53 protein-coding genes, 1 pseudogene and 1 other annotated feature (1 of these 55 only partly in view) are annotated in these 57439 nt (G+C 60.1%); of the genes and pseudogenes, 28 read left to right on the plus strand and 26 right to left on the minus strand.

What is annotated here, in order from left to right; genetic code table 11:
- The 3 genes from LKE90_RS14610 to spt all read left to right on the plus strand — a co-directional run.
- Window positions 1-778, plus strand: partial view of a fatty acyl-AMP ligase gene (locus tag LKE90_RS14610; RefSeq protein ID WP_291501523.1) — the 3' end only. The gene continues 1013 nt to the left of window position 1, outside the view; only the last 778 of its 1791 coding nucleotides appear in the window; its start codon lies beyond the left edge, outside the window; it ends in the stop codon at window positions 776-778.
- A gap of 187 nt (window positions 779-965) precedes the next feature.
- Window positions 966-1217: an acyl carrier protein gene (locus LKE90_RS14615; protein WP_291501524.1), complete on the plus strand. Its 252-nt coding sequence runs from the start codon at window positions 966-968 to the stop codon at window positions 1215-1217.
- Between the two features lie 6 nt (window positions 1218-1223).
- Window positions 1224-2420: a serine palmitoyltransferase gene (gene spt / locus LKE90_RS14620; RefSeq protein WP_291501525.1), complete on the plus strand. Its 1197-nt coding sequence runs from the start codon at window positions 1224-1226 to the stop codon at window positions 2418-2420.
- Window positions 2421-2543: 123 nt separating this feature from the next.
- Here the strand turns inward: spt and LKE90_RS14625 are convergent, their stop codons facing one another.
- From LKE90_RS14625 to LKE90_RS14635, 3 genes are all read right to left on the minus strand, one after another.
- The gene (locus LKE90_RS14625) at window positions 2544-3806 is read right to left on the minus strand and encodes an NAD(P)/FAD-dependent oxidoreductase (RefSeq protein WP_291501526.1); all 1263 of its coding nucleotides are present in this window, start codon (window positions 3804-3806) and stop codon (window positions 2544-2546) included.
- 269 nt (window positions 3807-4075) lie between these two features.
- Window positions 4076-5083 (minus strand): hypothetical protein, encoded by a 1008-nt coding sequence (locus LKE90_RS14630; RefSeq protein ID WP_291501527.1) that lies wholly within the window; start codon window positions 5081-5083, stop codon window positions 4076-4078.
- A complete protein-coding gene (locus tag LKE90_RS14635; protein WP_291501528.1) occupies window positions 5077-6051 on the minus strand; it encodes a diacylglycerol/lipid kinase family protein in 975 nt (324 codons plus the stop codon). The genes LKE90_RS14630 and LKE90_RS14635 overlap by 7 nt, the downstream gene beginning before the upstream one ends.
- Window positions 6052-6424: 373 nt before the next feature.
- Between LKE90_RS14635 and LKE90_RS14640 the strand changes: the two genes are divergently transcribed.
- Genes LKE90_RS14640 through LKE90_RS14660 form a run of 5 tightly spaced genes read left to right on the plus strand, consistent with a single transcriptional unit; the run spans window position 6425 to window position 11376 of the window.
- Window positions 6425-7375 carry a metallophosphoesterase family protein gene (locus LKE90_RS14640; RefSeq protein WP_291501529.1) on the plus strand — a complete coding sequence of 317 codons (951 nt, stop codon included), beginning with the start codon at window positions 6425-6427 and terminating at the stop codon, window positions 7373-7375.
- On the plus strand, window positions 7372-8658 hold the full coding sequence (locus tag LKE90_RS14645) for an LptF/LptG family permease (protein ID WP_291501530.1): 1287 nt from the start codon (window positions 7372-7374) through the stop codon (window positions 8656-8658). Before LKE90_RS14640 ends, LKE90_RS14645 begins: the two co-directional genes overlap by 4 nt.
- Window positions 8655-9815, plus strand: coding sequence for an LptF/LptG family permease (locus LKE90_RS14650; protein ID WP_291501531.1), 1161 nt, complete (start codon window positions 8655-8657; stop codon window positions 9813-9815). Before LKE90_RS14645 ends, LKE90_RS14650 begins: the two co-directional genes overlap by 4 nt.
- Complete coding sequence (locus LKE90_RS14655) at window positions 9812-10606, plus strand: sterol desaturase family protein (RefSeq protein ID WP_291501532.1); 795 nt, start codon at window positions 9812-9814, stop codon at window positions 10604-10606. Before LKE90_RS14650 ends, LKE90_RS14655 begins: the two co-directional genes overlap by 4 nt.
- Window positions 10603-11376 (plus strand): nucleotidyltransferase family protein, encoded by a 774-nt coding sequence (locus LKE90_RS14660; RefSeq protein ID WP_291501533.1) that lies wholly within the window; start codon window positions 10603-10605, stop codon window positions 11374-11376. Before LKE90_RS14655 ends, LKE90_RS14660 begins: the two co-directional genes overlap by 4 nt.
- Window positions 11377-11903: 527 nt before the next feature.
- Here the strand turns inward: LKE90_RS14660 and LKE90_RS14665 are convergent.
- The 3 genes from LKE90_RS14665 to LKE90_RS14675 are packed head-to-tail and all read right to left on the minus strand — an operon-like array spanning window position 11904 to window position 15731.
- On the minus strand, window positions 11904-13670 hold the full coding sequence (locus LKE90_RS14665; protein ID WP_291501534.1) for a UvrD-helicase domain-containing protein: 1767 nt from the start codon (window positions 13668-13670) through the stop codon (window positions 11904-11906).
- The gene (locus tag LKE90_RS14670; RefSeq protein WP_291501535.1) at window positions 13663-14511 is read right to left on the minus strand and encodes an ATP-dependent nuclease; all 849 of its coding nucleotides are present in this window, start codon (window positions 14509-14511) and stop codon (window positions 13663-13665) included. Before LKE90_RS14670 ends, LKE90_RS14665 begins: the two co-directional genes overlap by 8 nt.
- A complete protein-coding gene (locus LKE90_RS14675) occupies window positions 14457-15731 on the minus strand; it encodes an ATP-binding protein (protein WP_291501536.1) in 1275 nt (424 codons plus the stop codon). The genes LKE90_RS14670 and LKE90_RS14675 overlap by 55 nt, the downstream gene beginning before the upstream one ends.
- Window positions 15732-15896: 165 nt before the next feature.
- On the opposite strand from LKE90_RS14675, the gene LKE90_RS14680 reads away from it, so the two are divergent.
- The 5 genes from LKE90_RS14680 to LKE90_RS14700 all read left to right on the plus strand — a co-directional run bounded on the left by LKE90_RS14680 (window position 15897) and on the right by LKE90_RS14700 (window position 22729).
- On the plus strand, window positions 15897-16490 hold the full coding sequence (locus tag LKE90_RS14680) for a DUF6088 family protein (protein WP_291501537.1): 594 nt from the start codon (window positions 15897-15899) through the stop codon (window positions 16488-16490).
- Entirely contained in the window at window positions 16483-17520 is a 1038-nt protein-coding gene (locus LKE90_RS14685) for a nucleotidyl transferase AbiEii/AbiGii toxin family protein (RefSeq protein WP_291501538.1), read from the plus strand. The genes LKE90_RS14680 and LKE90_RS14685 overlap by 8 nt, the downstream gene beginning before the upstream one ends.
- Before the next feature lie 105 nt (window positions 17521-17625).
- Window positions 17626-18429: a restriction endonuclease gene (locus tag LKE90_RS14690; protein ID WP_291501539.1), complete on the plus strand. Its 804-nt coding sequence runs from the start codon at window positions 17626-17628 to the stop codon at window positions 18427-18429.
- 15 nt (window positions 18430-18444) lie between these two features.
- Window positions 18445-19224 (plus strand): Hachiman antiphage defense system protein HamA, encoded by a 780-nt coding sequence (locus tag LKE90_RS14695; protein WP_291501540.1) that lies wholly within the window; start codon window positions 18445-18447, stop codon window positions 19222-19224.
- Complete coding sequence (locus tag LKE90_RS14700; RefSeq protein ID WP_291501541.1) at window positions 19208-22729, plus strand: DEAD/DEAH box helicase; 3522 nt, start codon at window positions 19208-19210, stop codon at window positions 22727-22729. The genes LKE90_RS14695 and LKE90_RS14700 overlap by 17 nt, the downstream gene beginning before the upstream one ends.
- Before the next feature lie 73 nt (window positions 22730-22802).
- Here LKE90_RS14700 and LKE90_RS14705 read toward each other — a convergent pair whose 3' ends face one another.
- Window positions 22803-23915 carry a toll/interleukin-1 receptor domain-containing protein gene (locus LKE90_RS14705; RefSeq protein WP_291501542.1) on the minus strand — a complete coding sequence of 371 codons (1113 nt, stop codon included), beginning with the start codon at window positions 23913-23915 and terminating at the stop codon, window positions 22803-22805.
- Window positions 23912-24526, minus strand: coding sequence for a hypothetical protein (locus LKE90_RS14710; RefSeq protein ID WP_291501543.1), 615 nt, complete (start codon window positions 24524-24526; stop codon window positions 23912-23914). Before LKE90_RS14710 ends, LKE90_RS14705 begins: the two co-directional genes overlap by 4 nt.
- Before the next feature lie 95 nt (window positions 24527-24621).
- Here LKE90_RS14710 and LKE90_RS14715 point away from each other — a divergent pair, with 95 nt between their 5' ends.
- From LKE90_RS14715 to LKE90_RS14725, 3 genes are all read left to right on the plus strand, one after another.
- A complete protein-coding gene (locus tag LKE90_RS14715; RefSeq protein ID WP_291501544.1) occupies window positions 24622-25176 on the plus strand; it encodes a hypothetical protein in 555 nt (184 codons plus the stop codon).
- Between the two features lie 10 nt (window positions 25177-25186).
- Window positions 25187-26167, plus strand: coding sequence for an HNH endonuclease (locus LKE90_RS14720; RefSeq protein ID WP_291501545.1), 981 nt, complete (start codon window positions 25187-25189; stop codon window positions 26165-26167).
- Window positions 26168-26252: 85 nt separating this feature from the next.
- Window positions 26253-26765, plus strand: coding sequence for a hypothetical protein (locus tag LKE90_RS14725; protein ID WP_291501546.1), 513 nt, complete (start codon window positions 26253-26255; stop codon window positions 26763-26765).
- 220 nt (window positions 26766-26985) lie between these two features.
- Here LKE90_RS14725 and LKE90_RS14730 read toward each other — a convergent pair whose 3' ends face one another.
- Window positions 26986-27213, minus strand: coding sequence for a hypothetical protein (locus LKE90_RS14730; protein WP_291501570.1), 228 nt, complete (start codon window positions 27211-27213; stop codon window positions 26986-26988).
- A gap of 79 nt (window positions 27214-27292) precedes the next feature.
- Window positions 27293-27862: pseudogene (locus LKE90_RS16545) on the minus strand (tyrosine-type recombinase/integrase); the annotation flags it as partial.
- Between LKE90_RS16545 and LKE90_RS14740 the strand changes: the two are divergent.
- Window positions 27782-28992, plus strand: a protein-coding gene (locus tag LKE90_RS14740; RefSeq protein ID WP_291501409.1) for an IS3 family transposase whose coding sequence is annotated in 2 segments (ribosomal slippage) — window positions 27782-28067 and window positions 28067-28992 — 1212 coding nt in all. Because the reading frame shifts where the segments join, the coding sequence is not laid out codon by codon here. The pseudogene LKE90_RS16545 and the gene LKE90_RS14740 sit on opposite strands and share 81 nt — an antisense overlap.
- Window positions 28060-28176: a sequence feature (AL1L pseudoknot), on the plus strand. (Overlaps the previous gene by 117 nt.)
- A 36-nt stretch (window positions 28993-29028) precedes the next feature.
- On the opposite strand, the gene LKE90_RS14745 is transcribed toward LKE90_RS14740, so the two are convergent.
- Together LKE90_RS14745 and guaA are read right to left on the minus strand one after the other, a co-directional pair.
- Window positions 29029-29448 carry an Arm DNA-binding domain-containing protein gene (locus LKE90_RS14745; protein ID WP_291501547.1) on the minus strand — a complete coding sequence of 140 codons (420 nt, stop codon included), beginning with the start codon at window positions 29446-29448 and terminating at the stop codon, window positions 29029-29031.
- A 263-nt stretch (window positions 29449-29711) separates the two neighbouring features.
- The gene (guaA, locus tag LKE90_RS14750) at window positions 29712-31313 is read right to left on the minus strand and encodes a glutamine-hydrolyzing GMP synthase (RefSeq protein WP_291501548.1); all 1602 of its coding nucleotides are present in this window, start codon (window positions 31311-31313) and stop codon (window positions 29712-29714) included.
- Between the two features lie 153 nt (window positions 31314-31466).
- On the opposite strand from guaA, the gene LKE90_RS14755 reads away from it, so the two are divergent.
- A complete protein-coding gene (locus LKE90_RS14755; RefSeq protein ID WP_291501549.1) occupies window positions 31467-31931 on the plus strand; it encodes a hypothetical protein in 465 nt (154 codons plus the stop codon).
- Between the two features lie 22 nt (window positions 31932-31953).
- Here LKE90_RS14755 and LKE90_RS14760 read toward each other — a convergent pair whose 3' ends face one another.
- Window positions 31954-32082: a hypothetical protein gene (locus tag LKE90_RS14760; protein WP_291501550.1), complete on the minus strand. Its 129-nt coding sequence runs from the start codon at window positions 32080-32082 to the stop codon at window positions 31954-31956.
- 39 nt (window positions 32083-32121) lie between these two features.
- Here LKE90_RS14760 and nagA point away from each other — a divergent pair, with 39 nt between their 5' ends.
- Entirely contained in the window at window positions 32122-33231 is a 1110-nt protein-coding gene (gene nagA, locus LKE90_RS14765; protein ID WP_291501551.1) for an N-acetylglucosamine-6-phosphate deacetylase, read from the plus strand.
- 162 nt (window positions 33232-33393) lie between these two features.
- Here the strand turns inward: nagA and LKE90_RS14770 are convergent, their stop codons facing one another.
- Window positions 33394-33789: a hypothetical protein gene (locus tag LKE90_RS14770; RefSeq protein WP_291501552.1), complete on the minus strand. Its 396-nt coding sequence runs from the start codon at window positions 33787-33789 to the stop codon at window positions 33394-33396.
- A 529-nt stretch (window positions 33790-34318) separates the two neighbouring features.
- Window positions 34319-34570, minus strand: coding sequence for a GNAT family N-acetyltransferase (locus LKE90_RS14775; RefSeq protein WP_291501553.1), 252 nt, complete (start codon window positions 34568-34570; stop codon window positions 34319-34321).
- 318 nt (window positions 34571-34888) lie between these two features.
- Between LKE90_RS14775 and LKE90_RS14780 the strand changes: the two genes are divergently transcribed.
- Window positions 34889-35640 (plus strand): IS5 family transposase gene (locus LKE90_RS14780; protein WP_291501554.1). Its coding sequence is split into 2 segments (ribosomal slippage): window positions 34889-35219 and window positions 35219-35640, totalling 753 coding nucleotides; the frame shifts between segments, so codons are not numbered across the junction.
- Window positions 35641-35677: 37 nt separating this feature from the next.
- On the opposite strand, the gene LKE90_RS14785 is transcribed toward LKE90_RS14780, so the two are convergent.
- Complete coding sequence (locus LKE90_RS14785) at window positions 35678-37159, minus strand: sodium:solute symporter (protein WP_291491558.1); 1482 nt, start codon at window positions 37157-37159, stop codon at window positions 35678-35680.
- A 125-nt stretch (window positions 37160-37284) separates the two neighbouring features.
- Between LKE90_RS14785 and LKE90_RS14790 the strand changes: the two genes are divergently transcribed.
- From LKE90_RS14790 to LKE90_RS14810, 5 genes are all read left to right on the plus strand, one after another.
- Entirely contained in the window at window positions 37285-37590 is a 306-nt protein-coding gene (locus LKE90_RS14790) for a hypothetical protein (protein ID WP_291491557.1), read from the plus strand.
- Window positions 37591-37671: 81 nt separating this feature from the next.
- The gene (locus LKE90_RS14795; protein WP_291491555.1) at window positions 37672-39003 is read left to right on the plus strand and encodes a hypothetical protein; all 1332 of its coding nucleotides are present in this window, start codon (window positions 37672-37674) and stop codon (window positions 39001-39003) included.
- 173 nt (window positions 39004-39176) lie between these two features.
- On the plus strand, window positions 39177-40223 hold the full coding sequence (locus tag LKE90_RS14800; protein WP_291491554.1) for a glycosyltransferase family protein: 1047 nt from the start codon (window positions 39177-39179) through the stop codon (window positions 40221-40223).
- Between the two features lie 5 nt (window positions 40224-40228).
- The gene (locus LKE90_RS14805; RefSeq protein WP_291491553.1) at window positions 40229-41446 is read left to right on the plus strand and encodes an O-antigen ligase family protein; all 1218 of its coding nucleotides are present in this window, start codon (window positions 40229-40231) and stop codon (window positions 41444-41446) included.
- Window positions 41447-41803: 357 nt separating this feature from the next.
- Window positions 41804-42367 (plus strand): NifU family protein, encoded by a 564-nt coding sequence (locus LKE90_RS14810; protein ID WP_291491552.1) that lies wholly within the window; start codon window positions 41804-41806, stop codon window positions 42365-42367.
- 453 nt (window positions 42368-42820) lie between these two features.
- Here LKE90_RS14810 and LKE90_RS14815 read toward each other — a convergent pair whose 3' ends face one another.
- The 7 genes from LKE90_RS14815 to LKE90_RS14845 all read right to left on the minus strand — a co-directional run bounded on the left by LKE90_RS14815 (window position 42821) and on the right by LKE90_RS14845 (window position 49506).
- Complete coding sequence (locus LKE90_RS14815; protein ID WP_291491551.1) at window positions 42821-43657, minus strand: aldo/keto reductase; 837 nt, start codon at window positions 43655-43657, stop codon at window positions 42821-42823.
- Between the two features lie 424 nt (window positions 43658-44081).
- Window positions 44082-45593 (minus strand): complex I subunit 4 family protein, encoded by a 1512-nt coding sequence (locus LKE90_RS14820; protein WP_291491579.1) that lies wholly within the window; start codon window positions 45591-45593, stop codon window positions 44082-44084.
- Between the two features lie 339 nt (window positions 45594-45932).
- The gene (locus tag LKE90_RS14825) at window positions 45933-46559 is read right to left on the minus strand and encodes an MlaC/ttg2D family ABC transporter substrate-binding protein (RefSeq protein WP_291491550.1); all 627 of its coding nucleotides are present in this window, start codon (window positions 46557-46559) and stop codon (window positions 45933-45935) included.
- Between the two features lie 45 nt (window positions 46560-46604).
- The gene (locus LKE90_RS14830; protein WP_291491577.1) at window positions 46605-47342 is read right to left on the minus strand and encodes an MlaA family lipoprotein; all 738 of its coding nucleotides are present in this window, start codon (window positions 47340-47342) and stop codon (window positions 46605-46607) included.
- 526 nt (window positions 47343-47868) lie between these two features.
- Window positions 47869-48636, minus strand: a complete 768-nt coding sequence (locus LKE90_RS14835) for a DUF2076 domain-containing protein (RefSeq protein ID WP_291491549.1) — start codon at window positions 48634-48636, stop codon at window positions 47869-47871.
- Window positions 48637-48754: 118 nt separating this feature from the next.
- Entirely contained in the window at window positions 48755-49255 is a 501-nt protein-coding gene (locus LKE90_RS14840) for a kinase inhibitor (RefSeq protein WP_291491548.1), read from the minus strand.
- A gap of 32 nt (window positions 49256-49287) precedes the next feature.
- Complete coding sequence (locus LKE90_RS14845; protein WP_010667902.1) at window positions 49288-49506, minus strand: hypothetical protein; 219 nt, start codon at window positions 49504-49506, stop codon at window positions 49288-49290.
- 444 nt (window positions 49507-49950) lie between these two features.
- On the opposite strand from LKE90_RS14845, the gene LKE90_RS14850 reads away from it, so the two are divergent.
- Together LKE90_RS14850 and LKE90_RS14855 are read left to right on the plus strand one after the other, a co-directional pair.
- Window positions 49951-50157: a cold-shock protein gene (locus tag LKE90_RS14850; RefSeq protein WP_291491546.1), complete on the plus strand. Its 207-nt coding sequence runs from the start codon at window positions 49951-49953 to the stop codon at window positions 50155-50157.
- Window positions 50158-50426: 269 nt separating this feature from the next.
- On the plus strand, window positions 50427-51068 hold the full coding sequence (locus LKE90_RS14855; protein ID WP_291491576.1) for a glutathione S-transferase: 642 nt from the start codon (window positions 50427-50429) through the stop codon (window positions 51066-51068).
- Window positions 51069-51071: 3 nt separating this feature from the next.
- On the opposite strand, the gene LKE90_RS14860 is transcribed toward LKE90_RS14855, so the two are convergent.
- Both LKE90_RS14860 and tldD read right to left on the minus strand, forming a co-directional pair.
- Window positions 51072-51818 (minus strand): ABC transporter substrate-binding protein, encoded by a 747-nt coding sequence (locus LKE90_RS14860; RefSeq protein ID WP_291491545.1) that lies wholly within the window; start codon window positions 51816-51818, stop codon window positions 51072-51074.
- 657 nt (window positions 51819-52475) lie between these two features.
- The gene (tldD, locus tag LKE90_RS14865) at window positions 52476-53990 is read right to left on the minus strand and encodes a metalloprotease TldD (RefSeq protein ID WP_291491544.1); all 1515 of its coding nucleotides are present in this window, start codon (window positions 53988-53990) and stop codon (window positions 52476-52478) included.
- 275 nt (window positions 53991-54265) lie between these two features.
- Here tldD and treF point away from each other — a divergent pair, with 275 nt between their 5' ends.
- On the plus strand, window positions 54266-56089 hold the full coding sequence (gene treF, locus LKE90_RS14870) for an alpha,alpha-trehalase TreF (protein ID WP_291491543.1): 1824 nt from the start codon (window positions 54266-54268) through the stop codon (window positions 56087-56089).
- A gap of 72 nt (window positions 56090-56161) precedes the next feature.
- On the opposite strand, the gene dnaJ is transcribed toward treF, so the two are convergent.
- Window positions 56162-57310 (minus strand): molecular chaperone DnaJ, encoded by a 1149-nt coding sequence (dnaJ, locus tag LKE90_RS14875; protein WP_291491542.1) that lies wholly within the window; start codon window positions 57308-57310, stop codon window positions 56162-56164.
- Between the last annotated feature and the right edge of the window lie 129 nt (window positions 57311-57439).

Raw genomic sequence — 57439 nt, forward strand, 5'->3', positions numbered from 1 at the left:
CGCCTCGCAGGGCTTCGACCCGCGCGCGTTCGTCGCCAGCTACGGCATGGCCGAAGCCACGCTCGCCATCAGCTTCGCTCCGCTGAATGTCGGCATGCGCAGCGACACGATCGATCTGCGCCGTCTGGAAACGGAAGGCGTGGCGTATCCATGCAACGATCCGTCCCACCTGCTGCGGACGTTCGTGCTGTGCGGCGAGGTTCTTCCCGGACACGAGATTGAAGTCCGCGCGGCCAACGGCTCCGTTCTGCCGGAACGCCATGTCGGCACGATCTACGCGCGTGGCCCCAGCCTGATGAGCGGCTATTTCCGTCTCCCGAAAGAAAGCGCCGAGGCTCTCAGCGCCGATGGCTGGCTCAATACCGGCGACCTTGGCTACATGCTGGACAATCAGATCGTTGTGACTGGTCGGGCCAAGGATCTGATCATCATCAACGGTCGCAACATCTGGCCGCAGGATCTTGAGTGGAGCGCCGAGAACGAGATCGAAGGGCTCCGCAACCACGATGTGGCCGTCTTTTCCGTCGAAGAGAACCATGAGGAAAAGGTCGTGGCGCTGGTGCATTGCCGCGCCACGACCGCCGAAGCCCGTGCGACGCTCAGCGAGCGCGTCAGTTCGGTCTTCCGGCGTCATGGCGTGGATGCGACCATCATCCTGCTGCCGCCGCACTCACTGCCCCAGACCTCTTCCGGCAAGCTCACCCGCGCGAAGGCCAAGGCGATGCTTCTGGCGGGCGCCTTCAACCGTCTGGACGAAAACACACCGTCCGCCGCCTGATTTCCCGGGCGACCTGAGCCCCTGTCCGCAGGGGCCGACCCGCCCGATGGCCTCCCGCCACATCCCTGAAACGGGGGTGGCGTGACATTCCCTCTGGCGAATGACCGTCTTTTCCGCCATAACCCCGCAGTTAAGCGGAGACATGCCTTCACAGGCTCCTCCGCAATGACTGTTTTAAGGTGCCCGAATGAGTGAAACGGTTCAGGACGTCTCGGCTCTGATCATCAACAAGCTTCTTGCCAATCCCAAGGTGCCCCGTGACATCAGCGGATCCAGCAAGATCGTCGAAGACCTGGCGTTCGACTCGCTTGCCGTCATGAATTTCGTCATGGAAATCGAGGATGAGCTGGACGTGTCCGTGCCTCTCGATCGCCTTGCCGAAATTCGCACGATTGACGATCTGGCTGAATGCGTCGTCTCCCTGAAGAAGGGTGGCTGACCGGTCATGAGCATCTTCGACAAATTCCGTGGCGTCGAACAGCGCCTTGCCGAGCTTCAGGCCGAAGGAGGGCGCAACCCGTTCTCCGTCGTCATCGAGCGTCCGCTGTCATCGACCGTCGGAATTATCGAAGGCCGCGAGACCCTTCTGTTCGGCACCAACAACTATCTGGGCCTGAGCCAGTCTCCCCGCGCCATTGAGGCCGCTGTGGAAGCGGTTAAGGCCCGTGGCGTCGGCACAACCGGCTCCCGCATCGCCAACGGCACGCAGAGCCTGCACGAGCAGCTTGAACAGCATATCGCCGGATTCTTCCACCAGAAGCACTGCATGGTCTTCTCGACCGGCTATCAGGCCAATCTCGGCATGATTTCGACTCTGGCGGGCAAGGGTGACTATCTGCTGCTGGACGCCGACAGCCACGCCAGCATCTATGACGCCAGCCGCCTCGGTCACGCGCAGGTCATCCGCTTCCGTCATAATGACCCGGACGATCTGCACAAACGCCTGAACCGGATCAAGGACGAGCCGGGCGCGAAGCTGGTCGTGGTCGAAGGCATCTACTCGATGACCGGCAATGTCGTTCCCATGGCGGAAATGGCGGCCGTGAAACGCGAGACCGGCGCAACCCTGCTGGTGGACGAAGCCCATTCCTTCGGCGTGCTCGGCGCGAACGGACGTGGTGTGGCGGAAGCCGCGGGCGTTGAGGACGATGTCGATTTCATTGTCGGCACCTTCTCGAAGAGCCTCGGCACGGTGGGGGGCTACTGCGTCTCACGTCACCCTGAGCTGGAACTGGTGCGTCTGCACTGCCGCCCTTACATGTTCACGGCCTCGCTGCCGCCGGAAGTCATTGCGGCCACCATGGCGGCGCTGGACGATATGGTCGCCCAGCCGGAACTCCGCACACGCCTGATGGAGAACGCCGCCCGTTTCCATGCCGGTCTCAATGGCCTCGGCCTGACAACCGGCAAGACGGTCAGTCCTGTTGTCGGTGTGGTTCTGGAGACAATCCCGGAAGCCATCATGCTGTGGAACACGCTCCTCAGCCTTGGCCTCTACGTCAATCTGAGCCTACCGCCTGCTACGCCGGACCATCATCCGCTGCTGCGCTGCTCGGTCATGGCGACGCACACCAGCGAGCAGATCGACCGCGCCGTGGAGATTTTCCGCGAAGCCATGGCGCGACTGCCTGCTTCAGCCTGAGAGGCGGCCCCGTTTCGCCTTTTTCAAACATAAAGAAGTTTTTGGGCGCCGCCTTTTTTCAAAAAGGCGGCGTTTCTGAAGCTTTTTGAAAAAAGCTTCACCAAAAACTTTTGACTTGTTTCCTCACACAGGAAAAGCGCGACGTCCGAACCGGAACCGGGTCGGACGATAGGGCAGCGGATCGATATAGGGTGTTTCTCCGTTCATCATTTCGGCGCAGAGACGGCCTGTCGCCGGACCGAGCGTGAAGCCCTGATGCGCGTGACCGAAGTGGAACCACAGGCCCGTGTGGGCCGGAGCCTCACCGATGATGGGCAGCATGTCGGCCACACAGGGACGACTTCCCAGCCACGGTGTCGTTTCCACGGCCTCTCCGATATCCAGCATCTCCCGGGCCAGCTTCTCACTCTTGATGATCTGCTTCCATGATGGCGGCGCGTCCCGCAGGGCGAACTCCGCTCCCGTGGTGACACGCAGTCCCTGCGCCATCGGCAGCAGCGCCACGCCCGCATCCGTGTCGATCATCGGCGCGTTGAGACGGCCTTCCCATTTGAAGTGCCGGTGATAGCCGCGCTTCACAAAGAGCGGGAACCTATATCCCATGGAGCGTGTCAGATCGGAAGACCACGGTCCCAGCGCAATGACCGCCTGCCCGGCGGACACAGGGCCATCAATCGTCTGCACCGTCCAGCCCGAGGCGAGATGCGTCAGCGTCCGGGCATCGCCATGCACGATCTTCCCACCTCCGGCGACGAACAGGTCCGCGTAACGCTGCACCAGCGCACCGGGGTCGTTCACGCTGTAGGGAGAGGGCCAGTAAACACCGCCCGTCATTTTGCGATACAAGGCAGGCTCCGCACGGGACAGAGTTGCGCTGTCGAGAATCCGGCCTTCGACACCGAACTCACGGGCGAGATGGCGTGCTCTGGCGGCCCCGTCGGCGAAGCCCTTTTCCGTGCGGAAAATCTGGGTCCAGCCGCCATGCGTGACGAGATCGCCAGCGTTCGCCGCGTCGATCATACGGTCATGTTCGGTCAGACAGTGACGGATCAGGGCTTCGAAGCTGCGTGTGATCCTGTCGTAACGACCCGGCCCGGAGTTCCACCAGTATTCCACCAGCCGGGGCGCAATGGCGGCGAGATCGGACAGCCGGTAATTGACGTCATTCCCACGCTTGAGCGCAACCTGCACCAGCTTCTGGAAATCATGCGGAAAGGCGTACGGTTCGACAGCCTCGCGCTGGATAAGCCCGGCATTACCGTAGGACGTCTCGCGACCCGGCTCACCCCGTTCGATCAGAACGACATCGTAACCACGCTGCTGAAGGTGCCACGCGGTGCTGACACCGACCATGCCTCCACCGAGAACAAGTGCTGACCGCGCCATGCAAAGACACTCCCGTCTGGACTGGGAGCCTGCCGCTCCCGATGATTGTTTTGCCTGATTTTTCCTACAGTAAAGCGTGCGGCTTTCCCATAGATGGGCCGGAGGTTGGCTGATGGATTTTCTCGGTGCGGGAGAGAGGTCTTATTCTTTTTTGAAAAAAAGAAACAAAAAACTTTATCCTGTTAAGAGACACGATCGTTCGGCAAAGCGACTTCCAGACAAACAAAAGTCTTTTTGCTTCTTTTTCTTCCGGAAAAAGAAGGCGGTCTTCAGGACGGGCGCGAGAAAACTCCGGCACGGGCCAGCCGCCACAACACAGCCGGTGCGCACAGGATCGGGTGACGCTCGGCAAACGGCGTGAGTTCTATGGCAACACCGCTATGACGCCGGATTTTCCACACCAGATACTGCGCTCCACCGGTAAAGGTGAACGCTCCCTTGATCAGGCGTGCGACATTCAGCGGACGGCCCAGACGCGCGCGGGCTGACCAACGGCGAAGGGCGGTTCTGTGCTCGGCTGTCGCGATGTCCAGCGCAATCTCTCCATCGGACAGCACCGACGCTTCCAGCCCTCCGGCCACCCATGACGCCGTCAGAAGCTGGCTGAAACGGGCTTCCTCCCCCTCGATCAGACTGCGCGAACGGCCAGATTTCTCGACTCTCAGTTCGGCGGCGTAGGTCCTGCCGAAAAGCGCTTCCCAATACTGCTCCGGCCGACCGTGCCCCGGCCCCAGTTCAGCAGCCCAGCGGGCGGCGGTACCGACTGCGCGGATGACGCACCGAAGGAGAGAATCCGCAGCCTCGGAATCACGCACCCACACAAGACGGACAGGCTGAGAAAAGCGGGACCAGATACTGGTGTCCCGGCTTTGAGGACGTGTCAGACGACGAAACTGGGCAAGCGTCAGAATCGCGACCTTGGCCCGGAGCCGCACGCCATCGACTTCATGCTCGTGATATTCGACATTCGGCGGCAGCAGGGCATTCGCCAGCCGCGCCAGCCGACCACGCGGCCAGTCCGCCTGCCGATCCACGATCACGTAGAAATCCAGAACACCCTCCGAGAGAGCGTCCGGCGCCGTCTCGCCCTTTGTCAGGGTTCTCACCAGCGAGCCATAAAACAGCACGCCGACGGGGCGCGACGCGCCGACCATCCGCTCCACAAAACGGGTAATGATCACGGGAACCGGCTCCGTCAGCTCGGCGATCACGGTCCGGGCCACCACACCCGCCGCACGCGTCGAGGCTTTTGTCCGATGCGTGTCGTTGCTCAGCATCGGACAAAGGCCATGCGCGGCCCTTCCGTCAGATGCAGCAGGCCGTCGCTGCCGGCCTCCAGCTCTTCCCCGTCCATCACCAGACGATCCCGCGTGCTGATGCTGATGGTGGCGGCCATGCCACTGCGATAGGCGTTCGATGCCCGCAGGCGGGAGGAGATACGTCCCTTCAGGACGGACAGAATGCTGCGCGCCAGACGGGGAGGATGCCCCAGAATATCGAGATAGATCAGGCCGCCTGTCGGGCTGGAATCAAGCCAGAAAGGCCAGACGCCGCGTGAAATCCTGTGCAGCCCCGTGCACAGGAAAAGAAAGCGGGAATGCGCATCCGGCGCGCCGCCATCGACGGTGATAGTCATCGGCGTGCCGCCGAGCCACTGGCTCCGCACCTTTTTCCTGAGAAAAAGCCGCAGCCCCCACAGAATGGTCGCGAAAATGGCCGTATCATGGGCGTAGCGGTCGAGAATGGCGGGATTGTGCGCCAGCTCGATGGCGCGGGTGAAGGCCGCCAGCCCGCAGAACATCCCCGCCACCGGCTGGCGATCCGGGTCGGTCCATGAAACAACCACCGGCTGACGCCATGACACGTCGTTCATGAGCGTTCCCTCCCGCGCTCTCTCCAGAAGGCGCGTCAGGGCGGGCATCTCCCTCAGACTGCACCCAACGTCACCTGCGATCAGATTGGTGTTGCCTGACGGCAGGATGGAGAGCGCCGGAAGACGCTCGTGAGGATAGGCCTTCAGAACGGCGCTGATCACGTGGCTGATGGTTCCGTCGCCGCCATCCACCGCAATCACCCGGACGTCCTGCCGCGCCAGCTCCTCGATCGCCGCCACCAGTTCGTCCCGACCTTCAGGACAGACAAAAAGCGGGCCAAGCGCCGCACGCGCCTGTTCGGAAAACTGCCCCGCATTCCTTATGTTGCGTCGACTGCGCGGATTATGAATCAGGGCTACGCGTTCAGGCATTCGGCAATCCGCTCTTTCCAGACCACCGTCCCGGACGGCTTATTTCGCAAATACGCGGCGTCATATAGACGCGCATCGCAGACTTGTCACATTTCCGGCTCCGGCCCGTTCTCACTCACCTGTCTCGGAGATGCGCCGCACGCAGGCCATCCGTGCCGCTCATGGCGTTTAATTGATGGCCTGCGCCACGACTTTGCAGGCCTCGGGACGCCATGCGTTCTGGTGCAGAGAGGCGCGTTGCCTATAATTCCACCGTCAGCACTCTTGATTGACCGGGCAGTTTGAGGGATCGATGCAGCAGATTGGGAGCAAGCCCCCTTTCAGGAACCGTGACCCTCAAGGGATCTGCACAGGCAGGTCAGGAAACCGCACCTTGTCAGCCGTTCTGGCCCATCTGTCTGATCCACATCTGCCGCTCACAATCGTACCCTCCCACCGGGAATGGGCGATCAAGCGGATCATCAGCATGATCTCATGGCGTTTCAACAGGCGTCATATTCACAGAAGCGGGGCTCTCGCCGCCGTCATGCGCGATATCGAAGCCCGTGGCGCTGACGCGCTGGCCATCACGGGGGACCTGACCAATCTGGGCACACGCGAGGAATGTCTCGCCGCCGCGCGCTGGCTTGATCGCATGCCTCTGCCCCGCGCCGTCATCCCCGGTAACCACGACACCATGATCCGGGCGCTCTGGTCGGACGGTCCGGGATTGTGGCGGGATGTCGGCGGGATGCCCGACGAGGAGACGCCGGTTTTCCTGAGAGTGGGCGACGTCGCCCTCATCGGCGTCAGCTCGGCTGTCCCCTCACCACCTTTTTTCGCCTCCGGCCGCGTCAGTGACATCCAGATCGACAGAATGGAGGAACTGCTCCGGACCACGGGTGAGCAGGGGCTGTGCCGGGTGGTCATGATCCATCATCCGCCCCGCAAGGGAATGGTCCTCTGGAGCAAGGCGTTGCGCGGGCTGGACCGTTTTACCGACGCCGTCCGTTCCGCTGGCGCGGAGATGGTCCTGCACGGCCATTCCCATCAGGGGACGTTCAGTACGATCCCCGGCAGCGCGATTCCGGTCATCGGCGTCACCTCCGCGTCGCACCGCCCGGGCCGAAGCCTGAAACGGGCGGCGGGCTGGAACAGGATCAGCATCCACAGGGAAGACGGCGGCGAAGAGGGTTCCGGCTGGCGGATCAGCGTGGAATCCCGCCGTCTCGCACCGGACGGACAGCTTCATGACTATGGGACGACCCGCTTCTCACGGCCCATTCCGCGAGCCCTTCCACGGGCCGCCGCAACTGTCCGGCCCACGAAAGAACCCGCGCTGTGACGACACCGGAGAATGACCGTTACAAGCCGCCTCTGGCGAAGCTGCCCGCGTGGATTCGCCCCGGCACGCTCGATATCTATCTGCTGGGCCAGACCATTCCGCCATTTGTCATCGCCGTTTCGGTGGTGCTGATCGCGCTCCTGCTTGAGCGGCTTCTGGTGCTTCTGAACGTGCTGGCGTCGGAAGCCAGCCCCTTCCTCACGCTGATACGGCTTCTGGCCGATCTGATGCCCCACTATCTGGGGCTCGCCATGCCCGCCGCGCTGTGCGTGTCCGTCTTCACGGTCATCCGCCGCATGAGCGAAGGTGACGAGATCGACGCCCTGATGAGCAGCGGCGTCTCTCTGGCGCGTATCTGTCGCCCTTTCGCCCTGACCGGCGCCGCCATCGGGCTGCTTTCGATCCTGCTCTACGGCTATATCCAGCCCCACGCCCGCTATCAGTTCCGGGAAGGGTTCTACTTCGCCAGTCACGCCGGATGGGCGCCGGTTCTTCAGTCCGGCATGTTCGCGTCCCCGTCTCCCCGCCTGATGCTGACGGCCGACCATGTCAGCCACGCCGGATCGCAGCTCAGGGGCGTGTTCATTCGTGATCTGAGCGAGGACAAGGAGCGCGACATCACGGCGCAGACAGGCTCTCTCCGCACCGACACGGCCAAGGGAGAAGTCCAGATCGAGCTTTTCAACGGCTCGATTCTGACAACCCAGCCGGGCGTGCAACCCACGGTCACCACATTCGATCACGCAGAGCGGCTGATCAGCCGCACCAGCAAGGTGACGTTCCGCAACCGTGGCGACGATGAGCGCGAACTGACCTCGCACGAACTGGCGAAAAAGATTGACGCCGCGCGCCACGCTCCCAGATCGGACCCTTCGGACGACATGGAGGCGGACGGAACGGCTGTATCCGATTCCGCCAGCAGCAATGACATTCCCCTGACAAGCATGCGGGCGGAGCTGCATTTCCGGCTGGCCCGCAGCCTGTCGATTCCCTTCATCCCCATCCTCGCCACGGCTCTGGCGGTCATCGGCAAGCGCAAGAGGGGCGCGGCCGGGCTGGCGGTCGCGGTTCTGCTGCTGGTGACCTATGACCATGTTCTCCAGCTTGGTGAGAGTCTGATCGCCAGCGGCAGATCCTCGCCGCTTCTGGTCATCTGGCTTCCGACCATGGTGTTCTGCGTCGCCTGCACCCTTCTGCTGCTGTTCCGCGCCAGCATCCTGCCGATACGCAGCGCCCGCCCCGCGCCTTCAGCCGCCGGGAACAGAGGGGAGGAGCCCGCATGAGCGACGAGCAGATCGCCAAGGGGCCGCGCCACGTTCTTTCGCGCTACCTCTCCCTCACGCTCATTTCCCGCACCGTCATGTGCTGCGGCATCCTCATCGCCCTGATGGAAATCCTCGCGCTCCTTGAACAGATGACGCCAATTCTCAAGCGTCACCTCGGGATCAAGGGTGTGCTGACCTATATGGGACTACATCTGCCCGCGATGCTCCAGACCGCCCTGCCCCTCAGCGTGCTGATCGCAGGGCTGCTGATGTTCACGCAGATGACCATCTCCAGTGAAGTCGCCATTCTCAGGGCGGCGGGGCTCTCACCGTGGGGCTTCCTGCGGAAACTGCTGCCGTCCGCGCTCCTGATCGGTCTGTGCGGATGCGTGCTGGAAGACCAGATCACACCTCGTGCGGAACTGGCGCTTGCCTCGTGGTGGAACCGCACCAATCCGACTCCGGACAACGGCAAGGCGTTCTGGTTCCACGTTCCTGCCGGAGAGGCCGCAGCGTGCAGGGGGCCCGCCACCGGACTCCCCGCAACCGATAGCGAGCTGGCGCATGTCGGCTATATCGCCCGCGCGGGTCGGGAAGCATTCAATATCGATCTGTATGATCGCAGCGCGGAAGGACGTATCCTGCGAACGCTGCACGCTGATCACGCCGTCTACAGCTATAGTGGCTGGCACCTGTCCGACATCCACTGCGTGACGGTCTCGTTCGCCGAGCTGGACACCACAGCAAACGAGAGCACGGTCCTTGACGCGCTGTGGAAAAATCCGTTCGGGCCGAACGATATGCTGCGTCTTTCCATGGACGCCGCCCCCCTGTCTTCGGGCATGATTCTGGACGCGCTGCATGGCAGGATCGCGACCAACCAGACACCCGGCTATCTCCGCGCCGCGCTGCTGGAACGCTTTCTCAGACCGGCCGCGCTGATCGTCATGCTTTTATTGGCGATGCCGGTGATCTATATACCCCCCAGAACCGGACTGAGGAGCTGGTTACCGGTCTGGTGCCTCGGCGCCGGTCTGTTGTTCATCATTGTGCAGGGCATGTTCCGCGCGATGGGCAACGCAGGTCTCCTACCGGCTCCCGTCGCGACTGTCCCCGGCCTTGTCATCTTCGCACTGGCCGCAGGCACCGCGTTATTAAGGAACGAAGACAAATGAGTGGCACCCTGCGGAATCCGACCATCCGGTCGGGGCGGAGCTTCGATCTCGGCAAGATGAATCTGCGTCAGCTCTGGATCGCCTATCTGACTTACCCGACGATTCTGCTGTATTTCGCCCTCATTGTGGTCAGCTTCAGCCTCAGCGCGCGTTTCTTCGCCGGGTGGGGCGCAACGGCGGCCTCGATCCTTGCCGTCATGCTGGTCTATCCGGTTGTCTGGTATTCCCTGCATCGCTGGATTCTGCACGGACAGTGGCTCTACAAGTCCCGCTGGACCGCTTCCCTGTGGAAGCGCATCCATTTCGACCATCATCAGGACCCGCATCTACTGGACGTCCTGTTCGGCGCGCCTGCCACGACTCTGCCCACCATCGGCGCTGTGACGATTCCCGTCGGCTGGCTGATCGGCGGCTGGGGGGCTTCGGCAGCCGCTTTTGGCGCGGGTGTGGCGATCACTTGTATTTACGAATTCTTTCACTGCATCCAGCACCTGAACTACAAGCCGAAGGCGGCATGGATTCAGCGGATGAAGGCGTGGCACGTCCTGCATCACTTCCATGATGAGGACGGAAATTTCGGCATCACCAGCTATGTCGTGGATCGTGCGTTCGGCTCTTTCTATGAAGAGGCCCGCGCCCGCCCCCGCAGCCCGAGCGTGTTCAATCTCGGCTACAATCTGGAGCAGGCGAAGCGGTATCCGTGGGTCATGAAGCTGACCGGCTCTCCGCCGCGGGACCGGCCCGACGGTGCCCGTCCTTCCAGCCGCGCCGAAAGCCGTGACGCAGCGTGAGTGAGGCCAGACTGACGGCGATCGTTCTCGCAGGATCACGCGCAGGCGCCGCCGACCCGATGGCGGTCGCCGCCGGACTTTCACACAAGGCGCTGATCCCGATTGCCGGGAAACCGATGATTACGCATGTGCTCGACACGCTCCGCGCCGTGCCGGACATCGGGCGCATTCTTGTCTGCATTGAAAATCCTGCTGTTCTGGACGGTATCCTTCCGGACGGCGTGGAGACGATGGATGCCGCACAGGGACCGAGCGCCGGCCCGAGCGCCAGTGTTCTTGCCGCCATTCGTGACTGCGGAACGCCACTTCTGATCACCACAGCGGACAATCCGCTTCTCCGGCCAGAATGGGTGCGGTTTTTTCTGGATGGCGTCGGAAGCGCCGACATCGCCGTGGGAGTCGCCAGCGAAGCGGCTGTGACGCGGGATGTTCCGGGAACATCCCGGACGTTCATCCGTCTTTCCGATGTCGCCTTTTCAGGCTGCAATCTTTTCCTGTTCCGTACACCGGCCTCCGCGAGAGTCGCCATGCTGTGGCGGACAATTGAAAAGGAACGCAAGCATCCGCTCAAGATGGGCTGGCTGCTTGGGCCTTCCATTCTGCTCCGGTTCCTGCTGAAGCGTCTGGGAACGAAAAACCTGCTGGCGCGCATTCTGAAACTGACCGGCGCACAGGGAAAATTCGTTTTCATGCCGGATGGTCGAGCGGCTGTGGACGTGGACAAGCCTGCCGATCTGGTTCTAGTGCGGAAGCTGATGGAAACGGCTTAAACCGCCGTTTCCTTTTCAGGGGTAATATCTTCTTTAAAGAGACTGATGCTCTCTAAAGCTTTTTGAAAAAAGCTTCACCAAAAACTTCTTTTTATTTTGCAGTGATTTCCGGGGTTTATCCATGCATTTTCGGAACATCTTTCTCAAAAAAAGAAGCATCTGATACAAAAAAATCCCGCATTGCTGCGGGCTCTTTCAAAACAGAGACAAGCCGGACGCGGGATCACTCCCACTCGATTGTTCTAAGCCCAGTTAGGTCATTGATCTAGCTTGGTTTTTTCTTACTCTGCGCCCTGGTAGCCGCCTCATGGGCCGTCAAAAAGTTACGGTGTTGATTTCAAAGGGAAATTACATTGGAAATTTTTTTCTGGGTTTCGGCATCTATCGATGTCGATCAGCCCCTCCAGGCTGTTGCCGGTCCCGCGAAGCACTGCGAGGCGCACAGAAAAAGTACCGTCATTCCTTATAGCAGAGTCTCTCCTCTTGGGAGAGCCGGACGCGACGGTCAACGCGAGCGGTTGCCGTGCTTATGCCGGCACGGCCGCTGGCTCCGCTGGCAAGGCGACGATGTTGTCGCCCCCGAACCAAGCCGTAAGCCGCGCCATGGCGTTAGCGCTGAGCACCTGAGTGAACAGGAGCGCAAGACGGACCTTTGGCCGAGAACATGCCACGTAGAAGAGGTTGCGGTTGTTCTCGAAGAACTCTGCTTTATCGGCGGGCGGACCGGGCTCGATCCACTCGAGCATCTGGCCGAAGTTGTATTTGTTCCAGCCGCGACCGACGATCACGAGCACGTTCTCGAACTCGGCGCCCTTGACGCCGTGCTTCGTGGCAAAGGGAGTGTGACCGTCGATGAAGCGATCAAGTGCGACTAGCTCAGCATAAGGGACAGCACGCAGCTTCCGGAGCTGGGTAATACGGCGGGACTCTCCTTCGATCGGCTCGGCGCCTGCTTCGGTCAGCCGTCGCTCTGCGTCTTCAACTGGCTCTGGAAGACGCATATGCGGCTGTGCAGCGATGAAATCGACAACCTCGCCGATGGTCCCCGATGTGCGCAAAGCGATCAACGCGGTCATGGCGTCCGACCATGCGACCTTGTCGGCGTGCTTATGGATTTTTGGGGTGCCGGTACCGAAACATCCGAACATTTCACCGTATCGCTTGGCCTCAAATGCGGCGCAGGCCGGCTCAAAGTGGTCGGTCAGAAATTTGATATGCGGATCGTCCTTCTTCAGCCAGGGGTCGTTGAACTGGCCGTAGATCGGCGGGATGCTGGAATACCCCTGCTCGCGCGCAAGCACGCTGTGGCTGAGCATAAGGATCTTGGTCGTCCCGACCGAAAAGTCCCAGCCCTCCGCTGCAAGCCTCTGCTTGATATGCGCGAAATACGCTTTGGCCGCCTCGGGAGTGGTATCGCCGGTCCAATGGCCACCGCCTTGTCCGGTCCGCCTGATGCCGGGCCAAAGATTGGTATGATACACTCGCGCCTCGCCAGGAAGCGCTGGATCACGCACCATTTGCGGTAACGCCGGTCGCATCCGATTGAGGACTTGGACGATAGGGTCGGTGGATCGGAAGTTCGCGTTCTTGTCGATCACTTCCAGCGCGGCATGCTCGACAAGGCCGCAGCCTTCGCCATAAATTTTCTGCCAGTGGTCGCCGAAAAGCCCAATCTGCGGACCTTGGCCCGCGTCGAGAAAGTCCGCCTTGATCGCATCGACGAAGCCAGCATCGGTGTCTTGATACTCGTCGATCAAAAGGATGGGAAAGCGCGCCGTGAGGACAGACCGGAACTTCGGATAGGCTAGCATCTGGATCATCAGCGCCAGCACGTCGTCGTGCCGTAACGTCACCTGGTGATCACTGACGCTCGGATACCCCAGTTCGTAATGGACGCGGCGGGCTCCGATGCCGCCGACTGGTTCAAGGCGTTCCGCCCAGCCCTCAAGCGCGGGAACGAGCGCACGCAGCGTCGATTGGAAGTCGTGCAGAATGGACCAGCAAAAACCGTGAATCGTATCGGGGCGCACGGCAGGATGGGCCTGAATGCGCGAGATGATCTCGTCCTTGGCGACGTTGGTGTAGGTGATGCAGGCGACCTGCTGCCCGCGGCGAAGAAGCTCGGCGCCGCGACGGTCGATCAGGCGGCGGAGCGCTTTATCGAGCGAGTACGTCTTGCCGGCGCCAGCGCCAGCTTCCAGCCGGAAGCTGCGCCCATCGTCCAAACAGCCGAACATCCGTTCAAGGGCGACGCGCCCGGCGGCGTCTGCGGGATTCTCCGCTTCCTCAGCCATTCTCGCCCACCTCAGCCACATTCACCGCCACGCCGGCGGCGCCTGCCACGATCTCGACCGCCACCGCCGGAGCTGGGGCCACGGGTGCAGGATTGCCCTCCGCCAGCCAGCGCAGCCCCTCTGCGATGTATCGGGGAACGTTCCAGTCCATGTGCTCGATCGCGTGCTCTAGGGCAAAGGTGGACTTCTTCTGATCCGCAGCAAGGGCATAGGCGGCCAGCGCTTGGTCGCCGTCCAGGGGGAAGCGTGCAGGATTGGCCAGGATGAAGGCGTCCTCAAAGCTTCGGCCGCACGGTCCCCCGGCCGCTTCCGGTATCTGGAAGGCAACGCGCCGAACGCCGGTCGCTTTGTCAGGCGCATTCTTTCCCAACAGCGCCTCGGGCGAAACATCGTCTCCGAACCATGCTTTCAGGCATCCGTTGCTGGTGAACACCCCGTCCGCGACTGGCACGGCCACGCGCTTCCCAGCATCGTTGGGCTTCACTGCGTCGATGTCGGTAATGATGAGGGTGCGCAATTCGAGGAAGGACAGGAGATCGAAAAAACGGTGGGCATAGGCCCCGCCGACCTCCATCACCGTGAGATACTGGCTGCCGAGCTGCGGTTGCCCGGCGGCCGCGCCGTCCGTCTTGCGGATCATGGCCGGAAGCAGGATGCGCTCCGCTGTTCCCTCGATCAGGACCGCCTTGTCGGCGAAGAACAGATCGCACCGGGTCAAGGTTAGATACTGATGCAGAAACTCGCGATCCGGCTCGGGGGCACCGCCCATGCCCTTGCGCAAATCCTTCACGAGTGACCGGCGCATGCCTTCGCCATCCGGAACGGAGAGGAAATAGCGCATGGCCTCGAACCGCGCTTCGTTCGCCATGTGGGGAGAGTGAGTGGTGACGACGAACTGGACCGGCCATGGCCGGTTCTCATTGAGCTGGGCGATGAAGGCGCTGGGATCTGGTCGAGCTGCCTGATGAAGACCTCCTGCATCTGGGGATGCAGGTGCGCCTCCGGCTCTTCGATGAAGATGAGATGCACCCCGGCCGCGGTCGGTGTGGCCTGATATTCGCGGAAGAAACGCAGCAACTGGAGCAGCATATAGACGAGGTTGCGCACGCCGAGCCCGTTGTAGGTTTCGGGCAGCGTCATGCCGTTGACGCCGACGTAGCGAACCTTGGTGTGATCGTTCAGCAGCTTCTCGACATCAAAGCTGGTCTCGGTAACGAGGCCCGGATCGGAGAGGCCGGGATAACCGAACAGGTCGAACGTCGGCAGGAGTGAGGTGAGCTTGGCGTTGAAGCCGGCATGTAGGTCGCCCTGGATTTGCTCCACGGCTTCCTTGAGCTGCTCGGCCGTCGTCCGCTTTTCTGGATCGACTGGATCGGTCAGCGCAGACTGAAAGAGCACCTCGACGACCTTCCCCAGAACGTCCCGCTCGCGATGCGTATCGTCGTCGAGGCCGCGTTGCGCGTTGATGAAGCCGCCCCGGATCAGCGTCGTGAGCGTTTTCGGCTCCAGCGACTTTCGATTGGTCGGATCGTTGGGGTCAACGGCCTCCAGCGATGCCGCATAGGCAGCCTGCACGCGGCTGCCCAACGCCCGAAACAGGTTCCGGCGGTTGATCGCCACGTCATCGCCGACGGCGAGATCTGTGAAGAGTACGGTAGGCGCGGTTGGTCGAGGGCCATAGGTAAGAACGAGTCTTGCGTCTCTGCTGTCCGGATCGAGATCGACGATGCACTCGCTCAATGGGCCAAGGTCTGGGGCGTCAATGTCGTAGGTGATGTCGATCGTGATCTTGATGGACGGGAGGAGTGCAACGACATCCGGCGCAGAGCCCCCCGCGTTGCTTGCCTCAAATGCCGCCCAGAAGCACTCGTGACAGCCCAGGGAAAAGTCCTCGATCCTGAACGATGGCACCTTATCGCCGAGGAGCCTCCGGAACAGCTCCGCAATCGACGTTTTGCCACTGTTGTTCCGGCCGACAATCAACGTGGTGCGATCTTCGAACCCAACCGCAATATCGCGCAGGAGTCGAAAATTCTCGATTTGAACTTCCTTGATCCGCACCGAGCCCCCCGTTCTTAGTTAATTCGCAGGCACCTTCCGGTGCCCAAGGAGGCCTCGCCCCATTGCCTCCCAAAAGGCCCTCAGAGGCACCCCTTGAATGTCAGAAAAAGATAGCTTATTTTCTAACAGATGAAAACCCCGGCTGTATCCGTTCCTGATCGAGTGATGAGGCGTGTTCGCGCAAGCGGACGCGGCAGCGTTTTCACGCCCAGCGACTTCCTCACCGTCGCCGCTCGCCCGTCGGTCGATCAGGCACTCTCCCGGCTAGTCAAGGGCGGCCAGCTTCGGCGTCTAGCGCGTGGGCTCTATGACTTCCCCAAGCTGCATCCGAAGCTCGGTCCTCTCTCGCCCGCTCCAGACGATGTCGCCAAGGCACTCGCCCGGGAGACCGGCTCGCAGGTTCAGATCGCGGGTGCGCGGGCGGCGAACGTGCTCGGGCTCTCGACGCAGGTTCCTGCCCAGAGCACTTACCTGACCGATGGTCCCTCTCGGCGCGTCGTGCTGGGCAAGCGCGTCGTTGATCTTCGTCATGCTTCGCCCAAGCATCTCATCGCACCCGGAAGCCCCGCCGGCACAGTCGTTCAAGCCCTTCGCCATGTCGGCCCTGTGCGCGCGGCGGACGTCGCGCAGATCGCGTCGCGGCGGCTTTCGGCGACCGACAAGAAGACGCTAGCCTCGACCGCCGTTCAGGCGCCTGCCTGGATGCGTCCTACTCTCGTCTCGATTGCCAACGCGGCGGCGGCTGATATCGATGGATGAGGTCGCCCGTCTTCCCGCCGCCGATCGCGCCGCTCTCTTCGGGGAGACCGGCGCTGGCCGGGGTGTCGCCGACACGATCATCGAGAAAGACTTCTGGGTTTGCTGGGCCCTAAGACGCCTCTTCGGCCTGCCAAAAGGGGCGACAGCGACCCTCGTCTTCAAGGGCGGCACATCGCTCTCCAAGGCGTTCGAAGCCATCCGTCGCTTCTCCGAGGACATAGACCTCTCGTTCGATCGGGCTGAACTCGGCTACACCGGGGATCGCGATCCCGAGAAGGAGGGGATCAGCAGGAAGCAGGCGGCCCGGCTGATCGACGATCTCGTCGGCGACGTCGAGCGTCATATCGCCGGGCAACTCCTCCCGGCGCTTCGCGCCGCGATCGTCGAACAGCTCGGCGAGCCGGCTAACGGCGAGTGGACGCTGGAGATCGACGCCGGCGACGCCCAGACGGTCAACTTCCACTATCCCACCGCTCTGCCCGCCGCCGAATATGAGGGCATGGCCTACATCACGCCGCGCGTGAAGCTCGAGCTCGGCGCGCGCGGCGATCCCTGGCCCACCGAGGAAAAAGTCATTCGCCCTTACGCGGCCGACGACTATCCCGATTTCTTCGAAAAGCCTGACACCAGAGTGACCGTGCTGTCAGCGCGACGCACATTCTGGGAGAAGGCGACCGCGCTTCACGCCGAGGCGCACCGCCCGGCCGACTCGCCGACACCGCAGTATTTCTCGCGACACTATTACGACCTCGCCATGCTCCTCGACACGGCCGAGTGCCAAGCCGCTGCGACCGACTTTGATCTGCTGGCGCAGGTGGCCTCCCACAAAGCCACCTTCTTCCGTTCCGGATGGGCCAGCTACGACACCGCGCGACCTGGAACCCTGCGGCTGATGCCCGACGCGTCGCGGGTCAAGGATTTGCGCGGCGACTACCGGGCGATGGCGCCGATGATGTTTGACGAGACGCCGCCTTCGTTCGACGACATTCTGGCGAAGATTGCGATGCTTCAAGAAACGATCAACAGCTGACTCGAGGCTGCTTACAGCGGAGGAAGATTCATCAGTTCGGTTCGATCCATTGACCTGCGTATCATTGACGACCTCGTCGACTTCGTCCGGGGCCGGGGCTTCGTGTTGGATTTTTCCGACACCAGTTTCTCGGACTTCTTCGCGTCCGAACTCAAGGTCAACATCGACGATCCGAAATACGCGGCCAATGGCGGATCGAAGGGCAAGCGCCTGCGTACTTTCCTCCAGACCTGCGATGATGCGACCGCCGTACGCGCTATCGAAGCGCTCTGGGAACATCGCAGTGAATATCTGGCGCGCTCCGGCGGCGCCGACCCCGTCGCCAATGCCGAGACCCGCTACCAAGGCCTGATCAGCCGCCTCTCCGGCGGCGCTGCGCCGTCGCGCCCTTCGGCGAGCCCCCAGTCCGTTCCCGTCGACCGCACGGCGATCGCCAAGATCAAAGCAAACCTCATGCAGGTCACGGCGTTGGCCCCACATGCGCGCGGCTACGCCTTCGAGGGCTTCCTCAAAGGCCTGTTCGACGCGTTCGGCCTGGCCGCCCAGGAGCCGTTCCGGCTGCGCGGCGAACAGATCGACGGCAGCTTCCAGCTCGGCAGCGAAATCTATCTGCTCGAAGCCAAATGGCACGGCCAGCCGATCGGCGTCGCTGAGCTGCATACCTTCCATGGCAAAATCGAGCAGAAGGCGGCCTGGACCCGCGGCCTGTTCGTCAGCAACAGCGGCTTCACCGAAGACGGCCTCGCCGCCTTTGGACGCGGTAAGCGGGTCATCTGCATGGACGGCCTCGACCTTTACGAGATGCTCGATCGTGAAATCCCGCTCAACCAGGTTCTCGAACGCAAAGTCCGCCGCGCCGCTGAAACCGGCGCGCCGTTCATGCGCGTGCGCGACCTCTTTCCTCAGTGACCGGGAGGAAACAGGATGGCGCAGTTCAATGATTGGTGCATTTCGGTCGACGCCCCGGTGGGAAACCACCATCGGCGGGTGATGACAGGACAGGCCGCCCACCTCGCGGTCGGCATCCAGGCGACAGCGGCTGTCGTGCCTTCGCATTACGCCTCGGAGGAACAGGTGGCGCGCGCACTCGCGCGGCTTGGCAAACCCGCGGCCGCCGCGCTGATCGAGAGCAAGCTGCCGACCACCAAGCAGATCCGGTCCGGCGACCTTGGCGAGATCTACGCGACGGAATGGATAGATGCCCATAGCGGCGGCTACCGCGCACCGATCAAGCGCCTGCGCTGGAAGGACCATCGCAACATGGCGATGCGTGGCGACGACGTGATCGGCATCCTGCAAGACCCCCAATCGCAACGTCTCCAGTTTCTGAAGACGGAGGCGAAGAGCCGCGCCGCGTTGACGGCCCAGGTCCTGACCGAAGCCCGCGCAGGGCTCGACAAGGATGGAGGATTGCCTTCGGCCCATGCGCTGCACTTCATTTCCGCGCGTCTCCTCGAGCTCGACAATCTGCCGCTCGCCGATGCGATCGATGACGCGCTGCTCAAGCATGGCATCCCGCCGCAGAGCGTCCGCCATCTGCTTTTCACATTCACGGGCAATGCCCCCGATGCGCTGCTGGCAGCCTCGCTGCAGGCCTATCCCGGCCCCATCAATCAATGGGGCATCGGACTTCGCGTGGAAGGCCATGCCGCCTTTATCGGCGCGGTCTACGATCGAGTGATCGCCGATGCCAACAACCCCTGAGGCCATCGCCGCTGATATCGCCGAGGCGGCGGCCGCCGGCTTCCGGGGCCGACTGATCGCTCGCGGACAAGCCCGCGCGATCATCTGGCGGGATGGCGCCCTTCCTCCCGACGCGCCGGCCTTTGCCCCGCAGCTCAGCTACGACCTGCACAGCTACGCCTATGCCCTGCTCGGCCTCGGCCTGCGCCTTCGCGAGCTCGGCGGCGACCCGACCCAGGCGCGCACGGCCTTCGAGCAGGCGGCGACAGCGCTTGAGGCGGTGATGGCCAAGGGAGATCGCCAGGAGGCCGACCGCGACTTCCATTTCGTTATGGCGGCGGCCGCCTATCATCTCGCGCACCTTTCCGCGCGCGCCTATTCTCTCCTCGCGATCGTCGAGGCGGATGAGAATTTCTCTCCGATCGAGCGCGCGCTCGCGCAGTTGATGCGCCGCAATTTCGGCGCCTTGCGAAACAGCGTTCTGGACTACCGGGCCTCCGGGCAAGGCAGCGATGCGCGGATCGCCGCCGACATCCAGGCTCGCCTCGACCAGGCCGAGGGCGTTGCCGCACCGGCGGATGCCGGTGGAGACGACTTCCTGTTCGACGGTCTCGATACCGCGCTCACGGACGCCTTCATGGCCGCCATGTCGCTCTACCTGCTCGCGCTCGAACGGGGCGAGCGAGGGCTGGTCGATCAGGCGCTTGAGCGACTACGTGTGAGCTTGGCAATTTGCGGCGAGATGAACATGCTGCCGCAATGGTGGGCCCATCGCGTCGCCATCCACCTTCTGTCGGATCTGTGGTCGAGCACCTTCCATGAACGGGTTCCGCTTCAGCCCGCAGGCGGACTGGCGGCGGATTGGTCGCGGTTGCGCGAACTGTTCATCGCGCTGCTGCAGCGTCGGGCGAAGGCGGAGATCGACCTTTGGCCATCGCAGACCGAGGCGGCCGGTCGCGCCGTCGACCAGTCCGACGACCTGGTCGTGTCCCTGCCGACGAGCGCCGGCAAGACGCGTATTGCTGAACTCTGCATCCTGCGCTGCCTCGCCGGCGGCAAGCGGGTGGTGTTCGTCACCCCGCTGCGCGCGCTGTCAGCACAGACCGAAACCACGCTCCAACGGACCTTCGGGCCGCTCGGTAAGACCATATCGGCCCTCTACGGTAGCATCGGCGTCAGCGGCTTTGACGAGGACGCGATCCGTGAGCGCGACATCGTCGTAGCGACGCCCGAGAAGCTGGACTTTGCGCTCCGCAATGATCCCTCACTCCTCGATGACGTTGGCCTGTTGGTCTTCGACGAAGGTCACATGATCGGCCTCAACGAACGTGAGGTCCGCTACGAAGTGCAGATTCAGCGGCTGCTGCGCCGCGCTGACGCCCAGGATCGCCGGATCGTCTGCCTATCAGCCATCCTCCCCGATGGCGATCAGCTCGACGACTTCGCCGCCTGGCTCCGCCGCGATCATCCGGGCGGGCTGATCAAGAACGACTGGCGGCCGACCCGGCTGCGCTTCGGGGAAGTCGTGTGGGGGTCGCCAACCGCCCGGCTCAATCTGCGGGTCGGAGACGAGCGGCCTTGGGTCCAGCGTTTCCTTACAGGAGCCGCGCCACCCAACTGGGTTCCGCCGAAGCGGCGCCGCATCCGGCTGTTTCCCGACGACCAGCGCGAGCTTTGCCTCGCGACGGCCTGGCGGCTTGTCGATGATGGCCAGACTGTCCTCGTCTTCTGCCCCGAGCGGCGCAGCGTCGAGCCGTTCGCCGATGTCATCGTCGACCTCCATGAGCGCGGCGCCCTGCGCTCGCTGCTCGATGCCGATCCCAATGTGCTGAGCACAGCGATCGCGCTCGGAGAGGAATGGCTGGGCGCCGACAGCGCCATCCTCAAATGCCTCCGCCTCGGCGTCGCGCTCCACCACGGAGCGCTGCCGACCGCCTACCGCAAGGAGGTCGAGCGCCTGCTTCGCGAAAATGTCCTCAAGGTCACCATCTCCTCGCCAACCCTGGCCCAGGGCCTCAATCTGTCGGCGACGGCCGTCGTAATGTACTCGCTGCACCGGGCCGGCGAGCGGATCGAGATCAGCGAGTTCAAGAACGTCATCGGACGCGCCGGACGCGCCTATGTTGACGTCGAGGGCATCGTCCTTTTCCCGATGTTCGACGACATCCCCAAGAAACGGCGGAATTGGGAAGGGCTCATCACCGACCTTGGCGCGCGCGAGATGGAAAGCGGTCTCGTGCGCTTGGTCGCGGTGTTGCTTACCCGGATGCGCGCGCGCATCGGCGGAGACCTCAACCAGCTCGTCGACTACGTCGTCAACAACGCTGCCGCCTGGACATTCCCCGAGATCGCCAATGAAAAGCCGGAAGACCGGGAGCGCGCTCTGGCCGACTGGGAACGCCACGTTGCGACGCTTGATACCGCCATCCTCAGCCTTATCGCGGAGAATGACATCCCCGATGACGGCATCGAGGCGGCGCTGGACGACATCCTCCAATCCTCTCTGTGGCACCGCCGCCTGCAGCGTCAGGAGGCTCAGGTCCAGCAAGTGCTCAAGGCGGGTCTCGTGTCCCGCAGCCGGCTGATCTGGAGCCAGTCGACGGCTGCTCGGCGGCGCGGCTACTTCCTCGCCGGCGTGGGTCTGACGACGGGCCATGCCCTCGACGCCATCGCCACCAACGCTAACCTGCTTCTCATCCAGGCGAACGGCGCGATACTGGAGGGCGACGCAGAAGCCGCGATCACCGCCATCACCGGTCTTGCCGAGGAGGTGTTCGCCTTCTATCCCTTCACGCCCGACCCGCTGCCGGCGAACTGGCGCGACATCTTGCGCGCCTGGCTGCTCGGCCAACCGCTGGCGGCATTGGGCGGGGCTCAGCCATCGGAAACACTGCAGTTCGTTGAAGGCGGCCTCGTCTATCGGCTGCCTTGGGCGATGGAGGCGATCCGCGTTCGCGCCAGCGCCAATGGCGACACGGTCGGCGTGTTCGACCTGCCGTTGGAAGATCACGAACTCGGGCTGGCGGTCCCTGCTGTCGAAACCGGCACGCTGAACCGTTCCGCGTCCATCCTCATCCAAGCTGGCTTCAATTCGCGGCTCGCCGCGATCAAGGCGGTGACCGACACCGGCGCGACCTTCACGACAGGTCAGGAGTTGCGGCAATGGCTCAACTCCGATGCCGTCGCCGCCTGGAGCGCGCTGCCTGACTGGCCGACGCTCGAAACCAAGCCGATATGGACGGAGTTTTCCCAGAGCTTCACGCCGGCCGAGAAACGTACCTGGGCCGATCGGCGCTATTGGGCGAACGTCGCCTGGCTGGGTGCGCCTCCACCGCCCGGTACGGTCGTACAAATTCACCAATGGGCGAACCAGCCTCGGGTGCTATCGACCGACGGCTCCCCGCTCGGCACCGTCCAAGCTGCACTCTATCCGCTTCGAGCCGGTCTGCTTCGCGCCCAGGTCGCGGCGGATGTCAGCAAGATCGACATCGTCTACCTTGGCCCTGACGATCTGGCGGGTCCGTAGCCGCCGAGCCCACTGGGCTGCCGACAACAAATGGTGCGTCGCGTGCGCGGGCGCCCGCCCAAGCGAGACGATGTCAACCGATCCGCAGCCGCCGCAATAGCTTGCCAAGCACCGCCTCATAATCTTCCGGCTTTGAAAAATCGGCGTAGAGCTTGCCTTGCAGGAAGCCGGGTAGCTCGCATTCCTCATAGAGCAGAGGGAGCACAACGACCTCTCCCGATGAGATCTCGCGGTTCATTGCCAGATCGAGCTCCTTCTTCACCCATGGCGCGTCAATCGATTTCTTCGACAACACGACCGCAATGTAGCGGCTGAGCTTCATGCCTTCGTCGATCTTCGCAATCAGGGAGTCTCCGATTTCGATCTCCGCCTCATCCAGCCATACCCTGGGCACGCCATGGGCGAGAAGGTCCTTGCGGAGTTGTCGCACGAAGGGCTTGTCGACGCCGGTGTGGCTGAGGAAGATGCCATGATATTTTTCATGCGCAGGGTCTGACTTCTCCATCGCCAGGCTATCGCGCACAAGCTGGTTCTGCGCCTCTTGCGATGTCGGCGGCGTCACCAGCCATCCCACCGTGCTGCCCAACGCCAATTGGCCTCCAAGGCTGTAGCCTTCGGGGGTGGCGGCGATCGACCCATAGCCTTCGCCCGGATCGGAGAGGCAAAGCGTCCAACCGCCGGTGCGGGACAGCATGTCGAAGTAGCGCGCAAATGGACTGTCGGGATCAATCGCTCCCATCCTGCGCCCCTTCTTCACGAGAAGCTCGGAACGCTTCACGAAATTCGCTACTTCGGGTGCCGCGTAGCCAAGATGGGTCTCGCGATATCCGAAGAAATTGACCCGCTTGGGCTCCGACAGGCACCAGACGACTGTCGCGCCGTCGGCGATCGCCGCTTCCATCTCCTTGCGTCGATCTTCGGCGTCGAACGCGGAGTCGAGATCATAGCGATCATTCTGGCTCTTCAGCTTGCCCAGTTCGTAAAGCTCGTTCGAGAACTCCCCGCCCGCGCCGAACAGGAAATGCGTGTAGCTCTCCGGGTTGATGATGATCGTGTCATATTCGTAGAGCGGATAGGCCGCCCGAGCGCGATCTACATCCGGCTGGCAAAGACCCAGATTGTCGATCGCTACGCCCTCGATCGGATCCCCGGTATAGTTCACGCCCACCGTCAACACTCGCTTCATGGGTTCGTCCTCTTTGTCGGTTCGATGTTCAGGACCTCGCCGCGAGCACCGACCACGGCGATCTCAATGCCCGCCAGAGCGCAACGCGGCGCGAGCCGCTCGGCGAGACGCAGCGTGCCATCGGTCAGCGGCGCGACCGCCACCTGACGCCCCCGTGGCGGCGTCGCCATGAGCAGTCCTACTGTTTCGCACAAGCCGCGGTACAGCCTCGACGTCTGCCCCGCATTACGCGTGTTGATGATGCCGCCTTTACATTCGGCCACGATCACCTGCTCGCCGATCTCGGCGACGACATCTCCTAGCCCGGATTTCGGGTTGATGGTGATCGTCTGGTCGCGCTCATTGCGGTAGAGCCCGCCATATGTCGTGCTGCCAAGCGCCGAGACCCTGGCGAACCCGCGGCGCGCCAGCCAGGCGACGAAATCGAACTGCTTTCCGTGCTCTCCATCCGGATGGATGCGCACTTCGTGCGCCCCCTCCGCGCGCAGGAGATGCATGGCGTAGGCGACCATCACCGCGCCCTCATACAGATGGAGCTCGTGGACACCGTTCGCCTTGACGACGCGGTTCGGTGGCGGCGCCAGCGCGATGACGAGATCTTCGAAAGCCACCCCTGCGTCCTTCCCTGCCGGTCGGCCCCGCCCGACACCCATCCTTGACATCAAGCTATAACCGTCCATATTTGCCCGGTAAAGGAGGGCCGGTCATGTTTGCCTATAATCCGGAAAAATTCGCGTCGCTCTACGCGTCCGATCTGGGCCTGCGGTTGTGGGCGTTTCTCACGCGCCCCGAAAACGTCGCTCGACTGGAGACCGCCTCCGAGCTCAGCAAGCCCGCTGTCGAAGGGATCGAGGAGCAGCTGCTGGCGGTGTTCCGCGAGGAGGTGCTGGTTGACCGTGTGAAGCAGATGGTGGGGCACATGGTGCGTCAGATTTTGGAACAGCAAGGCTGGGTGCTCGATCAGGCCGACGTGAAGGTTCAGTCGGTGCCCTTCTCCAAGGCGGCCCGTTACCGTCGGCCGGACTGGGTCACCTTCCATGCATTCCGCAACACCAGCGACCCGCGCGATGTCGCGATCACCGATCGGCGGCAGAACGCTGTACTGCCCGCCGACGCGCGCTGGACCTATTACGCGACCTTCGCCAGCCCGCTGAAGGCCGCCGTCGCCTTCGGCGTCGGCGACATCCGTCAGCTTCGCCAAACTGTTCACGCAGACGGCTTCAAGCGCGTGCGTGTCGAACGCATGCTGCGTCGCGCTTGAGGAGCGACCGATGACCGACCTCACTCTGGACGCTCAGACCGTCGCGGCCGCGAATTTCTATGACACCCATTACGCGGGCGCCGAGCCGGTCTTCCTCGAGCCCGGTACGAAGCTGTTCCTCGGCAGCCCCGAAAGCCCGCGGCATTGCCGCTTCTGCGGCAAGATCGAACCGGAGGTCACGTTCAAGGACGAGGCTCACGCTTTACCCGCAGCCTTCGGCAATACCGGCCTGTTCAGCTATTATGAGTGCGACGCCTGCAACCATCTGTTCGGCGAGGGGATCGAGAACCATCTCGGCAATTGGTCCAAGCCGATGCGCACCCTGTCGCGCATCAAGGGGCGCAACGGCGTGCCGACGATCAAGAAGCCTGGCCGCGATAAGGGCTGGCGGGTCGAATATGCCGACGCCGGCTTCCAGTTGAAGGAATATGAAGACGATCCCTTCTTCGAGGTCGACGAGCAGGCCAAGCAACTTCGGTTCGAGTTACACCGCGACACTTACATTCCCGTCGCGGCCCTAAAAGGGTTAGTCAAAATCGGGCTCACCTTGCTGCCCGACGCCGAGACGCAGCATTTTCGCGAAACCTACGATTGGATCCGCGACACTGATCACAGCCGGAATTTCGTCGCCGAATTCCCGGTCTTCCGGACGACTATCCCGGGACCGATGCGCAATGACCTCATCATGCTGATGCTCATGCGCCGCCGCGCAGGCATTGACACCGTCCCTTATGCCTTTTTCACCTTCGCCTACGGCAATGAGGTGCTGCAGGTGTTCCTGCCTTCGCTATCGCAGGACCAATGCATCAACGGAAAGCCCCTCACCATGGTGCCTTTCCCCAATCCTGGGTCGCTCGATGCCGCCCGCTACGGCCGCCCCCGCTTGAAGGTCGAACACCTCACTGGTCGCGAACCCGTCAAGGGCGAGAAGGTGCCGGCGGCTTTCGGGTTCGACTCGGTCTTGCACACAGCGCCCGACGCGGAGGCGTGATCACGCTGCGCGAATAAATTGGTCCTATTGACACCGATTTGACAGGTGCCCATATTGGTTCTGTCAGAACCGAATTGGACTCGTAATGGACCAGACAGTCACAACGGCTAGGGCGGCGGAAATCGTCGCCATCGGATATGAGGGTTTGCGCTCCTATTTGAAGCGGGGATTGCTCGGCTCAAGCGGATTGATGGCGCCGTTTGTTCACCCGAATTCACCCGCTCCCGATCTCAGCCGGGTCCGCGCGAAGTGGAAGCGCTTTGGCGTCGTCGATCTCTGCCTCATGCGGCTCGCCAAGCAGCTGATCGATCTCGGCCTCTCGTTCGAACAGGCAAATGGCATCGCGTCGCGTGACGAGGTCCGGAAAATCCTGGCACGTGATCGCGACACGACTGGCGCGACCTTGATGGCTTGGCCTCCTTACTACGACTTCATCGTCTTCGCGGGACACGATCTGCGGCATCTTCCCGACCGACTGGCCGAGGTGGGCGACGTGGCGGTGCTCGTGCAGTTGGATCGTATCGCGGATCATGTTCGCTCCGAGATCGACAAAGGCACCGACGTCCTTGCCCCAGCAATGGCCGCAGAGGATCAATGACGCGGCTGATCGACGTCTCCTTCGTTGCTCAGAGCGATTGAGAACGATAGGTGCCGATATTGAAAGTCTTCTCAGATGGCCGTGCGGTATTTTCGGGCTGTGGCGTACAGATCGGAGGGTTTCTCTTAGACACCGTGAGGCTTGGGGCAAACAAACGCTGGTGGAATCGATTTGAAGATCAATGACGTCCGCCAGCGCACGCTCCCCAGCCTATAAGTTATTACTGCGCTGACCCTGTGCCTGCGCCGCGATAGCGCGACAGCCAGTAGGCGTACTGCACCGGCAGCGTGGTCCATTCAGGCCGATCGACCCCGAGGGTCTTGGCGAGCGCGAAGGTGTAGTGTGGGTCCGCCAGATGAGCCCGGCCGATCATGACGAGATCCATCTGCCCGGTTGCGATAGCGCGCTCGGCGTCGTCCGGTCCGTCCATACACCAGGATGAAGCCACCGGCAGAGCTGCCTCGCGTCGCACTCGCTCCGCAATGGGCGCGAGGAAAGCAGGCGCCCACGGCGTCCTGACGCGAGAGATAGACGTTGTGTGCCTTAGAACGCTTCATACGCTCCTTCGGGATAGTCCAGACCGCGTTCTCGAAATCCACTTCATCCCACACCGCATCCTGCAACTCGCTCTTGCGAACCATCGTCAGCAGATAGAGCTTCATCCCCAACCGGATCGTCGGCAAGGTCGCGACGTTTTCAAGCTGCCGGAGCATGATGCGAATCTCAGTCGGAGATAGTGAGCGATCCTTCGGCGCGAACGTCGCGATTGATGCCGGCCCGACATCGTCAGCCGGATTTGCGACCTTCTCACCGTGCAGGATGGCGAACCCATAGATCTGCTTCAGGATGTCCCGTACATGGATCGCAGTTGCTGGCGCCCCGCGATCGACGATCTTTGCGCAGTGCGCGCGCAGGTCGTCCGGCGTGATCTCCGTGAGGAGCCGATTGCGCCACGCCGGAAGTGAATTGCCCCGGGTTTTGTGGAGACAGAACGACCCGTAAGGTAAGAAGAATTCATGAGCAACAAATCGAAGCGTTTTCCGCCTGAATTTCGCGAGCGTGCAGCCCGCATGGTTCTGGAGGAAGAGAAGAACCATCCATCACGCTGGTCCGCGGTGATGATGATAGCGCCAAAGCTGGATATTCATCCTGACACGCTGTCAAAATGGACCCGTCTGCATGAACGTGCCAATGCGCCTGCGGTGAGTGAACTGCCAGATCGAGAGAAGATCAGGCAACTGGAGCGAGAGAACCGCGAACTGCGGCAGGCCAATGAAATCCTGCGCAAGGCGTCGGCATATTTTGCCCAGGCGGAACTCGACCGCCGGTTCAGGCCATGACACGCTTCATTGAGGAGCATCGGCAGACATATGGTGTCGGGTCAATCTGCAGGGTTCTGTCGATTGCACCATCTGTCTATTATGCTTATCGGGCGAGACAGAAAAATCCCTGTGTGCGCAGCCAGAAAGACAAAGAACTGTATCATGAAATCCGCAGGGTCTGGACCGATAATTTCTGTGTCTATGGAGCGCGCAAAGTCTGGCATCAGCTCAGACGTGAAGGTCTGGATGTCGCCCGCTGCACGGTAGAGCGGCTGATGCGCCGGATGGGACTGAAAGGCGTCATTCGTGGCAAGGGGATCAGAACCACACGGCCCGATCCGGCACGGCCCTGTCCACGGGATCTGGTGCAGCGCCAGTTTCATGCCCCAGCCCCCAACAGGCTCTGGGTTTCGGATTTTACTTACGTTTCCACATGGCAGGGCTTTGTTTATGTGGCCTTCATCATTGATGTATTCGCACGGGTTATTGTGGGCTGGCGCGTCTCGTCCACTGCCCATACCGACTTCGTACTGGATGCTCTCGAGCAGGCTCTGTGCCAGAGGCGGCCTGAGGGAAAAGTGACCCACCATTCCGACCGCGGCTGTCAATATGTGTCCATTCGCTACACGCAAAGACTGGCTGAAGCCGGACTGGTCGCCTCTGTCGGCAGTGTCGGAGATTCCTATGATAACGCCCTGGCGGAGACCATTAACGGGCTTTACAAAACCGAACTCATCTATCGGCAGGGGCCATGGAAAAACAGGGAAGCGGTTGAACTGGCAACACTTAAATGGGTCGACTGGTTCAACAATCGACGGATCCTGTCCTCCATTGGAAACATCCCCCCAGCAGAAGCTGAGGCACGCTTTTATGCACAACAGAAATCACATGCATTAGCTGCGTAGTTCAGATAAAAACGTCTCCACAAAACCCGGGGCAATTCAAAGCAGCTCTCTTTCGAAGATCGAGCGCCTCATTGCCCGCGTGCTATCGGCCATGGGCGCGTTGACGAGCCATTTCTCGCCGAACTCGCCGAAGCTCTTGGCTTCCTTGATCCGTCTTTTCTCACGCTGCTTCTCGATCGCAGGCGACCGCCCTTCGCTGACGGCCCTTCTCGCATCTATGCAGAGCTCACGGGCACGGGCCAATGAGATCCCGTCGCGTCCGTACTTCCCGAGATAGACGGTCTCGCGGCGCCCGTTCAGACGGTAGTCGAGGCGAAACGATACGGCTCCCGAAGGCATGACACGCACGTACATGCCGTCCCGATCCGAAACCTTATACATCTTGCTCTGCGGCTTCAGCGCCTTGATTGCAGCATCCGTCAGCATTTCCGCGTCACCTCCAAAAAGTACCGTCATGCGGTTTTGGGCGTGCCTTGGCGGAAAACTTACCGTATTTTCAGATAGTTAAATCTAAAAAAGTACCGTCAAGGACCTCACATTCCCTGACGGTACTTCGGATTTTGGAGCTGATCAATATGGGCAAGGCCCGTCACACGGCCCGTCAAGCCCGATCCCTACACACCGATAGGTATCGATTGATGTCGAAGCATTTTTTATTATTTATCAGTGCGTTATGGCGTACCGCAGCGTAGTTTCGGATACCACCGGATGGGCAAAAATCATTCCCACTCGATCGTGCCCGGCGGCTTGGACGTGATGTCATACGTCACGCGGTTGATACCACGCACTTCATTGACAATGCGGCTTGCCACACGGTTCAGGAAACCCATGTCGAACGGATACACATCCGCCGTCATGCCGTCCGTGCTGGTGACGGCACGCAACGCCACAGCCTGATCATAGGTGCGGCCATCGCCCATCACGCCGACAGTGCGGACCGGCAGCAGCACGGCAAAGGCCTGCCAGATGGCGTCATACAGTCCAGCGTTGCGGATTTCTTCCAGATAGATGGAGTCCGCCTTGCGCAGCAGGTCCAGCTTCTCGCGGGTGATGCTGTCGCTCGGGATACGGATGGCCAGACCCGGTCCCGGGAACGGGTGACGGCCAACAATGTTCTCCGGAATATCCAGCTCGCGGCCAAGGTCGCGGACCTCGTCCTTGAACAGTTCGCGCAGCGGCTCGACGAGCTTCATGTTCATGCGCTCGGGCAGACCGCCGACATTGTGGTGCGACTTGATGGTGACAGACGGGCCGCCCGTGAAACTGACGCTCTCGATCACGTCCGGATAAAGCGTGCCCTGAGCGAGGAACTCCGCGCCACCGATCTTGGCGGCCTCTTCCTCGAACACTTCGATAAACAGACGCCCGATGGTCTTGCGCTTGATCTCCGGGTCCGTGACGCCTGCCAGCTCCGACAGGAACATGTCGGATGCGTCCCGATGGATCAGCCTGATGTTGAACTGGCCACGGAACGTCTTGACCACTTCCTCGGCCTCGCCCGCACGGAGCATGCCGTGATCGACGAAAATACACGTAAGCTGGTCGCCAATCGCCTGATGGATCAGCACGGCGGCGACGGAGGAATCCACGCCACCGGACAGGCCGCAGATGACCCGCTTGTCGCCCACCTGCTGACGAATCTTCTCGATCTCGACATCGCGGAAACGCGCCATCGTCCATGTGCCGGTGCAGCCCGCGACGTTGTGCGTGAAGTTCTTCAGCAGCGCCGCGCCATGCGGTGTGTGGACCACTTCCGGATGGAACTGCACGCCATACATGCGGCGGCCTTCGTCGGCGATCACGGCGAACGGCGCGCCCTCGGATGTCGCCACGGCGCGGAAACCCGGCGGCAGTTTCGTCACGCGGTCGCCGTGGCTCATCCACACCTGCTCACGTCCGCCACGCGCCCATGCGCCACGGAACAGGGCGCAGTCCTCGGTGATCTCCACAAAAGCGCGGCCAAACTCACGGTGATCGGAGCCTTCGACCTTGCCGCCAAGCTGGTTGCACATGGCCTGCTGGCCGTAGCAGATGCCGAGCACCGGCACGTTCAGCGCAAACACCACGTCCGGAATGGTTGGCGCACCTTCGTCATGCACGCTGGCCGGACCGCCGGAGAGAATGATCCCACGCGGCGCAAAGCTGCGGATGCGCTCCTCGGCAACCGTGAACGGCCAGATTTCGCAGTAAACACCGCTCTCGCGCACGCGGCGGGCGATGAGCTGCGTCACCTGTGAGCCGAAATCAAGGATCAGGATCCGATCGGCGTGCAGGGAGGCGTCGAGGGCGGGTGTGGCGGCGTCCTGATCTTTGGCGGACATGAAGGGCTCCTTAAGGCACGGCATCGGGGTGACGTGCGACATTGCAGCATGCTTTTGGCGCGGTATAGGACGGGCGCGCGCCGACGTCACCCGTTTCCCGCATATTTGGGTTAGGATGACATCTGCAACCCGTATCAGCCAGAGGTCCCATTCATGCGCTTTTCCGTTTCACACACGTTTCGCGCCCAGATGATGATAAAAGGGCTGCTGATAGGGGGGCTACTGGCCGGAGGGCTGCTCGGCAGCGTGGCAGCGCCTGCCCTGGCTTCCGCGCAGGATGATCCTCTCGGCGACTGGGTCGGAACTCTGGTCACCGACAAGGGCGCCTGCCCGGATCAGAAACCCTCCATTCTACAGGTGCGGGCCGAAAGACTGTTTTTCGCCCCGGGCACCGGAACGCTGGTGCTGCGCGGCGTGCCGGACAAGGACCACAAGCGCTTTCATGCCCAGCTTCTGCTCAAGGACATGAAGGATCGCCCCCTGCCGATGGTGTTCGAGGGTCGCCCCGAAGGCGATACGATTGTCGGCGAGTATGGCACGCCGAACTGCCGGGCTCATATCGTGCTGACGCGCCCTCAGGGGAGTGCGTGGCAAAGCTTCATGGGTAACAAGGAATAGGTTCGGGGCGTCGTCTTTTTATTCAGGGATGATGGTTTCCGAAGCTTTTTGAAAAAAGCTTCACCAAAAACTTTTTCATGTTGATCGGTTTCGGGGTGTGGCCGTTTACTGCGCGGAGCTGACGGGCTTGCGGGGTGCTGCGCTGCGCCATATCCCTGAATTTCCTTCCGGCAACTGAAAGACCGATACCATGAAACTGACCGGCCAGATCGTTCTTCCTGATCGTGTTGTTTCCGGTGAGGTGGTCTTCGATGAAACCGGCATCCTCTCAGTCACGCCGCGTCCCGATGCGGGACGGCGCTTCATCCTGCCGGGCTTTATCGACGGACATGTTCACGGCGGCGACGGAGCCGACACCATGGACGGAGTCGCGGCCATTCACCGCCTGTCACGCTTCCATCTGACGCACGGCACCACGACCATCCTGCCCACCACCATCACCAGTCCCTGGCCAGAAGTGATGAACGCGCTGCGGGCAGTTGCAGAAGCCCGAAACGCGCCACCGGGGAATGGGCCGAACATTCACGGCGCGCATCTGGAAGGGCCGTTCGTCAGTCCGCACAAGCTGGGCGCACAGCCCCCGTTCGCCATTCCGCCGACGCCCGACCGTGTGGAGGAGGCGCTGGAAACCGGCATCGTCCGCGTGGTCACGCTCGCGCCGGAACTCGACCACGCCGACACCGCCATGCGCCGCTTTGCAGAAGCTGGTGTGCGCGTCAGTCTCGGCCATACCGTCGCCGGTTATGAAGAAACGGAACAGGCGATCTGCCGCGTCTGCGCTGCTGGCGGCACCATTGGCGCGACCCATCTGTTCAACGCCATGGCCCCAATCCAGAGCCGCAATCCCGGTCCTGTCACCGCGCTGATGTGCAGCGACGCCGGTTATGCCGAGATGATCTTCGACACGCACCACGTCCACCCGGCCACGTTCCGTCTGGCGTCCCGTGTCATGGGCGAACGGCTGCTGTTCGTGACCGACGCCATGCGCGGAGCAGGCCAGCAGGAAGGGCCGAGCCAGCTTGGCGGGCAGGATGTGGTTATCCGCGACGGCGCTGTGCGGCTGCCCGACGGCACGCTTGCGGGCAGCGTGCTGACGCTCGATGTCGCTCTGCGTAACGCCGTGACGGTGGGCGGCGTGTCTCTTCCGACTGCAAGCCGCCTCACTTCAACCAGCCCCGCCGCCTATCTCGGTTTGCATGATCGTGGACGCATCGCGCCGGGATTGCGGGCTGATCTGGTGGTGATGAATGAGGAGTTTGAGGTAACGGAAATATTCGTGGAGGGATGCCGGGTGGTCTGACAACTAAAAACTACACACCCTCAGCGTTTAAACGAAATCATCGGAAATATATTCAATATAGTCGCATTTATAAAATATTGCCCTGCAACATCAGAAAAAACATTGCAGGGCAACAGATACAAAACCCATTATTATGGGCTGAAAACATATAATCCGGCAGTATCAGCCTAGGCCGCCACCTGTTGAAGGAGGAAATCCAATAAGGGTCATTCCCGAAATGAAACCACAGTTATTATAGGAAACAGCATTGTTTATCGAAGATATCGTATTGTTGTAATATGACAGCGCACCGCTTACAGACATGCCCGCGCCGGACTGGGCGCCAATCGCGACATCGCTGGAAATATTCTGTATTGCCGAGTTGATCGTGCTGCAGCTCGCGCCGTTAAACAGGTCAGCCGTGACATTGTAAATGCCCGCCGCCAGACCAGCCATCGCACCAATTGTCGTCGATACCAGCTTGTCCAGACCACCGAGGCTGGAGCCACAACCAAAGCTGAGTGACAGACAGAATCCGCCAGAGATCGTGTCCATTTCCGAGAGAGTTAATTCGCGCATTGCAGCCTCCATATATTGCTAATAATTCACTAATACATAGGCAAAATCGCCACAATCTCACAGATCGTTAATTTTTCATCAAATAGCAGGATAAAAAGAAACCCTTTTGATTTTATAGAAAAAATTCACGCACATCACTACATCACCCATTGAAATAACTTTATCAATTTACTCAAGTATTTGAAAATAATCAGAATTGTTTTGCTTCCGAAAGCGGCAAAAACACAGGAAATTTCTTTCTGAACATCATTGAGAAAAGCCCCGTTGCGACAAGCGCCATCCTTACCGATTTCATGCCTTTCTCACGAACAATTCATCGAATTTCGAGAGCAGTACGGGAGCAACATCACCGCTTGGGAGAACGTCGCCACGGCCAAGCAGATTAGGGTCTTTCGCCGCTCTCGCGACAGTCACGTAACCAACAGGCATACCGGGGAGCCGAGGCATTATGCTGGCTCATAAGCCGTTGCATTTTCGGAGGAGAAGTCAAAAAACACTTTTCCAAAACAGTTTCTTTTAAAAAATCGTTTTATTTCACGTTCTTTTTCATCCATGCGGTTGCGAAAGAACACTGTGAAACCAGTGTCAGATTTTCCGCCTGAGCCACTTCATAAGCGTGACGCACAAGCGCAGAGCCCACACCGCGCCCAGCCAGAGCTTCGGGCACGTCAGTATGCAGGATCATCAGGCTGTTCGCTGATTTCTGATAATCCAGCCAGGCAGTGACCTGATCAAGTTTCACTTCAAAGCGGTGAGCAACCTGATTGTCATGTATGTCCATGATACCTCCTGCTTCTCCAAGATCACGCATCGGAAAAGGAGTTCTCGACACCGAGCAGATACCGGGAGACACCGCATGATGGCGCTCCACGTCTGATCCGGTTTCATCAGGCCAGAAATTGGTGATCCTGAGAGTACAGCACACAGATCACTTTTTCGTTGCAAGGGCGGCAGACTGTCTTTCTGAATTCCGTCCTGATCATCACCACCACTTTACCGATCAGGAAGGGGATGATCTCGACCACATGAAGGCTCGCCTCTGCATAGTTTAAGGTCTGTGGGGATTCACATGATGGTTGATTTATGATTCAAGCTTTGGATGGAACGCTTTGTGCTGACAGACGCCCAATGGGCGCTGATTGAACCCCATTGCCTTGGCAAGCCTGCTGATCCTGGACGGAGCGGTCGGAACAACCGTCTTTTCATGGAAGCGGTGCTGTGGATTGTCCGAACGGGAAGTCCGTGGCGTGATCTGCCAGCCCTGTTTGGCAACTGGAGCACGGCCTTTCGTCGCTTCAGCGACTGGCGCGATGCCGATGTTTTCAAACGGATTTTCGATGCCCTTTCCGGTGATCCAGACATGGAATACGCCATGGTCGATGCAACGATCGTAAAGGTTCATCGTCATGGCCAGGGCGCAAAAGGGGGACTCAGAGCCAGGCCATAGGCCGCTCGAAAGGCGGCATGACGACGAAGATTCTCGCGCTGACGGATGCCTTGGGCAATCTCGTGCGTTTCCGTCTGATGCCCGGACAGCGTTTTGACAGCGTGGAAGCGCCACCGTTGATTGACGGCCTCGAGTTCGACGCCTTCATCGCCGACAAGGCATTCGACAGCAACGCCATCATTGCCGAACTGAATGAAAGGGGCGCAACAGTCGTCATTTCCCAGCATCCGCGACGTTCAAAACCGCTGCCGCTGGATCGGGAAATGTATAAATGGCGGCATTTGATCGAGAACTTCTTCTGCAAGCTCAAGGAATTCAAACGCATCGCAATGCGGGCCGACAAAACAGACAAAAGCTTCACCACAATGATCTACCTCGCAGCAGCCATCATCCATTCACGGTGAATCCCCACAGACCTTAAAACGCTTAGAAATAAATTCTTTATTTCTTAAAACGGCTTTCTGACCCTCCAAAAACCAAAGACAGCGGAAGCCCGACGCAAAAAGTGACGCAGACCCCGAGGGGAACCAGCCAGGGAAAGGCGATGCTGGCGCTTCGGGGATGAAAGCCGGTGATCAGCGCAGCCATGACCAGCACTGTGATCGCAAAAGCCACGATCGCCACATCTTCCGTCACCCCACGGAACAGAAGGCCGAGCAGAAACGCTCCCAGCAGCGCACCATAGGAATAGCCCGCGATCTGGAAGCCGAACAGCAACACCGACTGGGCCGAGGCGGAAAACGCGCAGGCTGTGGCGATCAGCGCCAGCGCCCAGAAACCGGTGACGCACCATGTCGCGGCACGGCTTGCGGGCCGTGTCGTTCCGACCAGATCGGCGAAGGTCGATCCGGTCATGGCGTTCAGCGCCGAAGACAGCGAACCCATCGTGGCGCTGATGATCCCGGCCACGAGCAAACCGGAGAGACCGGCGGGCAGATCATTGACAATGAAACGGGGGAAAAGCTCGTCCGGCGATTTCAATCCCAATGCCGGAAGAGGGACGCCTCCGTGTCGCGCCCACAGGAACAGACCGACCAGAGACAGCAGGGCGAACAGGACCGTCACCACAACGGCGCTGCCGACCATGGCGCGTTGCGCGTCACGGAGGGAACGGGCCGCGAGCGCGCGCTGCACCATAAGCTGGTCCGTTCCGTGCGAGGCCATTGCAAGGACCGCCCCGCCAAGCAGCGCCGTCAGCGGCGCATACGGGCTCGTCAAAACCGGCGCATGTAACGCAAAGGGCAACAGATGGCCGGAGCTGGAAAGCAGTCCCACCTGTTCCGGCGTGAGATGCTGCCAGAGCAGAAAGGCGCAGAGCGCAGCCCCGAAACTGTAGAGCAGGAATTGCGCCGCATCTGACCACACGACGGCACGCAACCCTCCGATGGCTGTGTAAAGCGCGGTCAGGCCGGTCAGACCCAGCAGAACCGCAAGCGGCGGCAGGGACAGGCCGCGTGCGGCGAGCAGGGCGCAGATGGGCAGTGTGGACGCAAACAGCCTCACAGCCTCCGCCAGCAGGCGCGTGACAAGGAACGTGACGGCGGCGAGTCGCTGCATCCGTCGCCCGAAACGAAGGGCGAGATACTGGTAGGCGCTGGCAAGATCGCCACGCATGTAGAGAGGCAACAGATAGCGTGCGACGACCATACGCCCCAGCAGATAGCCCCCACCGAGGCCAACAAACACCATTCCCTGCGCGTAGGCGATGCCGGGAACGCTGATGACCGTCAGTGTCGAGGTTTCCGTCGCGACAATGGACAGGCAGATGGCCCAGGCTGGCAGGCTGCGATGCGCGTCCAGCAGATCTTCCGGCGAACGGGCTTTCTTGCGTCCCCACGGCACGGCCCCGGACAGAGCGAGCGACCCTGTGGTGAGCGCGGCAAGCCAGAGGATAATGACGATCGGATCGAGCAGGCTGATCATGGAGAAATGGCAGTGGGCAGGAAAGGCACGGCGGTCTCTGAATGGCTGTGATGAGAATGTGGAGCGTGATCGTAACGAAAGCAAACAGATTGCATGGAGAGGGCTGATGGGCTAGCGGCTGAAAGATGAAGCGCGCCCTCCTTTCCGTTCCTGTCCCCGGCATGCCGCAACGTCCCGGAAAACGGGGCTGGAAAGTCGGTGTCCTCCTCTGTCTGCTCGTTATTTACGCCGCCGGACTCTTTTACATGACGCGCCCCGGCAAGATCATGGTGCCGCCCATCGTCCAGCGGATATCCATCAGAATCCTGCCATGGCGGATGGTGATTCCGAATGTCCCGCTTCCGGCTCCTGTTCTTGAGTCCCTCCCTGTAGTGCGGATTCCCCCTCCACATCTGCCTGACGGAAGAACTGTCCAGAGAAACAGACACTGATCCGTGATCATGCCAACTGTTATCTTTTTTTATATTTTTATCTATAAGGAGTGAGGTAGGCTATTGTTCCCGGGTGCGTAAATGGACGACCAGATTATTTTCGACAGCGATGATATTGTTGTCCATTTTCACAAGGGCAGTTCAGACTTTCTTGTCATTACGTTTATCGGTATCGGTCACGAGGAAAGCGCCTCAACCCTTTACTTCGGAAAACCTGTTTTCCAGAAGTATGATATTTCATGCATCGGCATCACAACCAGACAGCGCAACTGGTATTACTCCCCCAACATGCACAAGGCGCTGGAAGTCATCTGGCGCTACTCCGCAGGATACAGAAAGACAATCGCCATCGGCCTGTCCGCCGGAGCCTACGCCGCCATCAAATATTCAATGGTGCTCAAGACCGACGTCACGATAGCCCTTGCGCCCCAGCTTTCCATCGATGACAGGGAGACGGGTGTTATCCCTGAATGGGCGGCGCTGTGCACATCGTCAATGCGTGGCATGGGGATCAAGCGGGAGGATATCAGCGGCGATATCTTCATTCTCCATGACCGACATCACAAGGACGACCGGCAGGCGGCTGAGACCATTCTCAGCTATACGCTTGGTCGTTCGGACGTTGTGGTCGCGCTCGTCAACATCCCGAGCGCGGGCCATATTGTCTATGAGAGCCTCAAGGGCAGCAAAAACCTGATGGCGCTGATCGAGACGGCCAGTTCCACTCTCCCCGTGCGGGAACGTCAGGCCCTGCTGGCGCAACAGACACGCGCCTTCCGCCGCGAGAACGCCGTCAATGTCTACAACCGTATTCGGGCCGGGTTTGAACGGCATCCGCTGCTGACATGGCAACTGCTTGCCAGCAGGCGTTTTGCGGATGTGCGGAAAATTGACGACATCCTGAATGACGAAACGGTATTTTACAGGCTCGCGGCCATTCTGAACAACCGGGGATACACCCATCAGGCGCGGACCCTGCTCAGAGCGATGATCTGCTACCATACGACCGAAGATTTTCGTCTGTATTCCCTGAAGGATGAGCCGTTTATCGAAGGCCGTCCCGTCTTTCTGGACCATCGGGGACGAACACTTGGATATTCACTGAAACGGCGGCAGTTCACGAGTTCGAACATCGTCTGGATGGAAGGCGATGCCGTGCCTGTCAGCTCCATTGAATATGATGGGATCGTCTATCCGACAGTCTCCTACCTTGGGAAAAACTTTTTCCCTGAAAAACAGGAGGGCTGGATTTCGCTGGCAGCGACACCGGGCAACCTGTCTGTGGTGAAACAGGGCAAATGCAGCGGTATCCGTGCGGAAGACGGAACCTTCGTTTCGATCGTGGGGGATTTCGTTTCGGGATGGACACGGGAATGTCTGAGTTACGAGACTTTTTCCGGGATACTGCTGTAATCGACGCATCGCGGAGGCCGTACGACCGTCCCCGCTGCCTGCAATGTCCGCCGCTGTAGAGCGTCAGCCGACAAAAGATCTGCCGACTGTATGGCGTCTGACAAAACCCTGCCATAATCTGTCCGTTATTACGGGTTTCAGGAGCCCTGACAGACAAGGCAGTATTTCAAGGCATGCACAAGCCCTCTCTCACCATTGTTCATGTCGGTCCGTTCATGACCGGCCTGCGTGTGGGACCGAAGCACTCCGTCCAGATCAAGCTGTCCAACGGCCTCATCAGACAGGGCCACCTCGTGCTGAATTTCGCCGATCGCGATGTCGCAAGAGCCTCGTCTTTTTTCGGAAGCCGCAAGTTCGGACGCCGGGCGGTCAACAAGGCGCTCATAGCATTCTGCCGTCAGCACAGCCCTGATATTCTGTTGATGGGACACGCGGATATGATTGATGCCGGGACGGTCGCCGCCGTGCGAGCTATCGTCCCCAACGTGCGAATTGCCCAGTGGAACGTGGACCCGCTGTTCGAGCCGGACAATGTGCGGCGCATCCGCGGCAAGCTCGGGGTTGTGGATAAAACCTTCATTTCAACGGCGGGAGAACCGCTTGAGCAGATGCGTGACAGCGGTCACGCCATGAGCTTTCTCCCAAATCCGGTCGATTTTTCCATTGAAACCGGCCGTGCGGATCTGGCCCGCACTCTGCCCAACGACCTGTTTTACGCCTGCGGACATCCCTCCCGCCCTCTACGCGAAATCTGTGATCGCGAATGGGATATGGATGAATTCATCAGACTTGTCGGCGCACGTCTGCCATCTCTTCGCATGGCTCTGGGTGGCATTGAGGGACGACCCCATTTTTCAGGCGCCGGATATCAGCGGGTTCTGGAAACCAGCGCCATAGGGCTGAACATTTCCAGACGTGCCGATTACCCTCTCTATACATCCGACCGCATCGCGCATCTTGCGGGAAACGGCTGTGTCGTGGCGATTGAGCGGGCGACGGGTTACACGGATTACTTCTCTGAAGAGGAAATGCTGTTCTTTTCAGAGATCGATGAACTGATCGAAAAACTCGCCCGCCTCACCGCCGATCCTGAAGAGCGCATGCGGATCGGCTCAGCCGGTCGCGCCCGTTATGCCGCACGCTTCAACGAGCAGGCCGTAGCCAAGTTCATGATCGACGTGATCATGGATGAGTGCGCACCGGAAGCGATGCCCTGGTGAGAACAATGCTCGCCCCGCCCCGTCTTCTGGCGCAACTGTGGCGCACAGACCGCCGGACGCTCCTGCATGAGCTGATGCTTTTCTTTGTCGGCTCAGGCTTCATTCTTCCCAATGAGCCTGTCTGGTCAGATGTTTTCTATATCGGGATTATGCCGCTTTTCATCTATGCCGTCTGCAGAAAGGATTTTGACGTCCGTTTGAAATCCTGCCCGGCTCCGCTTCTTGCCGCAGCCGGGATCATGGCGTCCTTCTGCATCAGCATCGTGCTGAATATGACGACACTCTCGCAGACAGGCCCGGCTGCTTTCTGGATGTGGAATATCCTCTGCACGTCCATCTTCGTTTTTCTGCTGACCGACGCCTTTACGAAACAGGCTGATTACCGTGACCGTCTCATCCGGCTGATGATCAGCGCGGGCATGATCAATATCCTGATCGCCGTGCCTCTGCGCCTCGTGTTTCAGCCGCCGCCCTGGGAAGGTGACATTCTGAGAATGCAGGGATGGGGGCTGACCCGGCATCCCATTCTGGGAGCCGTCATCATGGGCAGCATCCTGCTGATGGCGCTGTCCCGAGCTCTTTCCCGCCATAAATGGTATGACTGGGCTGCAACTCTACTGGCGCTGGCTTTTATTCTCCTGACAGGAAGCCGGGGACCGTTAATCGGCATTCTTCTGGCCATGCCGGTTCTTGCCGGCATGAAGTATCCGAAAACAATACTGACTGCCCTGCCCATCCTTGCGATCATTATGATGATCGGACTCCGGGCGGATGTCGGCGTTTTCCATCTCGTGCAGGAACAGATCGGCCGAGGGGATTCGCATCGGCTTATGCTGTGGTCTCTTTCCTGGCACGACATCTGCCAGATGCCTGTTTTCGGTCATGGCCCGGCCTGGAAATTCAGCAATCCCGGGGAACCTTTTCCACACAACCTGCTTCTTTCCACCTGGCTGTACGCCGGCGCCGTCGGGGTCGTCTCTCTGCTGGTTTATCTGGGCTGCGTGTGCAGAAGCCTGTTTTCATCCTCTGCACACACAGCCCGCCCCCTGAGCATCGCCATCCTGCTCCATACGGTAGTCAGTTCGATGACGGATTTCGCGCAGGTTGTGAAAGGACCGGCGCCCATGTGGTACATGTTCTGGCTGGCAACGCTCTTCGCCGCGCAGATCAGCCCGCAACCGAAACAGCCGATGAAAAAAGCGCCACTTCCCTCTTCTGCCTGAGGCGCTCTGGGGTACGTTCATGTGTGCGGCGGCAGCCCGGGTGCTTTGCAAGGTTTTACTCCATATCCGGAGCAAAATCCCTGATCCCGGTTTCTCCCGTGCCAGCTTTCCACCCCCTGCCCCGTCTGTGCCGATGCGGGTTACGGCATGCCGGGGGGCGCTCAGAGCCATGTCGCATGAAGAAAAACCCCGTTTTCCGTGCAACAGGGAGCTGATATTACCCCGGCGGGGCTTGCGTTTCGGAAGCGGCTGGCTCATCTCCTGAAAGAGATACAGGACTTAAAAAGTCCCCTTTAATGGCCGGGACGCTTTGACTGGCAGAATCAGCGCACTAGTGCGTCTGAAGGAGAGTTTGTCATGTTTATCGAAACCGAAGGGACGCCCAATCCCAACACGCTGAAATTCCTGCCCGGCCGCGACGTGACGGGCGAGGCCGGAACCATCGACTTCATCGATGCGGATGCTGTTGCCGGGCGGTCCCTGCTGGCGGAAGCCCTGTTCGAATTGCCGGGCGTCTCGCGGGTGTTCATGGGATCTGACTTTGTTTCCGTGACCAAGGCGGATTCCGAGGACTGGTCCGAACTCAAGCCGCAGATTCTCTCCGCGCTGGTAGACCACTTCGTCTCCGGTCGCCCGACCGTCGAAGCAGGCGCCGCATCGGTTGAAGATCCCGTGACACCCGGCGATGAAGAGATCGTCCAGCAGATCAAGGAACTTCTGGAGACGCGCGTCCGTCCGGCAGTCGCCAGCGACGGCGGTGACATCGTTTTCCGCGGATACCGGGAAGGGATTGTCCGTCTGAGCATGCAGGGCGCCTGCTCCGGCTGCCCGTCCTCAGGCGCAACGCTCAAACACGGCGTCGAGAACATGCTACGGCATTACGTTCCGGAGATTGTCTCGGTCGAACAGGTTGTCGACTGAACATTTGCGGTTTCCTGATAAGGCAGAACGGTTCCCCGGGAACCGTTTTTTCGGCAACCTCATGGTCTCCGAAGATTTTTGAAAAAGCCTCACCAGAAACTGTCTTATACAAACCCGGGAAAAGATTGACTCTTGTGAGGACGTTTTCCGGGGCGTTGCTCCGAACCCCACCAAAGGCCATTGGCCTTCGGAAACCGAGTTTATTATCAATAAATCGGGGCGCAGGGGCCTACGGTCCCTGCCGGGTGCGAGTGGAGCCCATGTTGAGCTTTCACTGTGTCACTGTCAAAGCGGGTTGGTATCAGACGGTCAGCATGACTGGCTGACCTTTGCAGAGGTTGATGCCGGTCCCACACCGCACCGGCCCCGGCAAGAGGGATCAGCCCCCGCCCAAGGTGACAAAAGAAAAGAGCGTGTCTTCCCTTGCCGTGAAGACACGCTCTTTTTCTGAGATCAGAACTCTTCGTAAACGGCAGGGTCCTGCCCCTTTAACCGCCCATCCGGACGGGCCAGTGAAACGATGTTCTTCATATCATCTTCGGTCAGGGAAAAATCAAAAATGGATTTGTTTTCCATCTGACGCTTGTGACTGGCCGCCTTGGGGATAGGAACACATCCCAGTTGGTGATGCCAGCGCAGGATAATCTGGGCGACCGACTTCCCGTGATGTGCAGCGATTTTTTCCAGAACAGGGTTCGTGAGAAGATCGTTGGCGCGCCCCAGAGGACTCCATGACTGCGTCAGGATGCCATGCTTGCTGTTATAGGCCCGCATGTCTTCCTGCGGGAAATAGGGATGAAGCTCGATCTGGTTGATGCTCGGTAAAACCCCCGTCTCTTCCTTCAACCGGTCAATATGTTCGGGCAGGAAATTACAGACCGCGATGGATTTTATATAGCCGCGCTTTTGGGCTTCGATCAGCGCTTTCCAGGCCTCGACATACAGTCCCTGTTTCGGGTTGGGCCAGTGGATATAATAAAGGTCATAGTAGTCGAGCTGGGCGCGATAGAGAGACTCTTCAATCGTCGCAATCGCCTCGTCAAATTTATGGTGGCGTCCGGGTAGTTTGGAAGCAATGCGCAGATGGTCGCGCTTGCGCCCACTTTCACGAACAGCTTTCCCGACCGCACCCTCGTTTTCATAATTGAAGGCGCTATCGAGGGCGTGGTACCCCGCCTCAATGGCGCTTTTCATGCCATCGACACCGGCTTTGCCATTCATCTTATACGTGCCGAATGTCAGAGCCGGAAACGACAGTCCGTCATTCAATGTAAGATCGGGGATATGCATGGTGATCTCCCAAATGATTATTGATTGCCTGCATGTCTGATACGACATCAAGTCCGGCCACATTGCCGGATATGCCCGGTTTGTTACGGACGCAGGCACATTCATGTGGCAGCGTTGCGCTGTTTATCACGATAAAAATATAACCGGCGACTGGCAATGAAGTTTCAGGACGACATGATGCCAGCGGTCCTGCTGCCCGATCTTTGTGCCGGGAAAGATTTGCGGGGTGCAGCCTCACACACCGCCAAAGGCCCGCCTTTGGAAACCGTTTACTATCAATCGGGGTGAAGGGGCCTGCGGTCTCTTCCGGGTGCGGGCAACGCCCGCATCCCCGCAAAGATCAGTCAGGGATGCCGATCGTGTGAACACCCGGTTTCCCGGGGAGACACTGAAGCAGGTCTCCCCTGACAGACAGCCGCCGGTCTTACCGGGCAGCGACCAGTTGATGGGCCGTGTGAGCCAGCGCTTCCTGATTGGGAGCGCCAAGGGCATGCACGATCACAGGATCAAACAGGCTGGTGAAGGAAGCCGGATGGACGCCCATCCACAGCGTGACCACAGCCAGCGGCACGAGCACCAACATCTCGGCAGGCGTCAGGTCACGCAGCAAGCCGACAGTACCCTTCACGGACCCGAAAATCACATCGCGGTAGAGCGCCAGCATATAGACCGCGCCCATGATCATCGTCATGCCAGCGAGCAGGGCCAGCCAGAAAGAGACATGGATCGCCCCCATCAGGACCAGCAGTTCGCCTACGAAGGAGCCGGTTCCCGGAAGACCGACATTGGCCATCGTGAACAGCATGGCCAGCGAAGCCAGTGCGGGCATGCGGAACGCCACACCGCCAAGCGCGGAGATGTCACGGGTCTCGGCGCGCCATGCGATGGCGGCGACACAGAAGAACAGCGCCGCGATGATCACGCCATGCGACAGCATCTGATAGATCGCGCCGTCCACGCCCTCTGCATTGAGGGTGAACAGGCCGACAGCAATCATGCCCATATGTGAGAAAGAGGAATAGGCGATCACCTTCTTCATGTCCTTCTGGGCGAAGGCGATGAAGGCGGCGTAGACGATGGCGATGACGCCCAGCGGCAGGATGTAGGGTGCGAAGCGATGCACCGCTTCAGGAAACATCAGGACGCCAAAGCGCAGCAGACCGTAAGCGCCTGTCTTTGACAGCACGCCCGACAGCAGCGCCGTCGTCGGCGTGGGAGCCTCGGTGTAGGCATCCGGCAGCCACGCATGCAGCGGGAACAGCGGCAGTTTCACGCCGAAGGCAAGAACGAAGGCCATCAGCAGCCAGCACTGCACGGACAGCGAGAAATGCCCCTGCATCAGCGCAGGAATGTCGGTCGTGCCCGCCATGTTCCACATCGCCACGAGGGCGACGAGCATGAACAGTGAGCCGCCGAAGGTGAACAGGAAGAACTGGAGCGACGCCCAAACGCGCTTCGGCCCACCCCAGACGCCGATCATCAGGCTCGCCGGGATCAGCGTCGCCTCATAGAACATGTAGAACACGACCAGATCGAGCGCCGAGAACAGACCCATCAGCGCCGTTTCCAGAAACATGACAGCGGCCATGAAGTCGCAGGCCCGTCCCTGAATGCTGCGCCATCCCGCACCGATCGAGAGCGGCGTCAGGAAGGCAGTCAGCAGCACGAAGACAAGACTGATCCCGTCGACGCCCGTATGATAGGAGATGCCGAAGTTCGGCATCCACGCCAGTTGCGTCTCATACTGCGCGCCCGGTATCTGCGGATCGAAGCCGGTCCACATGACAACCGAAAGCGCCAGCACCGCGAGGCTCGTCCACAGCGCGATCCATCGTCCCGTCCGGTCCGCCGTCTCCGGCGTGCCCTTGGCGAGGAGAATGGCAAGCCCCCCAAGAAGAGGCAGATAGGTAACGAGGGTAAGAAGGATCGGGTGCACGGCGTACTCACAGGGTTCGGTACGATAATTCTGCCGAGACCTTAGCGCTCCGATCCCTGCACGACCAGTCATGAGTCGCGCGGGACACCCCTCCCGCGTCAGCAAACCCCGTTGCCGGGTCCCTTTTCCGGTCTGCCGGAGACCGCGCCCTCCATGGCGTACCGGGACGTCACACGCGGAATGACAGGCGCGATTCCGCCGATTCGTCCCATTTTACCGGTCAGTCCTCCCTCACGGGGAACTGCCCGCACCCCTGAACGTGGAGAAAGAATCTGACATGCAAAAACGGCACCCCGGAAAGGGTGCCGCTGTATCATGTCACCGTATTGTGAAAGCTGATCAGGAGGGTTGAGCGGTTTTGTGACGCTCGACCTGAAGCTTGAGCGCGTTCAGGATGGCAGTGATCTGACCACCATGCTGCTGGATGAAGGACGCATAATCCTGACGCTGCGTCAGGCGAAGACTAGCGCCTTCCGCGAGCACGTCCACGACCTTCGGCGCACCGCTGCTGTTGCTGACGATCCATTCAAGGTTGGCGTCAGCCTGCTGCGGGCGGTGCAGGATCGTGTCAACGGACAGGTCGTCACCCTTGGGCGTGGCGCTGCCGATCGTGAAGCTGACGCCGCGATAGTCGCCCAGCTTGTCGGTGATCGTGTTGACCAGCACCTGCCGGAACAGGCTCAGATACTCAGCCTGCTGCGCCGGTGTTGCCATGCGCCAGTACCGGCCAAGGCAGAAACGGCCGATAGCGTCGACATCCACATCACTCTGCAGGATGGGAAGGACCTTTTCCTTCTTCTGCGCAGCAGACAGGTTGCTGTTCACGATCGTAACCAGACGATCACCAAGGTTATGCACGAATGCTGTGGCGGATTGCTCGGCCGAGGCCGGGCGCGCAATGCCGGATACCAGACCGGCTGCGACAAGCGTTCCGAGCAGGAAGCGGCGGGTGAAACTGATCTTCATGATAACTCTGCCCCTGATCTTCTTCTGGAATCTTCTTAAGGCGGATCAATTATACCAGTCGGGAACGGTCGCCCGATGGTCATTCTTGATGGCGTCCGCCATAGCCTTGCGCTGCTGCTGATAGGCGCTGCGGATGGTCGCGTACGGATCAAGCGCATCGCGCTGCACCTGATCCAGATCATCAAGATGATTGGCCCGGGTATTGATCACGCCCATGATATTATAGGCCCAGTTGAATGTCAGCAGGCCATAGCCACGCGGAACATAGTTCCACGGGGAAAGCCCCTGATCCAGACCATAGCCGATGCCATCACGGAAGGTGGACGGTCCCATCATGGGCAGGAAGAGATACGGCCCGGAAGGGATACCCCATGTCGCCAGCGTCAGGCCGCCATCATTGTCGTGGTGCGGATAGCCGGCATACTTCGCCACGTCGATGAAGCCGCCGACACCTGCGACCATGTTGATGCACCAGCGGACAAAGGCGTCGCCCGCACGGCGCGGCTTGCCTGCGCCGACATCGTTGAAGAACACCACCGGCTCGTTCATGGTCTGCACCATGTTGCCCAGCGATTTCCGCACGGGAACAGGCACAGCCCACACATAGGCCTTGGCGACAGGACGCGTGGAGTATTTGTCGACCGTTACCGAGAGATTGTACATCTTCCGGTTGAGCGGCTCATACTTGTCGTTGGCTTCCTGATATTCAGCGAGAGCGTCAGGGTCGGTCGGCTTGGGCGCCACCATGGACGAGCAGCCCGCGAGAACCAGAGTGCCCAGCATCAGGGTTCCGTTACGGAAAGCACGGATGCGGGTTTTTACTGAGTGGCCCGAAGCACCGGAAAAAGGTTCCAGATGCAGGTCTTCCTTCACTGAGCCCATGCCCGTCAGTCTCTCCGTTACCCCGTCAGCCCTCCCCGGGACCGCAAGGCCAGCCAGCAGGACGAACATCATTATGCTTCTTTGAGCGTCTCTCTATTGCCCTGTCTAACACGTCGTCGCCCGGATGCAATCAGTTGCCTCCGCACTCCCGCCATCCGAACCGGACGGTCTCAAGTGTTAAGAACGTGAAACATCGCCGGAGGTTGAGACTCCGCTGTCTTTAATCAGGCGCTTTTCGGCGTCTGTTGCGGCAAAGGCACAGCGCCCCTCCCGAAGGACCGGTTGCGGAACTGCGTCCACAGCCCGGCTTCCTCACCTGAACAAAAGCCTGACAACAAAAGCCCGGCCCCCATGGCGGGGAGCCGGGCTGTAGAGAACCGGATCAGACCGGAGCGCGTGAACGAAAAGCGCGGATCAAAGGGCGCGATCAGAAGGACTGATCGTCACCACCACCCCAGTCTCCACCATCGCCGCCCCAGCCGCCATCATCGCCTCCGGCATCGAAGCCCGGATCAGCCGTGGTGCCTGCGCCCGCAAACGGATCAGAAGCACCTGCCGCAGAATCCCCGTAATAGTTGTTGACGACCGTCTGGTCGGGAGCCCCCCAACCGCCGGCAGCCGCGCCAGTATCGTGATGGCCGCTGAACAGGCCTTCAAGCGCATTCGCCGCCATCATGCCGCCCGCGACGCCTGCCGCGGTTGTCAGGGCAGACCCCAGAAAGCCCGATCCACCCTGCCGGAACATACCAGGCTGAAACCCCGGCGGCATGGGCTGCATCTGTGGTTGCATCTGCGGCTGCTGGGCATAACCCGGCTGACCACCCCAACCCGGAGGAGGAGCCTGCTGCGTACGCTGCTGGCCACCGCCGAACAGCCCGCCGAAAAAACCACCCGAGCTGCCTTTCGACTGCTGAGCCTGTTGCAGGGCCTGCTGCGCCTGCTGAAGCTGGAACTGCAACTCGCGAATACGGTTCTGCGCCTCGACGAGCGCCGCTTCCTGCACCACCGCCATCTGCGTGACGCGGTAACGCGCCTCCGGATATCTCTGGAAGTTCTGGGCGATGAAGGTATCAGCTTCGGGGTCGATCGGCGGCAGGGACGGGTTGGTGGATGGCACGCTTCCGATCCCGGCCTGCGGTGCCCCGCCGACACGCGCAATGAAGTTAGATATCAGATCGCGTTCCTGATTATTCATCTGTTTGATCCCTCATGGCCACGCTGGTTGGACTACCCGATATTTAAGATGGGAGCAGGGCGCGGAAACGGCAACCCTGCCCCAAAAACGTCATCTCACCCTCATTCTGGTCACGGAATTAGGGGTTTTTTGCGCCGGTGCCGTAAATGACAGTCAGTCGGGCCGACGCCAGACGGTGATGATGCACCATGAACCCGACGAGGGCCGGGCTGGAATCGGCGGTCACTTCAAGCTGCGGAACGTCCAGCGCCGTGACGGTGAACACATAGCGATGGATGTGACCGGGAGGAGGCGCGGCTCCACCATAGCCGGGAACACCGAAATCGGTCCGCACCTCAAGCGCGCCTTCCGGCAGATCGCCCTTGCCCGAACCTGCTCCCTCGGCCAGCGACGCCACGTCTGCCGGAATGTTGGCGACCACCCAGTGCCACCAGCCGGAACCGGTGGGTGCGTCAGGATCATATAGCGTGACGACAAAGCTCCTCGTTCCGGCGGGAGCCCCTTCCCATTGCAGCGGAGGAGACAGATTGCTCCCCGTCTGCCCCATACCGGAATAGACCTGTGTCTGGGGCATCACGGCACCATTGCTGAAAGCAGGGCTCGTCAATGTGAAAGCCATGAGAGGGCTCCTATCGTATGGTCTTTTTTCGATTACCAGTTGAGGCTGATCAGCCAGAACTCTTCCGAGGTCAGCGTCACCCCGTCGTTCTTCGGTGACTCTGAGGCGGCGTGAGCAAGGGCCGCAATACGCTCGACCATGATGGTTTTACGCTGATGCGCTTCCGAGGACTCGTTGGCGGCCTTGAGCACGTCGAGGGACGTCTTGGCGGCTTTGGCGACACGGGCGGCATCAAGCAGCGCGTAGGACATGGAAGGTCTCCTGCAAACAATTCGGATCAGATGATCTGCGGGCAAAATGGGCCGTCGGCGCTTTCTGTTCAAGAGCGGGATGATCCTGTCGGCAAACAGCACGATGAATCCCCGCATTACCTTTTCCTGTGAGAGCGAGCGGCATGGAGTGACTTCAGCTCCTTTGCTCCAGTTAGTGTACATCGCGTCACAATGAAAAATATTACCCTGAAAATAAAAGAGGTATTTTTAAAAACAAATATATTCCGTAACATTTATTATTTCATCATGTTGATGAAATATGGTTATTTTTCTTGCTTTTCATTCGTCACCATGTGAACACCCTCTTCGGTGGATGCTCTGATATAAGGGTCGCTGACGCACGTTGTGTCAGTCCGTCCCGTTGGAAGTTACGATTGCGCACGTGTTCTGTGCGCGACCACCATGTCGAAAAGGAGCCTCGTTATGACAACAGGCACCGTAAAGTGGTTTAATTCTACAAAAGGTTTTGGATTCATTCAGCCGGAGGACGGTTCTCCGGATGTATTCGTCCACATTACAGCCCTTGAGCGCGCCGGCATGGCCACGCTGAATGAAGGACAGCAGATTTCATACGAGATCGAAGCTGGCCGTAACGGCAAGAAGTCCGCAGTCAACCTTAAGGCCGCGTGATTTAAAGATCGGCAGTCATGCCATCTGGAAGAGCCGTCCGGTCAGGACGGCTTTTTTTATGTGCATTCTCCGAACATGATCCCCCCGTCCCAGTGACAATTCGTTTCGAAAAAGTCCACCTTCCCGTCGGGCAGCCTGTCGGTTTTTCTGATCATGGCATCCCCTTGGATCGTTCGAAAATTCTCCCGTATTTACAGATTTCTTTCTCTGGATCAGTCTGACGGTAGCCTTCCCCCGCCCCGTTCATTCAGATCTGTTTACGTATGAAAATGACACTCCCTGTTCTGTACACTTTCCGACGCTGCCCCTACGCAATGCGGGCGCGTCTTGCCCTTCTGTCCAGCGGGGCCAACTGTGAATGTCGGGAAATCAGGTTGTCGGAAAAACCCGCGGCCATGCTGGATGTGTCACCAAAAGGCACTGTTCCTGTTCTGGTTTTATCTGAAGGCCACGTCATTAATCAAAGTCTGGACATCATGAAATGGGCGCTATCGCACTCCGACCCTGAACACTGGCTGAAGAACGCACGTTACGACCTGATCGAACGTAATGACACTCTCTTCAAATATCATCTCGATCATTACAAATACGCCACACGCCATCAAAGCGATCCCCATCATCACCGTCAGGAAGCCTTTCGAATTCTTCTTGATCTGGAAAAGATACTGAATATCACGCCTTTTCTGAACGGAGCAGATTTCGGGCTTACGGACGCCGCCATAGCTCCCTTTATCCGTCAGTTTTTCGCGACGGATTCAGTCTGGTTCGCAACACAGAACATTCCCCGTCTGCAAACATGGCTCACGGATTTCATATCCTCACACCGTTTCGAGCAAATCATGCATCGTTTCAGCCCCTGGCAGCCAGATGACGCACCTGTCTTTCTCAGAAATGACGTATCCAACCGATAGCATTCAGAAAACAGACCACCCCGCAGCCGGTGGCGCAACACTGGCCGCGCTCTGCCCGTGCCTGTCCAGAAGCATTTTGACCAAACCGGTTTTTTTCACATCCTCAACAAAATCCTGCAACCATGCTCTCGCGATTTCGCGTCCTCTGGGAACTCCCATCCCCTGCTCTATCGCCGTGAAACGTCCCGGCAGCACCCGATAGCCCGGATGATCGGCAGCGTAAGCCGCCAGAGGCTGGCGCACACCGGCGGCGGCATCCAGTTGCTGCGCTACAAACAGAGCAATAGCGTCAGGCGAGGTCGCCGCCCTTTCAAGAGACGCCTGTTTCAGATGACGTGTCAGAAACAGGTCGTAAGCAGCGCCCTGTCCGACAGCGATGCGCGCCCCCGCGTGATCCAGCTCATCAACGGCCTGATAGGTCGCGTCCTCACGAACAAGATAGGTTCCCTCAATCACAACATAGGGTGCGGTAAAAAGAATCTCAGCCGCGCGCACCGGGTCCACCGCCAGAAACATCATATCCAGTTCACCGGACGAAACAGCCTGCGTTACCTTGCCTGCCGCGTCAAAGGGGATGAATTCGATCTCGACCTCCAGCCGCCGTCCGACTTCCCGCGCCAGATCGACCGAGACGCCCGCCAGTTCTCCCGTAGCCGCGTCACGCCCTGCCAGAACAGGATTTCCCAGATTGATCGCCGTCCTGATGGCGCCCTGCGGCGCCAGTTCACGAAGAATCTCATCTGTTTTCATGCGGTCCTCTCTCTCTGGTTCCACCCCACTCAGGCAGGATGCAGCCTATCTCTGGCGGGACGCTGGAACTGTAAAGGCTGAAAACGCAAGCTGTATTGATCTGTAAATTCTCCATATTTTAAAACATACTCTTTCGAGACAAGAGATTCGGTTCCATCACGCAGAAAAGCCTATCGGGAGACTGCGTTCATGCCGACACGGACCAGACCGTGAATATTTCCCACCGCCAGCGCCAGTATCCGGTTCCAGTATATGGCTGCATCAACCGTGACGACGGCCCCACACAACCCGAACAATGGCTCTGACCCCGGTTGCCTCTTCTTATTCCTCGACTGACCAAACCACACAGTCAGAGAACCGGGCTCCTTCAACGCTGCAAAGAGGAAACGCCGCTATCGTCACAGGCTTCAGTCTGCCCATACCGCGCAGCTATCAGCCCGACTTCCCACCCGAAAATTCCGTCACGACCTCACCCTCGATGCAGGGGACCATGCAGTCATGCACTGCACGTTCTGAGATTACCTTGAAGCCGATGACAGGCAGCGGCCTGCGATCTTTTCAAACAGGGCCGGCGTCCTTTCCAGCAGAAGCTGAAAACATAAGTCACGCATTCCGGGAGAGCAGACCCAGCCCGTCTGCCCTTTATCCCCCAACCCATCAGGACGCCGTGCCCCCCACGGTCAGACCCGTCATTTTCAGGGTAGGCTGCCCCACGCCGACAGGAACCCCCTGCCCCGCTTTGCCGCAGGTGCCGATTCCCGGATCAAGCGCCACATCAGAGCCAATCATGGAAATGGATGTCATCGCGTCGGCGCCATTGCCGATCAGGGTCGCCCCCTTGACCGGAGCTGTCACTTTTCCATCCTCGATCATGTAGGCTTCCGACGCCGCGAACACGAATTTTCCGGACGTGATATCGACCTGACCGCCACCGAAATTCACCGCATAGAGGCCGCGTTTTACTGAACGGATCATATCGTCAGTGCTCGCCTGGCCCGCCAGCATGAGCGTGTTGGTCATACGGGGTAGCGGCATATAGCCGTAAGACTGACGACGTCCGTTCCCTGTGGGGGCAACACCCATCAGACGGGCATTCAGACGATCCTGAATGAAGCCTGTCAGAATACCATCCTCGATCATCACCGTTCTGCCGGAGGGCGTGCCTTCGTCATCCACCGTCAGGCTCCCGCGACGGTCAGGCAATGTGCCGTCATCCACCACCGTCACGCCGGGGCTGGCGACGCGTTTTCCCATCAGATCCGAGAACATGGATGTCTTCTTGCGGTTGAAATCGCCCTCCAGACCGTGACCGACCGCTTCATGCAGAAGAATGCCGGGCCAGCCGGAGCCCAGAACGATTTCCATTTCACCAGCCGGAGCAGGACGTGCGTCGAGATTGATCAGAGCAGTCCGCAGCGCCTCGTTCACACCATGTTGCCAGGCACTTTCCTCCAGCAGCTTCGTCACACTATAGCGACCGCCGAAGCCGTACGACCCACTTTCGCGACGGCCATCCTTCTCCACCACGACAGAGATGTTGAGACGCACCAGTGGACGGATATCCGCGACTCTCAACCCGTCCGCCCGGATGATCTGCACCGCCTGCCATTCGGACGCGATGGACGCCATCACCTGCACGACACGACTGTCCCTGCCACGCGCATAAGCGTCGATCTGCCCAAGCAGGGCGGCGCGTCGGGCGAAATCCGTTTCATGCAGCGGATTGTTGTCGCTGTAGAGGCGGGTGTTGGTCGAACGCGGAGGCGGCGTCATGACGCCGGAGCGGCCGTTTCGTACGGCGGACACCGTCTCGGCGGCCCGCTTCAGGGAGGATGTGCTGATCTCGTCGGAATGGGCAAACCCGGTTTCCTCACCCAACACGCTGCGCAGACCAAAGCCGCTGGACGTATCAAAGGACGCTGACCGGATGACACCGTCATCAAGCGCCAGCCCTTCACTTTCCCGATATTCCAGAAAGAGTTCCCCGTCTTCCATGCCTTCCAGCGCATGGGTGGTCATGCTCTCCGCTTCGTCCCGGCTCAGCCGGCCACCGGCGCGTTCGAAGAAAAGATGATCCGTCGCGGCAAGAGGCCCAAGCCCCGCCACCGAGGACTGCACGCTCTTCTCCCCGGCGGAGACGGCAACATTCCGGGTTGAGGCGGTGGACGACATGGGCAAAACTCCGGAGCAGAAAGCGGGAACGTCCTTGCGGACGTTCACCATCACGATACGTCCTCATGTCATAACCGGTTTCTTCCTGCCCGGAAAACCCGGCAGAGGTTATTGCGTCATTATCCTTGCAGGGACCCGGTCGCACGAAAGGATTTCTCTTGAGGCGTTACCCTCTCTCCTTCCTCGCATATTCTCTGACCTCCAGCCTTTTCGCCTCTTTCCTGCTGTCGTCATGGCCAGTGTCTGCGCAGACCACACGGCCCGGAGACCCGGTAATGATCGCCAATTCTCACGACGACGGGACAGTCCCGCCTTCCAGCACGCCTCCCGCCGTTTTTCTGCACCCCACCATCATTCCTCCGCCTCAGGCTCCGAAGCTCCCTGCCCGGCAGGATCTGAGGCCTCCTTCGATCGCGCTGGACGGGCTGTTCGCGGCCATCGGGAAAGCGCGCATCTTCACGGACGCGAAAGCCGCTGCGGACGCATATCCCAACCGGCCACCGGAAGAGATACTGGCGACATGGCGCGCGCAAAGGGACGATCCGGGTTTTGACCTGAAGACCTTTGTCGCCACGTATTTCACGATTCCCGCCATCACGTCCGCGGCCTACCAGCGCAAGCCGGGTGAAAACGTGAGAGATTACATCATGGGCATGTGGGATGTGCTGACCCGTCAGCCGGACACTCCCGTTCCCTGGTCGTCCCTTCTACCGCTGCCGGAAAAATACGTTGTTCCCGGAGGCCGTTTTACGGAAGTCTATTACTGGGACACCTATTTCACGATGATCGGCCTGTACGAGGGTGGACGCATTGACCTGATGCGCTCCACCTACAGGGATCTGGCTTCGCTGATTGACCGCTATGGACACATCCCGAACGGCAGCCGGACCTATTATCTCAGCCGTTCCCAGCCCGCTTTTTTCGCTCTGATGACGGACCTGCTGGCCAGTCACGACGGCAACGCGACCTACGTCAAATATCTACCCGAGTTGCAGCGTGAATATGATTACTGGACCGACGGCGAAGCAAAGCTCGCGCCCGGTCACGCGTGGAGACATGCGGTCAGGCTGAAAGACGGCACCCTGCTGACCCGCCCGTGGGATGATCTCGACACCCCGCGTGACGAAAGCTATCCGGAAGATATCGCCACGGCCGCCTCCACCACCCGCCCTTCCGCCGACGTCTGGCGCAACCTCCGGGCCGGATCTGAAACGGGATGGGATTTCTCGTCACGCTGGCTGATGGACCATCACACGCTTTCCACCATTCACACGACTGACCTGGTCACGATCGAAATGAGTTCGACAGTGGCCCACCTCTCAAAAACTCTTTCTCATGCCTATGATCTTTCAGGAAACAAACAGAAGGCCGCTTTCTACAAGGCCGACGCGGAGCGCCGCATGGCCGCTATCCGCCGTGTACTGTGGGATCCGAAAAGGGGCGCCTTTTACGATTACGACTGGAAAGTCGGCAGGCTGACGGATGTTCTGTCAGCGGCAACGGCGGTCCCTCTGTTCCTGCATATCGCCACGGACCAGCAGGCACAGAGCGTCGCCAAAACTCTCAGAGAAAAACTGCTGAAACCGGGGGGACTTGTCTCAACCGATATCGCCAGCGGGCAGCAATGGGATTCACCCAACGGCTGGGCGCCGCTTCAGTGGATGGCGATCAAGGGTCTCAATCTGTATGGCGAGGATGTTCTCGCTCAGGATATTGCGCAACGCTGGATGGAGCGCGTTATCGGCACTTACGAAAAAAGCGGTGTTCTTCTTGAAAAATACGATGTGGTCAATCCTGAAATCAGTCCGACCGGAGGAGCAGGCGGTGGCGAATATCCGATGCAGATCGGCTTCGGATGGACCAATGGCACGCTGCTTGGATTGATGAACCGTTATCCTCAGGTCGCGCAGCATATTCTGGGTGAATATCCGTTCGCAGGGCAGGCTTCCAGAAACGATTCTCCGCCGGGGAGCGGGCCTGCCGTAAAACAGCAGTCGATCCCCCTGACGACAAGACAAACGCTTTCCCCCTCCTCCCGCCACGACAATACGGCCTCTCATGAAGCATCTAAAAATGGAAAAGGTCAGGAAAACCCGTAGGTTTTCCTGACCTCATACACTCAGTCTTTCTTTCCCCTGACAGGCAGTCAGGTGACCTGAAGAACGACGCTTTCAGGTCCGGCCTTCAAAGAAGTCCTTCACGCGCGAGAAAAATCCCGCATGTTCGGGACTGCTTTTCACGTGCTCGCCCGCTTCCTTTTCAAACTCTTCCAGAAGCTCCTTCTGGCGTTTGGAAAGATTCTGCGGCGTCTCTACGACGACCTGCACATACATGTCGCCCCGTGACGAAGACCGCAGAACGGAGAAGCCTTTTCCTCTCAGCCTGAAATGCTCGCCACTCTGCGTTCCAGCCGGGATTTTCACACTGGCGCGACCACCGTCAACAACGGGCACCTCAACATCAGTGCCAAGAGCAGCCTGCGCCATGCGCAGCGGCACGCGACAGTAAATGTTGGACCCGTCACGCTGGAACAGTTCGCTGGCCTGAACCGCGATATGGACATAGAGATCACCTGACGGCGCTCCCTTGCCGCCGGACTGACCTTCTCCGGACAGCCTGATGCGCGTGCCATCCTCGACACCGGCGGGAATGGCGATTTCCAGCGTGCGGGGCTTTTCCACCGTTCCGACACCGCGACAGTCCGGGCATGGGTCCTTGATGACCCTGCCCGCACCATGGCAGCTCGGGCAGGGCCGTTCGACCACAAAGAATCCCTGCTGAGCACGGACCTTGCCCGCGCCGTGACAGCTCGGACACACCTCGACACCGGCGTCCTTGTCCTTCGATCCTGTGCCGTCACAGGATTCGCACATGACACGGGTCTTGATCGTGATGGATTTTTTGACGCCGCTGAAAGCTTCCGCCAGCGAGATTTCAACCTGCGTCTGGATATCGGCGCCCGCGCTGCGTCCGCCACCGCTGCCACGGCGACCGCCCATCATGTCGCCGAACATCTGCTCGAAGATGTCGCCCAGACCGCCTCCGGCAAACCCGCCACCGAAGTCGAAGCCTCCGGGACCGCCACCACCGCCCTCGAACGCCGCATGACCGAACCGGTCATAGGCCGCACGCTTTTCGGCGTCTTTCAGAACGTCATAGGCTTCGCTGATCTGCTTGAAGCGCTCTTCCGCTGACGCATCTCCGGCATTGCGATCCGGATGATATTTCATGGCCAGCTTGCGGTACGCTTTTTTCAGTTCGTCAGAGGACACTTCTCGCGTGACTTCCAGAACAGCGTAATAATCAAGTTTCGTGGCCATTGATTTCCTCGTAAGCGGGCTCCCTCTCACATGCGTCACACAGGATGCCTGGAGGGTATAAAAGACAACGCCCGCCCCAATGCTTGGAGCGGGCGCCTTGAAGATACGGCGTTTCTACCTTGCAGGGTA

It is taken from the genome of Acetobacter sp. (genome assembly GCF_022483985.1).
Classification (GTDB): Bacteria; Pseudomonadota; Alphaproteobacteria; order Acetobacterales; family Acetobacteraceae; genus Acetobacter.

What these genes read in the sequence shown, in the direction of transcription:
- LKE90_RS14860 (WP_291491545.1), bottom strand. Translation starts at nt 51,818, where the DNA reads ATGAAAACAGATGAGATTCTTCGTGAACTGGCGCCGCAGGGCGCCATC.
- LKE90_RS14850 (WP_291491546.1), top strand. Translation starts at nt 49,951, where the DNA reads ATGACAACAGGCACCGTAAAGTGGTTTAATTCTACAAAAGGTTTTGGA.
- LKE90_RS14650 (WP_291501531.1), top strand. Translation starts at nt 8,655, where the DNA reads ATGAGCGACGAGCAGATCGCCAAGGGGCCGCGCCACGTTCTTTCGCGC.
- LKE90_RS14615 (WP_291501524.1), top strand. Translation starts at nt 966, where the DNA reads ATGAGTGAAACGGTTCAGGACGTCTCGGCTCTGATCATCAACAAGCTT.
- LKE90_RS14815 (WP_291491551.1), bottom strand. Translation starts at nt 43,657, where the DNA reads ATGCATATCCCCGATCTTACATTGAATGACGGACTGTCGTTTCCGGCT.
- LKE90_RS14700 (WP_291501541.1), top strand. Translation starts at nt 19,208, where the DNA reads ATGCCAACAACCCCTGAGGCCATCGCCGCTGATATCGCCGAGGCGGCG.
- LKE90_RS14835 (WP_291491549.1), bottom strand. Translation starts at nt 48,636, where the DNA reads ATGAATAATCAGGAACGCGATCTGATATCTAACTTCATTGCGCGTGTC.
- LKE90_RS14720 (WP_291501545.1), top strand. Translation starts at nt 25,187, where the DNA reads ATGACCGACCTCACTCTGGACGCTCAGACCGTCGCGGCCGCGAATTTC.
- guaA (WP_291501548.1), bottom strand. Translation starts at nt 31,313, where the DNA reads ATGTCCGCCAAAGATCAGGACGCCGCCACACCCGCCCTCGACGCCTCC.
- LKE90_RS14705 (WP_291501542.1), bottom strand. Translation starts at nt 23,915, where the DNA reads ATGAAGCGAGTGTTGACGGTGGGCGTGAACTATACCGGGGATCCGATC.
- LKE90_RS14625 (WP_291501526.1), bottom strand. Translation starts at nt 3,806, where the DNA reads ATGGCGCGGTCAGCACTTGTTCTCGGTGGAGGCATGGTCGGTGTCAGC.
- dnaJ (WP_291491542.1), bottom strand. Translation starts at nt 57,310, where the DNA reads ATGGCCACGAAACTTGATTATTACGCTGTTCTGGAAGTCACGCGAGAA.
- LKE90_RS14685 (WP_291501538.1), top strand. Translation starts at nt 16,483, where the DNA reads ATGGATGAGGTCGCCCGTCTTCCCGCCGCCGATCGCGCCGCTCTCTTC.
- LKE90_RS14760 (WP_291501550.1), bottom strand. Translation starts at nt 32,082, where the DNA reads ATGGCGCAGCGCAGCACCCCGCAAGCCCGTCAGCTCCGCGCAGTAAAC.
- nagA (WP_291501551.1), top strand. Translation starts at nt 32,122, where the DNA reads ATGAAACTGACCGGCCAGATCGTTCTTCCTGATCGTGTTGTTTCCGGT.
- tldD (WP_291491544.1), bottom strand. Translation starts at nt 53,990, where the DNA reads ATGTCGTCCACCGCCTCAACCCGGAATGTTGCCGTCTCCGCCGGGGAG.
- LKE90_RS14775 (WP_291501553.1), bottom strand. Translation starts at nt 34,570, where the DNA reads ATGGACATACATGACAATCAGGTTGCTCACCGCTTTGAAGTGAAACTT.
- LKE90_RS14805 (WP_291491553.1), top strand. Translation starts at nt 40,229, where the DNA reads ATGCTCGCCCCGCCCCGTCTTCTGGCGCAACTGTGGCGCACAGACCGC.
- LKE90_RS14695 (WP_291501540.1), top strand. Translation starts at nt 18,445, where the DNA reads ATGGCGCAGTTCAATGATTGGTGCATTTCGGTCGACGCCCCGGTGGGA.
- LKE90_RS14845 (WP_010667902.1), bottom strand. Translation starts at nt 49,506, where the DNA reads ATGTCCTACGCGCTGCTTGATGCCGCCCGTGTCGCCAAAGCCGCCAAG.
- LKE90_RS14795 (WP_291491555.1), top strand. Translation starts at nt 37,672, where the DNA reads ATGGACGACCAGATTATTTTCGACAGCGATGATATTGTTGTCCATTTT.
- LKE90_RS14800 (WP_291491554.1), top strand. Translation starts at nt 39,177, where the DNA reads ATGCACAAGCCCTCTCTCACCATTGTTCATGTCGGTCCGTTCATGACC.
- LKE90_RS14655 (WP_291501532.1), top strand. Translation starts at nt 9,812, where the DNA reads ATGAGTGGCACCCTGCGGAATCCGACCATCCGGTCGGGGCGGAGCTTC.
- LKE90_RS14810 (WP_291491552.1), top strand. Translation starts at nt 41,804, where the DNA reads ATGTTTATCGAAACCGAAGGGACGCCCAATCCCAACACGCTGAAATTC.
- LKE90_RS14630 (WP_291501527.1), bottom strand. Translation starts at nt 5,083, where the DNA reads ATGCTGAGCAACGACACGCATCGGACAAAAGCCTCGACGCGTGCGGCG.
- LKE90_RS14670 (WP_291501535.1), bottom strand. Translation starts at nt 14,511, where the DNA reads ATGCGCTATTTCCTCTCCGTTCCGGATGGCGAAGGCATGCGCCGGTCA.
- LKE90_RS14830 (WP_291491577.1), bottom strand. Translation starts at nt 47,342, where the DNA reads ATGCTGGGCACTCTGGTTCTCGCGGGCTGCTCGTCCATGGTGGCGCCC.
- spt (WP_291501525.1), top strand. Translation starts at nt 1,224, where the DNA reads ATGAGCATCTTCGACAAATTCCGTGGCGTCGAACAGCGCCTTGCCGAG.
- LKE90_RS14825 (WP_291491550.1), bottom strand. Translation starts at nt 46,559, where the DNA reads ATGAAGATCAGTTTCACCCGCCGCTTCCTGCTCGGAACGCTTGTCGCA.
- treF (WP_291491543.1), top strand. Translation starts at nt 54,266, where the DNA reads ATGATCGCCAATTCTCACGACGACGGGACAGTCCCGCCTTCCAGCACG.
- LKE90_RS14635 (WP_291501528.1), bottom strand. Translation starts at nt 6,051, where the DNA reads ATGCCTGAACGCGTAGCCCTGATTCATAATCCGCGCAGTCGACGCAAC.
- LKE90_RS14770 (WP_291501552.1), bottom strand. Translation starts at nt 33,789, where the DNA reads ATGCGCGAATTAACTCTCTCGGAAATGGACACGATCTCTGGCGGATTC.
- LKE90_RS14840 (WP_291491548.1), bottom strand. Translation starts at nt 49,255, where the DNA reads ATGGCTTTCACATTGACGAGCCCTGCTTTCAGCAATGGTGCCGTGATG.
- LKE90_RS14725 (WP_291501546.1), top strand. Translation starts at nt 26,253, where the DNA reads ATGGACCAGACAGTCACAACGGCTAGGGCGGCGGAAATCGTCGCCATC.
- LKE90_RS14785 (WP_291491558.1), bottom strand. Translation starts at nt 37,159, where the DNA reads ATGATCAGCCTGCTCGATCCGATCGTCATTATCCTCTGGCTTGCCGCG.
- LKE90_RS14790 (WP_291491557.1), top strand. Translation starts at nt 37,285, where the DNA reads ATGAAGCGCGCCCTCCTTTCCGTTCCTGTCCCCGGCATGCCGCAACGT.
- LKE90_RS14855 (WP_291491576.1), top strand. Translation starts at nt 50,427, where the DNA reads ATGACACTCCCTGTTCTGTACACTTTCCGACGCTGCCCCTACGCAATG.
- LKE90_RS14715 (WP_291501544.1), top strand. Translation starts at nt 24,622, where the DNA reads ATGTTTGCCTATAATCCGGAAAAATTCGCGTCGCTCTACGCGTCCGAT.
- LKE90_RS14665 (WP_291501534.1), bottom strand. Translation starts at nt 13,670, where the DNA reads ATGGCTGAGGAAGCGGAGAATCCCGCAGACGCCGCCGGGCGCGTCGCC.
- LKE90_RS14745 (WP_291501547.1), bottom strand. Translation starts at nt 29,448, where the DNA reads ATGACGGTACTTTTTGGAGGTGACGCGGAAATGCTGACGGATGCTGCA.
- LKE90_RS14680 (WP_291501537.1), top strand. Translation starts at nt 15,897, where the DNA reads ATGAGGCGTGTTCGCGCAAGCGGACGCGGCAGCGTTTTCACGCCCAGC.
- LKE90_RS14755 (WP_291501549.1), top strand. Translation starts at nt 31,467, where the DNA reads ATGCGCTTTTCCGTTTCACACACGTTTCGCGCCCAGATGATGATAAAA.